This window comes from Clostridium sp., from assembly GCF_051278035.1.
Taxonomy (GTDB): domain Bacteria; phylum Bacillota; class Clostridia; order Clostridiales; family Clostridiaceae; genus Clostridium_AD.
This window is the reverse complement of the sequence record NZ_JBNMNU010000008.1, coordinates 1-47338: the sequence shown is the minus strand read 5'-3', so window position 1 is coordinate 47338 and position 47338 is coordinate 1. Positions and strand designations below refer to the sequence as shown.

The following is a 47338-nucleotide window of genomic DNA, read 5'->3' as shown; positions in this document are numbered from 1 at the left end:
GGGCCTGTAAATAATTTTGTGTAAACAGAATAAAATATACTCTTTCTTGGCAATAATTGAGATAAGTGATTATCAAAGATTGTAAGGAGGAGTATTTTTATGTCAAACATTTCAAAAGAAATTTTAAGGGATTATATCAACGAGCAGAAGTTCACAAGCCCAGATGAGGTTTTGTTAGCTATGAAGGGTATGTTTAGAGACATTCTTCAGGAAACACTAGAGGCAGAAATGGATTCGCAACTTGGATATGACAAATATGATATATCAGAAAAACAAACTCCAAACAGTAGAAATGGTTATTCTAAAAAGACCGTGAAATCTGAACTTGGAGCAGTAGAGCTTAATATACCACGTGATAGAAATGGTGAATTTGAGCCTAAAATATTACCTAAGTATCAAAGGAATATAAATGGTATTGAAGATAAAATAACGGCTCTTTATGCAACAGGAATGACTACAAGAGACATATCAGAGCAAATCAAAAATCTATATGATGTTGATATCTCTGCCGAGATGGTATCAAATATAACGAACAGGATACTTCCTTTAGTTACAGAATGGCAAAACAGACCTCTCGAAAAGACATATTCATTTGTTTTTATGGATGCAATACATTTTAAAGTGCGTGATGACAAACATATTATAATCAAAGCAGCTTACGTTGTATTAGGCGTAAATATGGATGGTGAAAAAGAGGTGCTTGGCATTTGGATAGGAGCAAATGAAAGCAGTAAGTTTTGGCTTTCGGTGCTTAATGACCTTAGAAACAGAGGCCTTAAGAACGTTTTGGTGTTCTGTGTAGATGGCTTAAGTGGACTAAAGGAGGCAATAGGTGCTGTATATCCTTTTGCAAAGATACAACGTTGTATAATTCACCAGCTGAGAGCGAGTATGAAATATATACCGCATAAAGACAAGAAGGCATTTGCAAAAGATTTGAAAGCCGTTTATGGCGCAGTAAATGAGGATCTTGCGCTAGAAAATTTAAATTTTGCAAAAGAAAAATGGGTGAGTAAGTATCCAAATGCAATAAAGAGCTGGGAAGATAATTGGGATAATCTTATAACTTTCTTTGTATTTCCAGATTATATTCGTAGAATTATATACACCACAAATGCTATAGAGAGCCTCAACAGCCAATTTAGAAAAGTAACTAAAACAAAGCTTATATTTCCAAACGATGAAAGTCTTATGAAGATGCTATATTTGGCAACTGAGAAAGTAAGTAAGAAATGGAGTAGAGTATATTCAAATTGGGATCTTGTCATTAGCCAACTCAATATAATATTTAGTGAAATCTTAAATGAAGGAGCGTAGCTTTGGGACTCCGTCCCCCAACCCCCTAAAATTCATTGCTTTTTTTATCATCTTAAACAAGTAAAACGGACCATCCAAAGATCGCCCGTTAATGTATTATTCATTAATAACCACTTAAATTACTTCTCAACATCATCTTATTCTGCCATTTAAAAGGTATATTAGTAATAAAGGATGGAAATAATATACTGAGAAGTAAAGATAAAGTAACAAATTTTTTCTAATTTATTAACGTTTTTCCAAAATTAAATAATCCAATTATTTTGCTTAAAGAAAGAGAATACACAAAATAATTTACACCCTCTAGCAGTGTGATGCTTTAGTTTATTCAATCCTTGATTTTTAAGCAACCAGAAACTTTAACTTTAGGTTCCTCTCTTTTTAGGGTTATTTCAAATCTTTTTATATCTTCTATTTTCTGTTTATATATGGATACATCCTCTAAAGTAACATTTTCCTTTGTGAATTCAACTTTTTCATTGCTAAGGGGTATACGAATGATATCTGCAGTATCTTTATCCTTGGAAGTAGATGAGGCAAGGATTTTTTTTCTATAACGAGATATTCATTTTCGACAGGCACAGTAAAGATTTTATCAACTATAGAAGACTCCTTATAAATATTTACGTCTCCGGTTTGAACCCAATCCTTTGATATATCAAGTTGCTCTTTTTTAAATTTAAAGGTAGCATCCTTATCATCATTGGCTTTTTCTGTGGAATTTTTTATTATAATTTCACCTCCATCTATTCTAAAAAACACCTCGCGAATCTAATTAAGATTCGGAGATGTTCTATAATTTTTATTAGTTATCAATACCATCGTCAATTATATCAGCGTTGCCAGTTTTATTTATCCGAGACTCTTCTCTCTTAAGGGTTTCATCTATATGCTCTGTATTTTCTAATACACGTTTGTGAGCAGAAATCTCCCCTGTTACCACCGTATGCTTACCTACATTAACTTTTTCTTCACTTACAGGGATTTTAATGGTTTCTTCGTTTGTTATAGGTGAATCACTTGATTCATTGGTTATAGTTCTTCTTTCAATAACTACTTCCTCACGTTCTACAGGAACATCAACGGTTTTTACTTCTTCTATAATTTCCTTACCAATCTCTACGTCACCTTTTTGAACCCGGCTTTTGGCGATATCAAGTTCTTCTTTGCGAAGTTTGATTTTTGCTGTATCATCCATAATCTCTTTGCTAGGGCATCACCTTTTTAAATATGCCTTCAAATACACTCATATATATACCTCCATCAATAAGAAATTTTGTATCGTTTATATAATGTCCCTAATGAAATAAATTACCCTGTTTAAAAATTGTCAAAACAATAGAAAGCAATAACGTAAAATAATATTTGAAATACTGATTATAATAAATTATAATAAAACAAACAAATGAAATTTAATGAGGTGTATTTATGTTAAAAGTTATTGTTGTTGGTGGCGGTCCTGCTGGAATTATGGCAGCCATTAGTGCATCAAAAAATAATGAAGTTATATTAATAGAAAGAAATAAAGAAATTGGTGCCAAGCTAAAACTTACAGGTGGAGGCAGATGCAACATTACAAATAATCGCGATATAGAGGAATTTTTTGATAAAATAGTAAGTAATAAAAAGTTCCTATATAGTGCTCTTTATACATTTTCAAATCTTCAACTTTTAGAGTATTTTAGAGAAAATGGTTTAGAATATAAGGAGGAACTTGACCAAAAGATATATACCAAAAGTGATAAGGCAGATGAAGTTATAGAAGTTTTAAAATGTGACTTAGAAAGAAATAACGTTAAGATTTTGTATAACAGTAAAGTCCAAGAGTTAGTTATTAAAGATGGAACAGTTAAGGGTGTAATAACTGACGAGGGAAAAAGAATTTCAGGAGAAAAAGTAATTATAACAACTGGAGGAAAGAGCTACCCGGATTCGGGCTCAGATGGTTCTATGTTTGAAGTGTTAAGTGATCACGGACATACTATAACACCATTACATGCTGCATTAATTCCCTTGGTTATAAAAGAAGAGTTTGTTAAGAGTTTACAAGGTGTTTCAATGAGGGATGTTTTAATTTCAGCTAAACTTAAAAAGAAGAGTATAGAAAAGTTTGGTGATATGATATTCACTCATTTTGGAATATCGGGACCAGCAGTATTAAAGCTTTCATCTTATATAAATAAAGCTTTAGTAGAGGGTGAGGTACAAGTTATTTTAGACTTTTTAAGAGACACGTCTAAAGCTGAAATATCAGAGATTATGAGGATAAACCCAAATAAGACTGTACTTAACAATTTAAAAGGCACTCTTCCACAAAACTTCTTAAAGGAAATTTTTAATATGTTAGGATTAACTGAGGTTAAGGTTAATGATTTAAAGAAGGTAGATGAGAATAAAATAATTGGTTATATGAAGGAAATGAGGCTAACAGCTAGAGAAACACTATCAATTAAAGCAGCTCAAGTAACTTCAGGTGGAGTTAAAGTCAAAGAAATAAATGCTTCGACTATGGAATCAAAACTTGTAAAAAATCTTTATTTTGCAGGAGAAGTTATAGATATTGATGCTGAAACCGGAGGGTATAATCTTCAAATGGCATTTTCTACAGGATATTTAGCGGGAAGTAATTAAGGTGAAACCGATTTATCTATTTAAGGTAAGTCGGTTTTTATCGTATTATTAATTAGCACTTTTCTATGTTTTATTTCTAGTATCTTAAGGTGTAACATGTTAGTTATTGGAACGAGATATAGATAAAAGGCGTAGGGTACAAAACCTATACTACTCACTTCCATTGTCATGGTGGGAACAAAAGCTGCTATATTCCATGGAATTAGTGCAGCAAGTACTACTGCAGTATTTTCTAAGTCTAAAGATAACTTATAGTTATCCACGTTTTTGTCATCATAGCTCTTATTCATAAGATGGTGGGTTAAAACAATGGAAATAGACTGGTTGCAACCAAAGGCAGCAGTAATAATACTAGTAATAGCTGTATAGATAAAAAGGGTATAGCGTGTTTTTGCACTCATTAAAATACCTTCTATTTTTTTCAACATATTTGTTCCATTAAATATGCCCGCCAAGGCGCAGGATATAAAAACAACTAAGGCTGGTTTCCACATGGAGATAATTCCTCCACCCTTAAGTATGTTTTGAAGAGAGCTAGCTTCATCTAATTGGAAACCTAAAAATAAAAAATTTAATATTTCTATCGGTGTATATTGTTGAAATATTATAGCTATAATTGAGGCGAGTACAATGCTAATAAACATAGAAATTTTAACATTTATTCTAAACAGTGAAAAAATTAAAATAGATATCGCAGGGAATAAAATAATCCAGTTAATTTTAAAAATAGTTATTATTTCAGTATCTATATTACTTTGTATTAAATTCAGGGGCTGATTAAATGAAATAATGAGATAAATAACTACAGATAAGATAAAGGGTATTACTGATGTCTTAAACATATTCCATATGTTTGTGTAAAGATTTGTTTTGGTCAAATTTGCAATTAAGTTTGCACTAGATGACATTGGGGAGCATCTGTCTCCAAAGTAGGATCCGGCAATAATAGCACCTGCTGCAATATTTACATTTACGTTGCCACTTTTAGCCATTAATATTAATGCTACCCCGACAGTACTTACAGTTCCTAAAGAAGTGCCCAGTATGAAAGATACAACACAACTTATTATGAATGCATATAGAATAAAAAAATTTGGATTCATGTATGTTATTCCATAATATATTATAGCTGGGACCGTTCCTGAAGCCATCCATATACCAGTAATGCTCCCTATCAAAACAAATATTTTTAAGACAATAAAAGATTTTTTGCCTCCATCAATGGACATTTTAATAACATCGGTTAATGAAAAGCCTCGTCTTAATGAAATGAATACAAAAATAAAAAATGCGAGTAGCAGTGGAAAGCCTACAAATATTCCTTTAAAAATAGAAAAAATCAACACACAAAATGTAATTATCATGCCTATAATTATGTCCATAATAAACAACCTTTCATATAAACCAATATTTTTATTTTAGAATATTATCTCTATAGCACTTTGGGGAAATCCCTTTGTGTTTTTTGAATATTTTTGAAAATAAAAATGGGTCATTATACCCTATGGAATTTGATATCTCATTAATGGATAAGGTTGAGCTTGTGAGTAAATCACAGGCCTTTTGAAGTCTGAAATTTATAAGGTAATTTTGTGGGGGGATATTAAGTATATCTGAAAATAGCTGGCTTAGGTATTTTCTATTTATTCCAACATAGCCTGCAATTTCTTGTACACTTATTTTTCTAGAATAATTAGTATCTATGAACTCAATTGCCTGTTTTATATATGTTTCTTTATATTTAATAGAATTTTTATCTGTACTAAGTACAATTGTATCCTCTATTAAAATGGATAGTAGATTATAAAAGTTACTAATGGATTTTAAATCCATAGATTTTTCACATTTAGTAGAATCAAAAATAGCTTGAAAGCAATTATTAACGTGATCTTCCTGTGTGCATTTAAATACAGGGCTACTAGAATTTAGTTTTACACGATTTAAATAAGTTTCTGCATTAACGCCATTAAAAGCTACCCAAGAATAATTCCATGGGTCTTCTAAACAGGGGGTATAAGATACAAGTACATTTGGGCATACTAAAAAACCCTCACCCTTTGAGAGGTGATAGGTGGTGTCTCCTGATTTAAAGGTTCCGTATCCACTGTGAATATAATGAAGTTTATAGTGGGCCTTTATACCGGGTCCCCAGGAAAAATCATTCTCACAATCTCCGTTTCCGCAGTAATATAGTTTAATGTCCAGGTTCAATTCTGGATTAATATGTTCATTTTTAGGTTTAAAGCAAATCATAATGTTTATCTCCATTGTTTTTAGTATTATAAGACATTATAACATTATTTACAGTCATTGTAACATGGCTTTTCATTATAGTAATCATTATAATTGTATATATAATGAATTACAAAAAATATAAAAAATAATAATTATTAGGAAGGTGTAAAACTATGAAAAATATAAAAATTGCGAGTGGGAAAATAAATGGATCTGAAATTGGCCTTGGATGTATGAGAATAAATAGTCTATCCAAGAGCGAAGCATCTACTCTTATTAATACTGCGTTAGAAGAGGGAATTAATTTTTTTGATCATGCGGATATTTATGGTGATGGTAAATCTGAGGAAGTTTTTGCAGAAGCCACTTCTATGAATCCGGACGCTCGAGAGAAATTCATAATTCAGACTAAATGTGGTATAAGAGATGGATATTTTGATTTTTCTAAGGAACATATAATAAATTCTGTAGAGGGTAGCCTTAAACGTCTGAATACAGACTATGTTGATACTCTATTACTACACAGACCAGATACCCTTATGGATCCAGAAGAAGTTGCAGAAGCTTTTTCAATTCTGAAGGCTAGCGGAAAAGTTAGATACTTTGGAGTGAGCAATCAAAATCCTATGCAAATAGAACTATTAAATAAGTATATAGACGAAAAAATTATTATAAATCAGCTACAACTGAGTATAACAAATACTGGAATGATTGATTCGGGACTTAATGTAAATATGAAAATTAATTCATCTATTGATAGAGATGGTTCAATTCTAGAGTACTGTCGTTTAAATGATATTACTATACAAGCATGGTCACCATTTCAGTACGGAATGTTTGAGGGAGTATTTTTAGATAACGGTAAATTTCCAGAACTAAATAATAAGATTAACGAAATTGCAGCTATTAAAGGAGTATCAAATACAGCCATTGCAACGGCTTGGATTCTAAGACATCCTGCTATAATTCAACCAATTGTGGGTACAACAAATCAAAAGCGATTAAAGGATATCTGCAAGGCTTCACAAATTGAAATTACAAGACAGGAATGGTATGAGATATATAGGGCAGCGGGTAATAAGCTTCCATAATTAATATATACTATACAATAACATATAGATGATGAAGGAGGGATTTTATTCGAAAAAAAATAAACCCCTCCTTTTCATTTATATCACATCAAGTGCGATTAATATGAAAGCATCCATGGAGAGCCATGGATGCTTTTAAAGTTTGTATAGTCTATTGACAATACAATACTTCGGTAGTAGAATTAAAATATACTTCGATACAAGAACTATACTTGGAGGCGTTTATGGAAACAAATAAAATAGAGGAAATTATTTTTGATTATATTGATGAATTTAAGATTTTGTTTTTCCCAGAACAGTGGAGCGATATATTCTTAGATTTTTCTAAAAATGAAATATTAGCATTATTATTATTGTATAGAAAGAAGAAGGCTAATATGACGGAAATAGCACAGTATATAATAGCACCATTAAACACTGCTACAGGGGTTATATCAAGATTAGAAAAGAAGCTCATGGTAGAAAGAATAAGAAGTGTAGAGGACAGAAGAATTGTATTAATCACCCTTACAGAGACCGCCAGTAGCATAATAGAGATGGAAAAGGCTATAATTACTAAATATTTTATTAAAGTTTATGGAACACTTACTGAGGATGAGATTTCTTCTGCTTTAAGCATTTATAAGAAGATAATTGAAGTTTTCAAAGAAAGTGTGAATCCAATTAAAGAAGAAGAAGAAATTCCTGTTAGGAAGATAAAAAAAATAAATATTGAATAGGTCTATATACTAATAGCTCAGTAATTCTGAGTTATTTTTATAAAAATATACTTCTATAAAAGAACTATTCATTTAAAGAAACAAAATTAGGAGGAAGACTATGAAGAGAATAATTATTTTCACTGGGAAAGGTGGAGTTGGAAAAACTAGCACTGCTGCAGCTCATGCCTTAAAGGCTTCAATGGAGGGCATAAAAACTTTAATTGTTAGCACAGATATGGCACATAACTTAAGTGATATATTTATACAGGATATAAAAAATGAGCCTACTAAAATACGAGAAAATTTATGGGGACTAGAAATTGATCCTAATTATGAAATGGAAAATTATTATGGAAGTATTCAAGCTGCTTTTAAGAAAATGATGACTTTTAAAAATGAAAAGCAAATAGAGACTTTTGAGGATATTGTTGTGTTTCCAGGAATGGAAGAGCTATTTTGTCTTTTAAAAATCAAAGATTTACATGATAAAGGTATTTATGATTTAATAATTGTGGACAGTGCACCAACGGGAGAAACTATATCGCTTTTAAAATTTCCAGAGCTTATGAGTTGGTACATGGAGAAGTTATTTCCTATTGGGAAGGTGGCAATGAAAGTAATAAGGCCTATATCTAAAATAGCTTTTAATATTGAAATGCCTGATAAACAAGCTATGAATGATATTGAGAAACTTTATATTATGCTAACTAAACTTCAGAATTTATTAAAGGATAGGGAAATCTGTAGTATAAGACTAGTTACTATTCCAGAAAAAATGGTGATTGAAGAGACCAAGAGGAACTACATGTATTTAAATCTTTATAATTTTAATGTAGACGCTATATATATCAATAGGGTATTACCACAAGATATAGACAGTAGCTTCTTTGATGAATGGAAATGTATCCAAAAAAAAAATATAGAAGAAATAGACTCAGTATTTTTAAATTTGCCAAGGTTTAAAATTAAATGGTATGAGGTAGATATAAATGGTATTTCTGGCTTAGAAAGAATAGTAATGGATTCTCTTAATGTTAAAGATATATTAATGGTTCAAAAAATAACCTTTAATGAAAAATTTGAAAAGACAGAGAAAGGTTACAAACTTCAAGTATATGTTACCTTTGGAGACAAGAAGGACTTAGATATATACGAAACTGGTTCTGATATATCTATAAAGATAGGAAATTTCAAGAGGAATATACCTTGTCCAAATTCACTGAGAAAGTATTCAATTAGTAAAGCTGACTTTAAAGAAGATTATTTGACTATATATTTTGAGAAGAAGGTGCTTAAATGAATAGTGAGATAATTAAAAAATTGGTAAAGATAGAAAAACTTAAATATGAAATTATAAAAGATATTCTACCGCAAAAAGCATTGCATAGGCTTAATAACTTTGAGAAGGAAGCAATGACGATTATAAAGGATATTGCAGTGAGTGTTATGAGCGAGAGTTGTGAAAAATCAGAAGCGGAAGCAAAGAAAGAGGTTAAAAGGTTAAGGTTGATTTTTTATAATTAAATAGGAGGGATTAAAGTGAGAATTATTTTATATACAGGAAAAGGTGGAGTAGGAAAGACAAGTGTTGCATCAGCGACAGCTTGTCAAATTGCAAAGCAGGGGAAAAAGGTGCTTATAATGAGTACTGATCAGGCTCATAGCCTTTCCGATGCTTTCGGTGTAAAGTTATCTAATACACCCACCCAAATTTCAGGAAACTTACAAGCTATTGAAGTAGATGCTCTTATCGAAAATGAAGCTATTTGGGGGAATATCAAGGGATATATAGAAAAACTGATGCTGTCTAAAACTGTTAAAAGCATTGAAGTAGAAGAATTACTTGTGTTTCCAGGTTTTGAAGATTTGATTTCTCTACTTAAAATTAAACAGATTAGTGATGAAAATAATTATGACGTATTAATAGTTGATTGTGCTCCTACTGGAGAAACTATGTCGCTTTTAAAGTTCCCAGAGCTGTTTAAGTGGTGGATGGAGAAAATTTTCCCGATGAAAAGGAAGGCTGCTAAAATTGTAAAGCCAATAATTGATCGCACAATAAAGATCCCACTTCCTGACGATAAGACTTTTGATGAAATTGAAATCCTCTATAGTAAAATTGATGAACTTCACAAGTTAATGCTAGAAAAGGATAAAGTAAGTCTTAGAATAGTTACTACTCCAGAAAAAATAGTTATAAAGGAAGCTAAAAGGAATTTTTCTTATTTACACCTCTACGACTTTAACGTAGATGCAATTATAGTTAATAAAATAATTTCGGAAGAGGGAGGGAAGGGGTATTTTGAAAATTGGATGAAGCTTCAAACTAAAAACCTTAAAGATATAAGTGAAAGCTTTAGCCCAGTGCCTATTTTTCAAACGGAGCTAATGCATAGTGAGGTTAGAGATTATGATTCACTATTAAATATGGGAGAGAGTATATTTAAAGAAGTTTCTGCAGAGAAAGTACTTTTTAAGGATAAAATTTTTGAAATTGAAAAATCAAGTATAGATGAAAGCTATTATTTAAATATAAATATGCCTTTCGTAGATAAAAAGGAATTAAATTTACTTCAAAAGGGGGATGAAATTAGTATTTCCATTAAGAATGAAAAACGGAATTTTGTGCTCCCTCAGAAATTGCATTCAAAGAAAGTTATTAAAGCTAGTTATGATGAGGGAAAGTTAAGGATACAATTTAATTAAGATTAAACAACTTATAATTTGGTGACAGGCAAAGGTCATTCAGTATTTAACATAAAAAGAACAGTAGGAAAATTATCAATCTTCCATACTGTTCTTTTTATGTTTTTAGTTATTTTTTAGCTAGCCTCAACAACATCAAACTGACTGTTATAAAGATCAGCATAAAATTCACCTTTTGCTAGAAGATCTTTATGATTTCCCTGTTCTACAATATCGCCATGATCCATAACAAGAATTAAATCAGCATCACGAATTGTTGATAACCGGTGAGCAATTATAAAGCTGGTTCTATTTTCCATTAAGTGACTCATAGCCCTTTGTATTTGAACTTCTGTACGAGTGTCTACGGAGCTTGTTGCTTCGTCTAAGATAAGGATCTTAGGATCTGCAAGGATGGCTCTAGCAATAGTTAGTAGTTGCTTTTGACCTTGAGACACATTTGATGCCTCCTCATTAAGTAGCATATTGTAACCATCTGGCAGCGTATGAACAAAGCTGTCTGCATGTGCTGCCTTAGCTGCTGCTATAACTTCATCATCCGTTGCATCAAGACGACCGTAACGTATATTTTCCATTATACTGGCATTATATAGCCAAGTGTCTTGCAAAACCATTCCAAACATTGCACGCAGATCATTACGAGTAAAATCATTTATATTATAACCATCTATCTCTATTGCACCTTTATTAATATCATAAAAACGCATTAATAGTTTAACCATGGTAGTTTTACCTGCACCAGTAGGTCCAACAATAGCAACCTTCTGTCCGGGTTTCACTGAAACAGAGAAATCATTAATAATTATTTTATCAGCAGAGTATCCAAAATGAACATCCTTAAAATCAACTTCACCCTTAACGTCATTGTGTTTTACTGGATTAGATGTTTCAGGTATTTCATCCTCTTCCTCTAAGAATTCAAATACACGTTCTGCTGAGGCTGCAGTTTGTTGAAGTATATTAGAAATTTGTGCAAGTTGTGCAAGTGGCTGTGTAAATTGTCGCACATATTGAATAAATGCTTGAATATCACCAACCTCAATAGTTTTCTTTGCTGCAAGGTAACCACCAAGTATTGATACTGCCACATAGCCTAAATTACCTACAAAGGTCATAAGGGGCATCATTATACTAGTTAGAAATTGTGCTTTCCATGCTACTCCAAATAGCTTATTGTTCATCTTGTCAAATTTATCAACACTTTGTTTTTCGCCATTAAAGGCCTTCATTACAATGTGGCCACCATACATTTCTTCAACATGGCCATTTACATTACCTAAATAATCTTGTTGCTGCTTAAAGAATACTTGAGATTTTTTTACTATAACTATAACGAGTCCCAGGGATAAAGGAATCATTATCATTGACGCAAGAGTTAATTGCCAACTTATAGTAAGCATCATAATGAGTACGCCAACAACAGTTATAACTGATGTAATAATTTGACTTAAGCTTTGATTAAGAGTCTGACTGAGAGTGTCAACATCGTTAGTAACACGCGATAATATCTCCCCATGATTTGTACTATCAAAGTATTTAAGAGGCATACTATTAATTTTCTCGGAGATGTCTTTTCTTAATTTATAACTTACTTTCATAGACACATCTGCCATTATAAAGCCCTGAATGTAACTGAAAAGTGCACTTATAACGTATAGAACTAGAAGTATAATGATGATTCTTCCTATATAATCAAAATCAATACTGCCTGTTCCAGCTATTTTAGTGAGAGCACCTTCAAATAATTTAGTTGTGACTTTTCCTAAAACCTTTGGTCCTATTATAGTAAATACAGAGCTAGCTATTGCAAATAATAATACGATAATAATTGAAAGTTTATAAACACTCAAGTATTTAATCAGTTTTTTCATGGTACCTTTAAAATCACGGGCTTTTTCGCCTGCGGCCATTGAACCGGGGCCCATGTGTCCGCCGCCGCCTCTTTGCCTTTGAGGAGGACGAGTCTCTTTTTTATTGTGTTCACTCATGATAATTCCTCCTTTGAAAGTTGTGATAGCGCAATTTCCTGATAAGTTGTGCAGTTTTCCATAAGTTCCTTATGAGTACCGGTGCCAACTATCCTACCTTTATCAAGAACAATTATCTGCTCTGCATTTTTTATTGTGGATATACGTTGCCCAACAATTAAAAATGTACTAGAGGAAATTTGTGTTTTAAGTGCTTTTCGAAGTAGCACATCTGTTTTAAAATCTAGTGCTGAGAAGCTATCATCGAAGATATAAATCTTAGCTTTCTTTACAAGAGCACGTGCAATAGATAATCTTTGTTTCTGACCACCTGAAACATTTGCACCACCCTGAGATATTTCACGGTTGAATCCTTCAGAACTTTCATTTATAAATTCCATAGATTGTGCGATTTCAGCGGATTTTTTTATATCATTATCAGTGGCAGATTCATCTGCATATTTTAAATTTGATTCGATTGTGCCTTGGAATAAAGAACTTATCTGAGGTACATAACCAATATGCGAGCGAAGTTCATGTTGCGACACTTCTCTTATACTCATGCCATCAATAAGAATTTCTCCTCTTGTTATATCATAAAAACGGGGAAGTAAATTTATTAGTGTAGACTTACCTGCACCGGTAGAACCTATAAACGCAGTGGTTTCACCTGGCATGGCTTTAAAACTAATATTCTTAAGAACATCTTCCTCGGCTCCTGGATACTTAAAAGATACATTTTTAAATTCTACGAGGCCACGAACACCGCTCTCGAAATGTTTAGGACTTATAGGATCTATAATAGTAGGTTCTATTTTTAAAACTTCGTAAACTCTCTGTGCGGAAACAGAGGCTCTTGGTATCATAATAAACATCATGGACATCATAATAAATGCAAAAATAATTTGCATAGCATATTGCATAAAGGCCATCATATCTCCTACCTGCATACTTGAAGCCGCAATTTGATGTGCACCAACCCAAACAATAAGTAGAGTTACACCATTCATTATAAACATCATAGCAGGGAATAATGCTACCATTACACGATTTACGAATAGATTCGTGTTTGTAAGGTTAGTATTCGCCTTGTCAAATCTACCTTCTTCAAATTTCTGAGTATTGAAAGATCTTATTACCATCATTCCAGAAAGGTTTTCACGAGTAACTAAATTTAGTCTGTCAATAAGTTTTTGAATAAGTTTAAACTTTGGAAGAGCAATTGTAAAAACAGTCGCAATTAACCCCAAAAGAACTATAACTGCCAGTGCAATAACCCAAGACATAGATGTACTCTTATTAAGAGCTTTCATAACGCCACCAATACCCAAGATAGGTGCATAAATCATCATTCTTATGGCTATTACTAAAACCGTCTGAATTTGCGTAATATCATTGGTAGTTCTAGTTATTAGTGAAGCTGTAGAAAATTTATCAAACTCTGTACTTGAGAAACTCTCTACCTTAGTAAAGATATCTTTTCTTAAATTTCGTGCAAGTCCGGTGGCAGTTTTAGAAGCCAAAAGGCCAACTGCAACAGTACATGCAGCGCCAAGTAAGGATAATAAAAGCATATACATACCTACGTTTAGAATATAGCTACTCTGGATTTTTTCAGTATTCATTCCAAGGGCATCATATTCCATTTTAATAGGGGCTGCGGCAGCTTGAATAATCATGCTATCACCTAAAGTAGTAAATCTTTTATCCATTTGTTCACTTATTTTAGCACGCTGCTCTGCGGGTAACTTAGCGAGTAATGCAAATAAATCAGTGTCAGCAGGTAATTTTGTTCCGTTAAAAGACATTTCACCACCATTTGCATCAGCCTTCATTTTTTCAATGCCAGAAACTGATAAAAATGCTTTCCCAATAATTGGGTTTAATTTATCTAATTCTGTTTCATCAATATCTCTTAATACATATATAGGCTCTTTTTCAAGCGCTTTGTAATCCACAACATATTTATTATAATCAGAACTTGACTTGTCAACCAATATATAATTACTAGAAACCAAAGTCTTATCCTTATCATTAATAAACAATGTAAGTTTATCCATTTTACTTTTTCGCATGGCCTCTGGTACTGCACTTTCAATACCACCTTGTTGTATTCCCTTATTTACAATGTTAGACATATAGTCTGGCAGTGAAAGGTCGGCCATAGCTTGCACGAATAATAGAATTATTGCTAAAACAATCATCATAATAAATGGTTTTAAGTATTTTGCTAATTTGAACAATGCATAATCAACTCCTTATTTAATTAGTAACATATAAACCTATTAATGAATTTCATGGTTACTTTGTTTATCCATCAACTTTTCTAAGGTATCTAATCCCTCTAATATAGAACTAATTTCTTCATCTGTAGCTTTTTTCATTATATCTTCAAAAGTTTTCTCTATTTTACAAAAGTTTGTTTTGGAATTCTTTTTGAACTCATCACTTATATTTACGTAAACAACCCTGCGATCCTCATTACTTCTAGTTCTTTCAACCAAACCTTGCTTTTCTAGCCTGTCAATAATTCCAGATACGGTTGAATTTGATAATCCGATTTTTTCACTTAAATCACTTATTTTCATTTCACCATCATGTGATAATATACCCATCATCATACCTTGTGGACCTGTTAAATTCATTTCGTTAAAGTGTTTACCCATACTACTTTTTAACATATGACCTACTCTTTTTAAAGAACGAAATATTTTAATTCCACTACTCATCTCATTCAACTTCTCACCTTCTCCTCTAATAGTTTACCTCACTAAAATTTCGTATCATAACAATTTGCATAAAAACATTTCGTGTACAAAGTATATTCTACTGTTTAAGATAATTTTTGTCAATACAATTATTAATTAAATTTTAAATTCACCAATATATTGTAAACCTAAAAAGACTAGAGCCCATTACTACATGTGCAATGGGCTCTAGTCTTTATTACTTACCCATGTGAGCCGCAGCCCCAGAGATAAATGGAACTAACCAAATAATCCAAACTAGTATGCTGAATTTATGGAATTTAGCTATCATGGTTTCATTTTTTTTAATTAAAACTATTGCAGCCCATATAGCATGAATAAGCATCAATACTATAGCAATAATGCCAGAGGCCCCATGTAAATTGATACCTGCTTCTATTTGAACTGAATTACTTGCTATACTACTCATAAGTAAGGTACCAGTTGTATCACATACGAGGCCTAATAGGAATAAACTCAAATGCCAGGGTTTTAGCATTCCTTGAAGTTTTTCACTCCACACACCAATTGTATAAAATAGAAGAGCAAGAGTTATAAAAATGATTGCATAAATTAACATGCATTTATCCTCCGTTTTTTTATATTTATATCTTAAATTATAGTATAACCCATAATATCTTATAAATTTGTTTTGTTAAGAGGCAATAATTTCTACTATTTTTTCACTGATAGAAAGATAATTATAAAATTCATAAAAATATCAAATAAAACCTATTGAAATTTACATAACTTTGAAGTATACTAAATGTGAAAGCGGTAACATATTTTATTAAATTAAGGGTTAGCTTTAGTATGCCATTACTTTTAGATATACTATAAACTAAATTCAGTGATTATTTGTTCAGAATGCTGTAAGCGTTTTCCTAAATGCGAGGAGGCCTAAAATGACTGTTACAATAAGTGATATTGCTAAAAAGGTGGGAGTTTCCCATGCAACGGTATCAAGAGTTTTAAATACTTCAGGGTATGTAAAAGACGAAACAAGAGAAAAGGTTCTAAGTGCAATTAAAGAGCTAAATTACACACCAAGTGCTATAGCTAGAAGCCTCTCTACGAGTAAAACCAATACAATCGGAGTTATAGTTCCAGATATAAACAATTTATTTTTTGGCGATATAATTAAAGGTATTACTGAGATTGCAGATCAACATAATCTAAATATAATTCTTTGCGGCACTGATGAGGATAAAGATAAAGAACTAAAAGCTATTAACGTTCTGAGGGAACAAAGGATTCAAGGACTTATAATAACTCCAACTTTCTACAAGAATTTAAATAATAGTGAAAATTTAGATGCTCTTAAAAACCTAGGGATTCCAATAATACTAATTGATGGGCATGTTGAGTATCTTGATTTTAGTGGAGTTTTTATCGATCACTTGCAAGGTGCTTATGATGGAACATCTGCACTAATAAAAGCTGGCCACAGAAAAATAGTTATGATTACTGGAGCTATGAAATCTAGACCAGCAGTAGAGAGATTGAAAGGGTATAAAAAGGCCCTGCAAGCTAATAATATTCCTATAGAAGATAAATATATATTTTATGGTGATTATTCACATGAGACTGCTTATAAAATAACAAAAAAAATATTAAAAATGGACAATAAACCAACTGCTATTTTTGTAAGTAGTAATACCATGATGCTTGGATGCATAAAAGCTTTTTATGAAGAAAAATTAGATATACCAAAGGACATGGCTATTATTGGATTTGATAAGGTTGATGCATTAAATATAATAGGAATGAACATTAGTTTTATTAATGGTCCATCTATCGAACTTGGTAGAATTGGCATGAAAATGCTATTGGAAAATTTAAAAAGTGCAGAGCCTAGAGAAATTAAAAGAGTAACCGTTTTACCAGAACTTATGTTAAGTGGATCAGAAAAGTATATCGAAAAAAATAATAAAATATAAAGGAGTAGATTAATTATGAAAATTGAGCAATATATTGACCATACACTATTGAAACAGCAGGCAAGTGAGGAAGATATTATAAAAGTTTGTGCAGAAGCTAAAGAATACGGATTCGCTTCAGTATGTGCTAATGCATATTATACAGCTCTTGTGTGCAAAGAGTTAAAAGGATCTAATGTGAAAACATGTATAGTTGTTGGATTCCCACTTGGAGCTACAACTAAAGAAGTGAAAGCATTTGAAACAAAACAAGCTATTGAAAATGGAGCACAGGAAATAGATATGGTAGTAAATGTTGGTGCTATAAAATCAAATAAATATGATGTAGTAAAACAAGATATCAAAGCAGTAGTTGAAGCTGCGAGCGGTAAAGCCTTAGTTAAAGTAATACTAGAAACATGTCTTTTAACTGATGACGAGAAAGTCAAAGTATGCGTAATATGTAAAGAAGCTAACGCAGATTTTGTGAAAACTTCAACAGGATTCTCAACAGGTGGAGCTACAGTTCATGATATAAAATTAATGAGGGAAACTGTAGGACCTAACATGGGAGTTAAAGCAGCTGGGGCAGTAAGAACAGATGAAGATGCAAAAGCTGTGATTGAAGCTGGCGCTACTAGAATTGGAGCTAGTAGTTCTATCGCAATAGTTAATGGAACTAAAGATTTAAATTCTGGTTATTAAGTTATAAAAATATATAAAAATTAGAGGTGAAATAACATGAGAATGTATGATTTAATAATGAAAAAAAGAGATGGCGGCGAGCTTACTACAGAAGAAATAAATTTTTTTATAGAAGGATATACAAGTGGTGCTATTCCAGATTATCAGGTTTCAGCGCTACTTATGGCTATTTATTTTAAAAAGATGAACAAGGGTGAAACAACGGATTTAACAATGGCAATGGTTAAAAGCGGTGAAACAATTGATTTATCTGCTATTGAGGGTATTAAAGTTGATAAACATAGTACTGGTGGTGTAGGGGATACAACTACACTTATACTTGGACCTATCGTTGCAGCAGCAGGAGTACCCGTTGCTAAAATGTCGGGAAGAGGGCTTGGACATACTGGTGGAACTATTGATAAATTAGAATCATTTGATGGTTTCTCAACTACTATGTCAATTGAACAGTTTATGCAAAACGTAAATTATGTTAAAATCGCAATAGGTGGTCAAACCGCTGATTTAGCACCAGCAGATAAAAAACTATACGCACTTCGTGATGTTACTGCAACGGTTGATAATATGTCTTTAATTGCAGGAAGCATAATGAGTAAAAAAATAGCGTCTGGTGCGGATGCTATAGTACTTGATGTAAAAACAGGCAGTGGTGCATTTATGAAAAGTGAGGATGATTCTTTTGAGCTTGCTAGGGAAATGGTTGATATAGGAAACAATGTTAGAAGAAACACTATTGGCGTAATAACTGATATGGACCAACCATTAGGCTTTGCAATTGGTAATGCACTAGAAGTAAAAGAAGCTATAGATACGTTAAAAGGTGAAGGCCCGGAAGACCTCACAGAACTTTGCTTAACTCTCGGAGCTCATATGCTTGTACTCGGGGAAAAAGCAAAGAATAGTAAAGAGGCAAGAGAAATACTTAAAGATATTATAAAATCAGGAAAAGGTCTCCAAAAATTAAGAGAACTTGTTGTAGCACAAGGCGGAAATCCAGCTTATGTAGATGATCCAACATTATTTCCATTGCCAGCCATTGTAGAGAAGGTTATATCAAATAAGGTTGGTTATGTAAAAGGAATAAAAGCTGATGATATTGGAAGAGCAGCGCTAGTTTTAGGTGCTGGACGTGAAACAAAAGAAAGTGTAATAGATTTGTCAGTAGGAATTGTTCTCCATAAGAAAATTGGAGATGTTGTGAAGATGGGCGAAGCTATTGCTACGATTTATGCTAGTGACGAAGATAAACAAAAGTTATCCGAAAAAATGATATTAGAGGCCTATGAAATAGTAAAAGAAGAAATAAAAGCTAAGCCATTAATTAAAGGTATTGTTACAAAAGATGGTATTATAAGATATTAATTAGATATTTTGCTTCTCCACTGTTTTTTAGTAGAGCGTGAAAAGTATATATTACTAATGCATTCATTTAGCATTAGTAATATATACTTTTTTCTTTTTTAAATTGTGATAAAGTGATGTTTTGGTTTACAATATATATAAGAAAAGGGGGGATACTGAGTGAACATTTTAATTGTAGAAGATGAGCAGGACATAAGAGAACTTTTAGAAATTCATTTATCAAAGGAGGGATATAATATATTTACAGCACAAGATGGTATGAAGGCTTTAGATATATTCCAAAATAAAGATATAGACATTGCTCTACTTGATGTTATGATTCCGAAGGTAGACGGGTTTAAGGTTCTTCAAAAGATTAGAGAAACTAGTGAAATACCCGTAATTTTTATAACCGCAAGAGAAGAAGAGGCAGATAAAATTCGTGGGCTTGGACTCGGCGCAGATGATTATGTAATAAAACCTTTTAGTCCTATTGAAATAACTGCAAGAGTTAAGGCTCAGTTACGACGGTATTATAAATACTCGAATAAAACACATAAAACTTGTATAATAGTTGGTGAACTGATGCTGGACAAAGAAAGCTGTTTTTTTTATAAAAACAATATAGAGCTAGCTTTAAATCCCAAAGAATATAGGCTACTTGAGTTTGTTTTAGAAAAACCAGGAAAGGTATATACGAAAAAGCAACTGTATGAGATAGTTTGGCAAAATCCGTATTATGGGGACTCTAACACTATAATGGTACATATAAGTCATATTAGAGAAAAAATTGAAACTGATCCTAAAAACCCTAAATACTTAAAGACCATAAGAGGCATAGGATATAAAATGGAGAATAACCATGATTAATAAAAATAAGCTTAAAAAAATAGCATCGCATTTTAAAAGCAAGAAAATGGCTACTCAATTATTCGGGAATTATATTTTATTTCTAGTTATTTTAGTGGGCATATTTATGCTAGCTATTGGGGCATTGTTGCTTTATATTTCTATTAATAATAAGGATTCACCTACAGTGAATACAACAGCAGATTATATTATAAGTAAAGATTATAAAGATATTAATGCACAAAACGTTATAAAGTACAAGGGATTTGTTGAAGTGCTTGACATAAATCTAGTTATTATTATGGAAGAGGGAAGTAAACATGAGGTAGGGTTTAAATATTCACTTCAATATTTTCATGATATGATTACCAATAATTTAAACGATGATTATTTTTATTCTAGTAAATATGGAACTAATAGAGACTTTATTTTAATTACAGCAATTCCTAACAATATTTATAATACTTATAGCTGGGGACTTCAACATATAGAACTTTTAAGAGAGGTAAGCAAAGCAAAAAAAACAGAATCACTTTTCTGAAAATATTGCCCTTTTTTATATTCATATTTTTGATATCAACAATGGTACTTTATTCTAAACTTACATCAAGGATTTTTGTTAAACCCCTAAAGAAACTTTTACAAGGAGTTAATACTTTAAAAAGTGGTGAATATTCGGCTCGGGTTGAAATTAACTCGCTAAATGAAATAGGCAAGTTAAGTGATGCTGTTAATTTAATGGCGGAAAAGATACAACAAGAAATCACTCTAAAGGAAAAATCAGAGCAAAACAGGAAAAGAATAATCCTTGATATATCTCATGATTTAAAAAACCCATTAACGAGTATATTAGGATATTCAGAATTTTTATTAGAAAATGATGATATTTCAAAGGAAGATAAAAATAAATTATTAAAGGTTATTAATAATAATAGTAAAAGGGCAAATGATTTAATTCAAGATATTTTTGAGTTTTCCCGTCTTGAAAGCGCGGAATATAAATTAGATATACGGAGTCATGATGTAGGTGAATTTTTAAGAGAACTTATAGCTGGATATATGCCTATGATGGAGCAAAATGGTGTGCATTATGATGTGGATATTACGGAAGATGAAGTAGAACTTCCATTTGATAGAAAAAACCTGGATAGAGCATTAAGTAACATTTTACTAAATAGTATTAAATATAACAGCGCAGGAATTACTATTAGAATAAAGCTTTTAATAGATGATGGCACAGCTTTGATTATTATTGAGGATGATGGAATAGGAATACCTGATGAGCTTCAAGAGAATATATTTGAACCGTTTGTTCGTGTAGATGCTACAAGAAACTCCAAAACTGGAGGTACAGGACTTGGCCTTGCAGTATCAAAGGCAATAATTGAAAAGCATGGAGGAAGTATATATTTAATGCAGAACTTAGATAAGGGGTGCAAATTTATAATCAAATTGAAGGAGAAGGAAGATTTATCCTAGTCTTAAACATTTGTATAAAGATATTCAAGAGATAACAGGATATCCAAAATGTTAATTTAAGTGTATTTGGGGTATAATTAAAGTTAGGGTTGTTATTTATAATAAGTGGAAAGGAAACAAGTTTATGATTATAGGTACAGGTAAAATATACTTATATGCAAATTGGGTTCATTCATTGAAAGAAAAAAGAATGATACTAAAAAGCACAGTAGCAAAGGTGAAAAACAAGTATAATGTTTCTATAGCTGAGGTAGAAAACCAGGATATGCATCAATCTATAGTAATTGGAATTGCTTGTGTTAGTAATGATACAAGACACGCTAATAGTATGATACAAAATGTATTGGACTTTATAGAGGACACCACAGAAGCTATTGTGGAAAAAGAAGAGATGGAACTATTATAGATTAAATATATTGGAGGCTAATAATATGATACAAAGAATCAAAGTAAATTTAGAGGCGGTAGAAGCTATGCACTATTTTTGGCAGGCTGCTAGCGAAAAAGACAATATTGCTGAAAAGTTTTTTTATGATGTGGCAGAAATGGATGCATTATCCTGCGCTTATGATGAAGAATTTAATGCAGAATCAGTTAGAAGAGCATTGAGCGCAATAAAGAATAGAGAACCTTTTGTTGGGAACAAGAAGGAGTTAAAATTTTGGAATAACAATATGTGGATGATGGAGGACTTAGAATATACAGACGCAATGATTCAGCCTGTAAAAAAACTTAATTTAGACAATATGGTAGAAAAATTAAAAAATTCTCTAAGTGAAAGTAAATATGATGAATTAGAGGTTATATTCTCACCACTACATTCAGATGAATATTTAATTATTGGCAACAAATTAATAATTAATTTCTTTAGAGTAAAGCCATATTTTGTAGAAGATAAAATATGTATCGCAGACAAAGAGATTAATGAATACATAGAAGAGAAGCTAAATTCATTGTTTAAAGCATAAAGGGGAAGAAAATTTGGATAGATCAAAACAATTAGGAGAAGAAAATATAGGTAAACTACTTATGAGGTTCTCTATCCCAGCAATTGCGGAATGTTAGTAAATGCGCTTTACAATATTGTAGATAGAATATTTATAGGACAAGTAGATACACTTGCCTTGTCAGGCGTTACAATTACATTTCCAATTTCAATTATAGTAACAACATTTGGACTTATATTTTTAGAACCCATTTAAGCATGCATTAAAGCTTGCCATAATTGCAGCTACAACTATTACTACGACGGGATTTATAATAATACAATTATTCCCCGAACAACTTATAAGCATATTCAGTAATGATCAAGCGTTAATAGAAGTTGGGGCCAGGGGAATTAAAATATATTTATTCATGCTTCCTGTAATAGGATTTCAAATAGTTAGTTCAAATTATTTTCAAGCTGTAGGTAAAGCTAAAATATCTATATTTTTAGGGCTGAGTAGACAGGTTATAATTCTTATACCATTATTATTTATTTTACCGAGATTTTTTGACTTAAATGGTATATGGGCGTCAGCACCAAGTTCAGACGTAATATCTTCAATTTTAACGGCTGTGTTCTTATTTGTAGAGATTAGACATTTAAATAAATTACATGACGAAGATAAGGACATAATTATATGAAATATATTTAAATAAACAACAGGTAAAACAGTGAGATTAATTCCAATATGTTGGAATTAATCTCACTGTTTTACACTGTATTTAAAGGGTTTATTTTTTTTCGTCACTCTTCTTAAGCTTTTTTTCTAAGTTTTTTATACGGGTTTCTATTTTTTTTAACGCATTACAATAATCTAATAGGGAATCGTCAATATAGTGACTTGATTTGAAAATGGTGTACAATTCTCTTCCCATATCTTTGTAGAGATCTTCCATACTGCTTTCTTCTGATCGGATTTTATATTTAATTTTGGATATTTCAAGGAAATCTTCAGACTTGTTTGAGAATTTTTCTAAACCATTATTTATTGAATCTTTAATTTTGGTGAAATCAGGTGCAGAAGGCATATAATCGCTCCTTTTAATATATAATTACTTAATATAGTTTTCTTTTTATGTTATAATTTATGGTAAGTAAATAGACTTAATAACATATTATTGAAGTTAACTTGTAAGCGTGACTAAGAGATAAAATATAGTTGTAGTAATATATATGTTTGATTATAAAATTTAGTATGGTGGTGATAAGGTGGATAATAAAGTAAAACCAATAGGATTTTTTGACTCTGGAGTGGGTGGAATAAGTGTGTTAAATGAATCGCTAATAGTACTGCCAAATGAGGATTTTGTTTATTTTGGTGATTCAATAAATGCTCCCTATGGAACTAAGGATGTAAATGAAGTTAAAAAATTAACTTTTAATGCAGTGGATTTTCTTTTAGATAAAGGTGTAAAGGCAATAGTAATTGCTTGTAATACCGCCACTAGTGCAGCAATAGACGCACTTAGGATTAATTATAAAGATATACCTATAATTGGTATAGAACCAGCGCTAAAGCCTGCTGTGAAAATCAGTAGGGGGAAAAGTATAATCATTATGGCCACTCCTATGACTTTAGCTGAAAAGAAGTTTAGTAACTTGATGCAAAAGTATAATAAGGAAGTGGATATAATATCCCTTCCATGTGCGGGATTAGTTGAACTCATAGAAAATGGAATTGTAGAGGGAGATCAAATTAACAGTTATTTAAAGGAAAAGCTAAAGGAGTATATGCATTTAGACATAGCATCTATAGTACTAGGATGCACTCACTATCCTTTTATTAAAAATGAGTTAATTAAAGTTGTGGGTGAAAAAACTGTTATAATCGATGGAAGTGTAGGTACGGTAAATCAATTAAAAAGGCAACTTACTAAAAACAATCTGTTAAATGAAAAGAGAACAAAAGGGATTGTATCGATATATAGTTCATCTATCAACAATAATATAATAGATTTAAGCTACAAATTGTTAAATAACTATAAACTATAAAGCATATATTAAGTAAGTTAAAGCAGTCTAAACCTAGTTTATTAGGTTTAGGCTGTTTTTTTGTATGTAGGGTTGACGTATTGGGTGTGTTACATAAAAAAGTTCATATAATTAATTATAGCAATATCATTGTTAGCAGAATACACTGAATTAGGTATTCTAAAAAAATAGACAGTATAATAATCAGCTATTTTTTTAGAAACTATGCGCAAAAAAAACACAGGAAATAAGGTGATTAAATGAGAGTATTTAAATTAAAAAAAAATGAGGAACATCACATATGGAATGATACATTTGACTTAAAAATTGAAGAGGCTAAAAAAATTAATTGTATAATAGTAAGCAATCCAGAGCAAAGTAATTGTTTATGTGTTATAAATCATCTGGTATGCAAATCGTTAGGCAATAAAAATATTGCTCACCTAATCATTGCAAATCAATATAGACAGTTGAATGATATAACCACCTTTGGTAGTATAAATGTTGGATACGAAAGTGATGGAGTAGAACAAAGTGATAATTTACTATTAGATATATTTGATATTGATAAAAATCAAGAGGTAGATATGCTGGAGGAAAATTTTTTAATAATACTTCCAGGAGGAAATATTCATATAAAATTTGATGAACCTCAAGAAAAAATGATTTTAGAAATGAGCATTAATCAGCAAGTTATTTAGTTCGTTACTAGTGAAAATGTCTAAAAAAATAATTAGTAGCAATACTAGTTATTTTTTTAGATAGTTAAATATACAATTTGCATATAAAAAATATAAAATGTGATATAATTTATATTAAATACATAATAAGAGGAGAGATAATTATATGAATCCAATAGTAACAATTAATATGGAAAATGGTAAAGTTATAAAAGCAGAATTATACCCAGAAGTAGCACCTAACACAGTGAATAATTTTATTAGCCTTATAAATAAGGGATTTTATAATGGAATCACTTTTCACAGAGTAATTCCAGGATTTATGATTCAAGGTGGCTGTCCTGAAGGAACAGGTGTGGGTGGACCGGGATATTCAATAAAAGGTGAGTTTACTTCTAACAAATTTAAAAATAATTTAAAGCATTCAACTGGTGTTTTATCAATGGCTAGATCTAGTGATTTAAATTCAGCAGGGAGTCAGTTTTTTCTTATGGTAGCTGATTCTAATCATTTAGATGGAAGCTATGCAGGATTTGGTAAAGTAACAGAAGGTATTGAGAATGCCTTAGAAATAGTTAAGACTGAAAGAGATTTTAGAGATAAACCACGAGAAGAACAAAAAATAGAAAGTATGACAGTTGATACTTTTGATGTCAAATACGATGAACCACAAAAAATGTAATATAGTCATTTAATCGTTCAGAAACATTGAATTTGAATAAATTTTTTAAGTTTAAAGGGGAAGATAGTATGAATTATATTAATGAAAAGCTTATCCTTGCATATGGACTAACCCAAGAGGAAGAGGGGAAACTTAATAGTGTACTGTTAAAGCAAAATATATTACCTTGCAAATTAATACAAAAAAATATGGGTAATGTAACAATTGAAGAAATATTGTGTGACTCAGAAATTAAAGAAAGTAAAATAGAATTACCCCTTGAAAAATTGATCCTATTTAACAATTATAAAGATACGGAACTATATGATCTAATTGATCATATAAAAGCAGTTAAAAGTTCTAGTACAATACTTGCAGCGGTAACACCAACATCTATAAAATGGACTGTGGGGTACCTATTAGAGCATTTGATAGAGGAACGAGAAGCATATAAAATAAAGAAATAACAAAATATGAATCTTCTGCGATATGCAGAAGATTCATATTTTATAGTAAAACATAAATAATAGTTGGAGTTATAGTATTCTTAAAATGAATATTAACAGGAAAGGCGGAGAGTTATGAGCAGAATAGGAGATAAGATTAAACAGATAAGAGAGTCAAAAGCAGTAAGTCAGAAAAACCTAGGTAAAAAAATTGGAGTTTCAGAAAGTTTTATTAATGATATCGAAATGGGTAAAAAAGTTATAAATGAAAAATTTATAGAAAAAATATCTAAAATTTTAGGCGAAGAAATTGGAGATACCTCTATAGCTTTTCAATCTGATGAGCGTGAAGAAGAAAGAAAACCAAAACTTGAAAGACCAAGCACGAAAAATGTTAGTGAAGTTTGGAATGACGCTTTTAGCTTGGTTTTAAAAGATGTTGGTATTTATAAATATGACCTAATTAAATCTATAGGCATAAAACAAATGCCAATAAAATCAAATAAAATAGCTGGATATGCTCAAGATAAAGTATTGTTTTTAGAGATAGAAAATGATGATATGCTTGGATTTAGAATTTGTAGTGGGGATATTGCTTTTGCTCATTTGACACACGAAATAGAAAATAATTCTATTTCACTTGTGGATTATAATGGAGAAAGAGTATTAAGACAGATAAAAAAATTGGATAGTAATAAAATGTTATTAATAAGTAATAAAGTTACACTCAGAACTGAGACAGTTAGTCATAAGGATATTACAGTGATTGCCAAACTAGACAGTGTTGAGTTCAAGTTATAATTATTTTAATAAAACACCATCCATGTTTATAGTATATAATAAATTTAGGGGCTATTAGTTATAATGCTAAATCAGCAATTTAAATGGTCCAAACTAGGGGGATTAACACGATGAAAGGTACAGTAGTAGCTACATGGATGAAAACTTGTAGAAAGCTTTATGGTGATAGTGTAGTTGATAACGCAATGGAATCGGTGGGATGGAATGCTCGTAAAATATTTTCACCAGTGGAGAACGTGGATGATGGACAAGTTAAAAATGTAATAGGGAGTATATCGAAAGATCAAAGCATACCTATTGAAAAACTGTGGAGGAATATTGGTAAGGATAATTTAATAGCATTTCATAGAGATTTTCCTGCGTTTTTTCAGACGGAAAATGTGTATTCGTTTTTAAAATCACTATTTGATATACACGTGGTAATGACAAAAAAGTTTGCTGGAGCTAAACCTCCACTAGTAGGTATAACACCTATTTCAAGCCGCGAGGCAATCTTTACTTATAAATCCGAGAGGGCAATGTTTGATTATTTTCTAGGACTTTTAGATGGAACTTGTGAGTACTTCAATGAAAAAATTGAAATTGAACAGGTAGAAAAAACTCCAAATAGTCTGAGCTTAAAACTCACATTTGAAAAAGATATTTATTATAAAAAAACATATAGAATAAACAAAATGCTATCTTTAGGGTTTATAAAGAAGGTACCTTTTAAAGTAGGAATGGTTACTTTTGTTATATCCGTCCTTTATGCTATGGCTGTAATGGCAGGGGGAAGTATCGTAAAGGCAACAGGGTTTGCTTTGATTTCTGGTGTAGCAGCAAGTCTTGCATCTTTTATAATGGGAAGACCGATGGCTCTTATTTCACAAACTATGGATCAAATAAATAGTAATAATTACGTTGAAGATGGAGATATAGTAACTGGGGATGAATATGAAGAGCTATACATAAAACTTAAACAATATAAAAAATTATTTAGAGCGGATTTTGTTGAGTTTAAAGGTGTAACTGATGAGATGGATACATTTGCTGAAAATATTAGTAAAATCTCGCATATAATGAACAATACCTCAGAAGATATATCTGGAGTAGTAGAGCAAATGGCGGACTGTTCCGTAAGCCAAGCAGAGAATACTGAAAATGCTGTTTTAATTTTAAATGATAATATTAGATCACTTAAGGATATTGTTAAAAACGAAAACAATAACAAAGATGAATTGGAAAAGGCTATTGTAAAGATAAATAATAGCTATGAAAGCGTTGATAGTACAAGTAAAAATATTCTTGGAACACTAGAGAAATTTCAAGAGGTTAAGGATAATGGTATTAGCCTAGAAACAAAGGCTCATGACATAACAAGTATAGTATCAATTGTGTCCCAAATTTCTGAACAAACAAATCTTCTGGCTCTAAACGCGTCTATTGAAGCTGCTCGTGCGGGTGAGCAAGGAAGGGGATTCGCTGTAGTTGCAGACGAGGTTAGAAAGCTTGCAGAACAATCAAAAGGTGCTGTGGAAGAAATCAATAGCAACCTAATCGAATTTGTTAAGGATATAAATACACTTGTTGATAAAATTGGTGATCAGTATAATATTCTTCAAAATGAAACAAAAGGTCTGGAAGATGTAAGGGATATAAGTTACGAGGCTACAATGTCTGTGAGAATAGTTTCCACGTCAATGATAAATACTATAAATGATTTAGACAGAGAAGCTGAATCTATTTCAAATATATATGAAACAATAGAATCTCTAGCTGCAATAGCGGAAGAGAATTCTGCATCTTCGGAAGAGGTAAGCGCAAGTGTTGGAAGTTATACTAGTGAAATAAAGAAACTTATTGATAGTATATATGAATTTAAAAAGATAACAAGTTCATTTAAAAATGAACTGAAAAAATATAAGATATAGCTTTAATTTAAGTTGTTAGGAGGGACACAAATGGAACAATTACAAAAGAAAGTATTTGCTAATGAATGGAAGGAAATTATGAAACGTGGATTGTGGGGACTAAGCATACCATTAATAAGTATGACCTATCCAATACTAAATCAATATAGGGGAAATACGAATTCTGTATTTACATTTGTGGATAGCTTTATACCTTTTAATAAAATTTTCATATTACCTTATTTATCTTGGTATGTATTTATTGCAATTTTTACTGCTATTTTGTGTGTATTAGATAAAGAAAGGTATTTTAAACTACTTATAACTATAAATATAGGCATGGTTACATGCTATGTAATATATTTCTTTTATCCAACATATGTTCCAAGGCCGGTAATAACAGGTAGTGATTTTTTAAGCAATTTAGTATTGAATTTATATGCTGCGGATAATCCTTATAACGCTTTTCCAAGTATTCATGTTTTGAATTCCGCATTAATTGCTTTTTACATTTATAAATCTGAAAAGGTTTATAAATTGACTAAGGTAATTTGTATTATTATGTCCTCGTCTATAATTATATCTACTATGCTTATAAAGCAACATTATTTTGCTGATGTAGCTTCAGGTATGATATTCGCTTGGATATTATATTTTTCATTTAAAAATATAAATTTTAATTTTCATAAAGAGGAATCCACCACATATTTAGAATGACTATTATCTTTAAAACCCCCATGATTTTATATATCATGGGGGTTTTTCACTGCTATGAGGCTTCGAAATCTTCATATTTACACTCCACTTAGATCAAATTTTGGTATAAAAGCTTTAGAGGAAGTTCCACTTTCTTGAATAAAACATTTCGTAATACCTGTGTTTAAGCAGTAGTTAATTAAAGCGTCGTAATGCTTAGGGTTTAATGGCTTGTCTATTTCGGGATATTTATATGCTTCATGCATAGGTGTATACTGATTCATTAGGCTAATATAAACTGAATCATTAAAAGTTGTATATATAAAATCTATTATTTTTTTAGAGTCAAACAATAGTCCGGGTATCATTAAGTGCCTAATTATTACTCCTTTTTGAATTATACCGGTGTTGTCGAACTTTGGTTCGCCTACTTGGGAAACCATTTCAGTGATAGCTTTAGAGGCTGTATTAAAATAATCAGGGGCCTTAGAATATTTTAGTGCATATTTATCTTTATAATATTTTAAGTCTGGTAAATATACATCAATGAATCCTTTAAGAGCTTTAATGGTATCCAAATTTTCATATCCATTTGAATTATAGAGAATAGGAATATTAAGCCCATTACCTTTAGCGAGTTTTAAAGCTTCTATTATCTGTGGTACATAGTGAGTTGGCGTAACTAAATTTATGTTGTGTGCTCCTCTTTTTTGCTGGTGTAAAAATATTTCGCTAAGCCGATTTATAGACACTATCTTTCCAATACCTTCATGACTTATGCTGTGATTCTGACAAAACGCACACCTTAAATTACAATTAGAAAAAAATACAGTGCCAGAGCCATGGTTGCCTGAAACAAAAGGTTCCTCCCACTCGTGTAAGGTAACTTTAGCTATTTTTATGTCCTTAGAGCTCTTGCAAAAGCCCAATTCTCCTTCTAATCTATTAACAGAACATTTCCTAGGACATAAATTACACTTTTTTAAAAAACTTAAAGAAACACAACTATTTAATTTGTCTGTATTACTATTAATCATCGGTATCTCCTTTTGTATCTCTCGCAGTATAAATTATAATATTTTATATGTTATATATAAGAATTGTACATCTCATTATATATAAGGTCAATTATGTTTCTTAGTGGTTTTTCTGTAAAATATAATACACTGAACTAGAAAAATAAGACTTATTGCACCAAAGCCAGGGTAAAGGACTTTTATTAAATTCCTAAATCCAATTTGAGAAATAGGTATGGCTATAATAAGTATTAAAATCACAGCTTTTTTATAAGATATGTTAAATTTTTTCTCGAAGGTCTTTCCTACACTATATATATTAGAAACTTCAGTTGAAAACATTTCACAAAAGATTACACAAAGTAGAAGAATTTGCATTAACATACCAAATCGGTGTGTTATGTACAGTAGAGGAATTTCATATTTGAAAATTTGAGGGATGTTTAATAAAAGCATTATATTTACCAAATAGCATAATACAGTTAGAACTAATGCGCCTATTATAACACCGGGAATGAGAATACGTTTATGCTTCATTTCTTGACTTAATGGAACTAGAACGCCACTACAACATAGCATGTTAAAACCTGCATAAAGTAAGGCAGAGAAGAACCATTGGACAGGCATGATATTATTTTTATAAGAGGGGATTTGTTTTATATAGGAAGCACTTACCATATCTTTGTAAAATACTAAATACAAAACGAATATAGTTATAATAATTGTAGTAAGACAGGGTACTATAAAAGAATTTATAGTAATTAGTCCTTTGGTGTCTTTAAGTAGAGCATATAAAGAAATTATAGACATAAGTGAAATTCCAACCCATTTTGAAATTCCAAAATATTGATGAAGTAGCGCTCCACTTCCTGCTAGGATTATGGCAGCTCCACTTATCAAGAAAAAACTTGTAAAAATGTCTGTAATTACTCCGAAAAACCCGGGGCTTACAAGAGTTATAAGTTCGCTATACGAATTTAATTTATGTTTTATACTAATAGAAATTATAATTGAACTTATTACGATGTAAATTAAACCACATATTAGAATACCCCAAAAACTAACATATCCGTAAGTACTAAAAAATTGGGTTATTTCCTGTCCGGAAGCAAGTCCGGCACCAACAATGGTACCTATAAATACAGCTGCGATTTGAAATATTGGGCCAATTATTTTTTTCAAAAAATCTCCTCCATAAATTATTAAAATAAGAGTCATACTTTAATAGAATGCTTGTCTTTATAAATATATGTATAATATTTAATAATAAATAATGATTTTATAAATTAAAACTTTATTTATAGGGAAACTATAGTTATAAGTATAATTATTAAACTAAAATTTATTTTAAAAGGAGTGGAGATATTGAAAAAGTTTTTGAGCTGTTTATTAATACTATTTTATATTTTGTCTTTTACAGCCTGTAGTGAAAAGGAAAAAGAAGAAAAAGAAAAGATCAATACATTTGAAATTCAAACTGCAACGAATGTAGTTGAAAATTATATGAAACTAATCATGAAAGAAGATTATGAAAATGGTAAAAAATTATATACTAAAGACTTATTTCTAAAAGCTTCAAATATGCCAATTAGTGATATGAAGATAAAGGGCTATAATGTTACTGAAACTGATGAAGTTGGACGTAGTGGTATTTTTAAGGTTAGAGTTACAAGAACCTCTATGGTTAAATCACTTTCATGTCTTGATGAATATTCTATTAAAATTGTTAAAGATGGGGCAGAATACAAGATAAGTGAGATAATTAGTAGCGCAGAAAAAGAAGCTTTTCTAGAAGGTGCAGGTCTTAGGTTTAGAGATAAGAAAAATATAAAAACAAATCTAATAATTGATGAAGCTGGACTTCCTAAATATGTATATTCATCTGACGATGCAGCAAGTCTTTATAAAATTACGGTGCCAATGAAATTTAGTTCTATAAACTTTAGCTATGAAGGAGAAAAACTTGCAGTTAGTACTTATAATAAAAATTCCTTTTTAGGTATTATTAACATTGATGAGTCTCTCGCAGTTCAGGGTGATGCGTCTAGTAAGCCCTCAGATAATTCAGAGGGAGGAGGCTCTGAAGTAATAGCCAAGGAGAAACCAATTGGAAAAGAGTTAATTCCAATAGACTTACTGATGGACTCTAAAGTTGAGTTTATGACATTCTCTTTAGATGAGAAATTCCTTCTTGTGCAATACATTAAGGAAAACGTGGGTAAAAATATTAGGGTTTATAAAGTAGACAACGGAGATATAATCCCAGTTAATTTTGAAAAAGACTATCCTGTAGAAAATGTTGAAATAGTATTTTCATCCTTTGGAGAGGATTTCATGACATATGAAGTAATACCTAAATCAAAGCTTGATAATTCGGCAATAGAGATAATTGGAAAATGGAAATTAGATTTAAAGACCTTTACCGTAGATAAATTATAATTACACATACATGGTATACTATAAAGTATAAATATACTATAAAGTATAAATATACTATAAAGTATAATTATTATATATACTAAAATGACTAGCTAATCACTAGTCATTTTAGTTTATTAAAAAGATAGAGGAAGGAAGAGGTTTAGTGCAAAGAACATGGGGTGACAAAAGATATCATAGTTTGAATTATTTTTTAAGAGAAAAGTTTTACGGAAAGGTATTTAAAATATCTATTGATGCGGGGTTTTCTTGTCCTAACAGAGATGGAACTATTAGTAGTGGAGGATGTTTGTTTTGTAGCGAAAGAGGTTCAGGAGATTTTGCTGGGAATAGAGATTTCTCTATCAAAAAGCAATTTGAAGATATAAAGGATATGATGAGTAAAAAATGGAAAACAGAAAAGTATATTGCTTATTTTCAAGCGTATACGAATACTTATGGGTCAATAGAAGTATTAAGAGAAAAATATGAGCAGGCAGTGTCAGAAAAAGGCGTGGTGGCGCTCGCTATAGCAACTAGGCCGGATTGTTTAGATAAACCTGTATTAGATCTTATAGAGGAATATTCGCGTAAAATATATACCTGGGTAGAACTTGGGCTTCAAACTTGCAATGATGAAACTGCAAAAATTATTAACAGAGGGTATAAATTATGGAAGTTTGAAGAGGCTCTCAATAATCTAAATGAAAGAAATATTGATGTAGTGGTTCATACAATTTTTGGACTTCCCGGTGAAAATGCTCAGGATATGTTAAAAACAATAGACTATGTGGCTAGTAAAGATATAAAGGGAATAAAAATGCATTTGCTTCATCTTATGGAAAATACACCTATGACTGAACTATATGCAAAAGGGGAACTAAATTTTCTAGAACAAGATGAATATATTGAAACTATTTGCGCGGCAATAACTAGGTTACCCAATAACATGGTTATCCATAGATTAACAGGGGATGCGCCAAGAGAGCTATTAATTGGTCCTATGTGGAGTTTGAAAAAATGGGAAGTTTTAAATGGTATAGATAATAAATTAAAAGAATTAGATATATATCAGGGATCAAATTTTAAAATTTAAATTTCAAATATAGGCATTTGTGTCTTTCTACAAATTAACTTTACCTCTTTTGGGGGTTTTGCGAATAGATAAATATGATTTAAAGGATTACAATGTATGTATATTAATAATCATTTAAAATGTATATGTAGGAGGAATAATTATGTCAAATTTATCATTAAGGCACATATTTAAGGTTTATCCAGGAAACGTAACAGCGGTTAAAGATTTTAATCTTGAAATAGAAGATAAAGAATTTATAGTTTTTGTAGGACCATCAGGGTGTGGTAAATCAACAACTTTAAGAATGATAGCAGGTCTTGAAGAAATTACTGAAGGTGAAATATATATTGGTGATAAACTTGTGAATGATATGGCCCCTAAGGATAGAGACATAGCTATGGTTTTTCAAAACTATGCATTGTATCCACATATGACTGTATATGATAATATGGCGTTTGGACTAAAACTAAGAAAAATGCCAAAAGTTGAAATAAAAGAAAAAGTTACTAATGTAGCTAAAACACTTGATATAGAACATCTACTCGATAGAAAACCAAAGGCACTATCAGGTGGACAAAGGCAAAGAGTAGCACTTGGAAGGGCAATAGTTAGAAATCCAAAGGTATTTTTAATGGACGAGCCACTATCAAACTTAGATGCTAAACTAAGAGTTCAAATGAGAACAGAAATAGCAAAACTTCATCACAAACTTCAAACAACTTTTATATATGTAACTCATGACCAAACAGAAGCTATGACCATGGGAACAAGAATAGTTGTAATGAAAGATGGCCTGGCTCAACAAGTAGATACTCCACATAACATATATGAGAACCCAGTTAATATGTTCGTTGCTGGATTTATAGGAAGTCCTCAAATGAACTTTATGGAAGCAGAAGTTTTAGAGCAAAATGGTGAAGTTGTACTTTCTTTTGATAATGAAACTATAGTATTACCAAAAGATAAGGCTAAAATTATAAAAGGAAAATCTTTTATAGGCAAAACTGTAGTGATGGGCATTAGACCTGAGGATATTGATGACGGTACTGAATTTCTTGAAAAAAATAAAGATTCAGTTATAGAAGCGAATGTTGAAGTTGCAGAGCTTATGGGAGCAGAGACTAATATTTATATGTCTAAAGGGGATACAAGTATTGTAGCTAGAGTTAACGGATCTTCTAAAGCTAAAGTTGGGGATAAAATTAGAATTGCATTAGATACAAGTAAAATTCATATTTTTGATAAAGAAACCGAACTCACAGTAATATAGGGGGAATTCATTATGTACAATTTCACTGAATTCTTGAAGGATTTAAGTCATTCATCAAACATACCATTTAACGTAGTTATGGAAGATGGCATTGCACTATATATTAGTGACTTAGATATTCAAAATTCAAACATAACTAACTTTAATATTATGCTGGGGCGTGTTAAAGGCATAATCAGTTTAGAGAAACAGTATGAAAATTGTACATCTTTACTTAAATATATTATCGAAAATAATTATACCCAGAATTTTTTAACTAAAGAACAAGCTATTATTGATATTTTGGAAAATAGAGAAATTTCTATTGACAATATTGTTCTTAATTTACCTTTTCTTAAAAACGGGTGTTATATACTGATAATAAGCCTAGATGGAAGTAAATATGAATCTCTTAACATAATAAAGCAAATATATGATAATGAGCCAGTGGTAAGTTTAATATATAATGATAATATCGTTGTAATTGGTGAATTTGCTGAAATAGAGGAACATGCAGAAAGTATAAAGGAATCTATTTCATCAGATCTTTATTGTAATTGCTATGTAAGTTATGGAGATAAAATCTATGATATAAAAGGTATTAAGAAAGCCTATACTGATGCTATGCAGTGTATGGAACTTGGTAAAAAATTTGATATAAAAGATCATGTATTTAGTTATAATAAAATGTTATTTGAGAAGATTGTATTTAATGTAGACAGTAAGATTAAGCAGGAACTGTTAATATTATTGAAAGGCAAATTTGATGCTCTCGATAGTGAAATGATAGTGACTATTGAGCAATTCGTAAATTGTGGTCTTAATATTAGTGATGCTGCTAGAAAACTGTATGTTCATAGGAATACTCTGATTTATAGGTTGGATAAGATTAAAAAGGAAACAAGATTTGATATCAGAGAATTTAAAGATGCCTCCGTGTTTGTTATTGCTTTTCTAATATGGAAAGAAAATAAGGAATAAATACAATTAATTTGAAGCTCTGTTTTTACTTTATGTAAAAGCAGAGTTTTTTTGTTATATAATAGAAATATGTACTATAATTATAACTGCGAGTATTAAGACAAAATTCTATTAAAGGAGTGAAAATAAAATGAAAATAGATATAATAATTTCTGCTGAGGATATAAAAAAGGAAAAAATAGAAAACAAAACAGTTGTAGTGATAGATATGCTTAGGGCAACTAGTGTAATAGTTACTGCGCTGAATAATGGATGCACAGGTGTGATTCCTGTTTTAACGGTTGCTGATGCAGCTGACATTGTAAGAAATAGCAAAGAGGAATTTATGCTAGGAGGGGAGAGAGATGCATTAAAAATAGAGGGGTTTCACTATTCGAACTCTCCTTTAGAGTACACTAGAGATACCATAGAAGGCAAAAGACTTGTTATGACTACAACCAATGGCACTAGAGCTATAAAAGGCTGCGTTGGTGCCAACAGTATCTTAATAGGTGCCATGTTAAACGCTAAGGCTACAGCAAGACGAATAATAGAATTAAATAGAGATGTTGTGATAGTAAATGCAGGGACTTATGGTGAGTTTTCTATAGATGATTTTTTATGTAGTGGGTACATAATTCATTGTGCATTAAAAGAAATAGAAATAGACCTATCCGATATTGCTGTGACTTCTCATTATATTTATAAAAACAATGAAGATATTTATGGTTTTATAAAATCTGCAAGTCATTATAAAAGAATTATGGACTTAGGGCTTGAAGCGGATTTAGACTATTGCTGTAGAAAAGATATTATAGACAATGTTCCTGAGTATAAAGATGGAACTATAACTTAAACGCAAAAAAAAGTATATATTACTTGACGACGCAAAAGCCTCTCTAGTAATATATACTTTTTTACTTTTATACCACTTGGAATACGAAAAACTTTAAGTAATAAGATTCATCGGAATTCCATAGTATAGGGTGATCTGCTGATTGAGTTCTAGCCTCTACTTGTCTAAGTGTTCTTTTTGCGTCACTTGCTGCTTCTGCTATTGTTGCTTTAAATAAATCAGGTTTCATAAAATGAGAACAGGAGCAGGTTACAAAATAGCCACCTGGTTTAACTAATTTAATGCCACGGAGGTTAATTTCTTTATATCCTCTTGTTGCACCATCTACAGTAGACCGTGACTTTGTAAAGGCTGGAGGATCAAGGATTACTACATCATATTGTCTTCCTTCTCTTGACCATTGTCTTAATACGTCAAAGGCATTATGGCATTCAAATTTAACTATATCGGAAAGTCCGTTAAGCTCAGCATTTTTCCTTGAATACTCTACTGCATATTCAGAAATATCTACGCCAAGTACACTTTTAGCTCCAGCTACACCAGCATTAAGAGCAAAAGAACCTGTGTGGGTAAAACAATCTAAAACGTCAGCATCTTTGCATAACCTATGTATAGCAGCTCTATTTTCTTTTTGATCTAAGAAAAATCCAGTTTTTTGACCGTTTTCTATATCTACATAATATTTAACTCCATTTTCAACAATTTCGATGGTGGTATCGAAAGGCTCAGTTAAGAATCCTTTTGTTTGTTCCATGCCTTCAAGCTCTCGAACTCTAGCGTCGCTTCTTTCATATACGCCCTTTGCACCATATTCCTCGGTTAGTAACTTAACTATAATATCTTTATATTTATCTATACCTAGCGCTAGAGATTGAATAACATAATAGTCTTTATATTTATCTATAATCATTCCAGGTACAAAATCTGCTTCGCCAAATAAGAATCTACAGCTAGAGTAATCTATAACTGTTTTTCGGTAGTCAGAAGCAGCACGAAGTTTCTTTCTGAAGAAATCTTCATCTATTTCTTCGTGTATGTCTCTAGTCAATATTCTTATGGCAATTTTAGAAGCGTCATTTATAAAGCCTTTTCCTATAAACTCTTGTCTAAAATTATATACTTCAATTATGTCTCCATTTTCATATTCTCCATCAAAATATTCAATTTCATTGGCGTATACCCAAAGGTGTCCATTTTCTGAATTTCTACCTTTACCTCTATATAAGTAAAATTTACAATTCATTTTAAATTCCTCCTGTACTTTTTAGGGGCGTAAATTAATTTTTAACAATAAATATTACCCTATTTATCTATAGTAGTATACCACATTGAAGTAATTTCTAGTATGAAATCCATAAAATTCTTTTGACATTAGGGCAATTATAAATTACACTTATATATGTGGCATTTTTAAATACATATATGAATTAAGGAAATTTAGATAAAAATTGGATGTATTTTCTTTCAATGGAGAGATATATAACATCGCATTATTAAAAATAAATAATTATATTACTAAAAATAATTTAAAGATTATAACAACATAATATAAAATATTAATATAGCAAGGGGAAATACAAATGAGTAGATTAATAGTAAAAAAAATGAGCCATGGATTTGGTGATAGAGTAATATTTGAAGATGTATCTTTTAGATTACTTAGAGGAGAGCATATAGGCCTTATAGGTGCTAACGGAGAAGGAAAATCATCGTTTATGAATATTATTACGGGTAAGCTTATGCCTGATGAAGGTGAAGTTAATTGGGCGAATAACATCAGAGTCGGGTACATGGATCAGCATACAGTATTGGAAAAGGGTAGAACTATTAGAGAGGTTTTAAGGGATGCTTTTAAATATCTTTTTGTACTAGAAGAGGAAATGATTACGGTAACAGAAAAGATGGCAGATGTATCACCAGAGGAACTAGAAAAATTATTAGAAAGAATGGGAACAATTCAAGATTTGCTCGATAACAATGGATTTTACGGTATTGATTCTAAGATAGATGAAGTAGCAGCGGGAATTGGACTTAAAGATGTAGGTCTTGAGAACGATGTTGCAGATTTAAGTGGAGGGCAAAGGACGAAAATTCTTCTTGCGAAACTATTATTAGAAGTTCCAGATGTTTTACTGCTGGATGAGCCTACTAACTTTTTGGATGAGCAGCATGTAGAATGGCTTAAGAGATATCTTCAAAATTATGAAAATGCTTTTATTTTAATATCTCATGATATTGAATTTATAAATGATGCAATTAATATAATATATCATGTGGAAAACAAAAACTTAACTAGGTATGTAGGTTCATATGATGAATTTTTGAGAGTTCATGAGGCTAAGAGGAAGCAAATGGAGTCTGATTATGAAAGACAACAAAAGGAAATTAACAAACTAGAAACCTTTGTTGCTAAAAATAAAGCTAGAGCTTCTACTAGTGGAATGGCGAAATCAAGACAAAAGAAATTAGATAAAATTGATAGAATGGAAGTTACAAAAGATAAACCAAAACCACAATTTACATTTAAATCTGCAAGGGCTTCAGGGAAGATATTATTTAAAACTATTGATTTAGTTACTGGATATGATAGTCCATTATCAAAGCCATTAAATTTATATATGGAAAGAGGACAAAAGATTGCTTTAACTGGTGCTAATGGTGTTGGAAAAACAACACTACTAAAGAGTCTTATGGGGGATATTAAACCTGTTTCAGGTAAGACAAATGTGGGGGATTATCAGTATATAGGATATTATGAACAAGAAATAAAGGGAGTTAACCGCAATAATTGTATTGAAGAATTTTGGCAAGAATTCCCTAGTCTCACTCAGGGTGAGGTAAGATCTGCGCTTGCTAAATGTGGACTTACTACAAAGCATATTGAAAGTAAAGTTACTGTGCTTAGTGGTGGAGAGCAAGCGAAGGTAAGACTTGCTAAGCTTATAAACAGGGAAAGCAATATATTAATCCTAGATGAGCCTACTAATCACTTAGATGTAGATGCTAAAGACGAATTAAAGAGGGCCTTAAAAGAATATACAGGAAGTATACTTATAGTTTGTCATGAACCAGAGTTCTATCAAGACATAGTGACAGATGTTTGGGACTGCGAAGAGTGGACAACTAAAATAGTGTAAATCACCATAAAAAGAGCTAGAATAATTTCTAGCTCTTTTTATATTCACTATTTTAAAACTTCTAATCCTAGGTCTAGAATATTTGCAAATAATGATAACGCATTAGTATTTGGAATAACATTATTTTTAATATCTAATAATTTTCCAAGTCCATAATCAGTGTATATGCTGACAGTAGGGGAAGTGATTTCACCCAAATCACAAATGATATCAGTTGCGTTTAGTTTTATTTCAGTTGTATTATTAATAGGTTCTACTATGCTATAAAGCCTTGTATGATTATTATATCTTAGAACTTTTAAAGTATTACTTACTAGTATCTCTTTAGGTTTAGAGTTTATATCATACTTTGAAGTAGCTGAAGTTATATTATTTATAACAAAATAATAAACATTTCTTTTGTAGTTTACCTTATCTTTAAATTCTTGTAATCTTTCTAAATTTAAATTTATATCTACTGAGATTTCATCATTTTCTAAATTGTTGAAGCTTTCTTTTATGTAGGCTAATTCTTCTTTCTCATAAAGTTCTCTAGCTAAGATATTCATACAGTTATCATAAATATCTTCAAACGTACTAAATGACAAGGAATATTTTATATTATCCGATACAAGGTAAATCTTGAATTTAGCAGATTTACTACTGTTTTTAGATGAATAGTTGACTTCAACTAATAAGAGCCCGTGGAGTAGGTCAGTATCAAGTGTTATTTTTTCAATTCCTTTATTAGATTGTATAATGTAATTTTCATTAGTAGATAAGTTTTGTGTATGTTGATTTATTATATAAGTACCTTTAAAACCTGCTTCAGTAATTTCACCAACCCTCAATGACGTTTTTAGTGGTAGTTTCTTTAAATTTATATATGGTCTATTTATACATAGATTGTCTTTAGATATTATTCTCATATTAAACTCCTTTATTTGTAACAAGATTGTTAGTTTTATTAATAAATTATAACACAATTACCAATTAAAAAAATAAAAAACATAACCAGTGTTATTTTAAAATTTTACATAATAGCTAAAAATTTAAATAAATAGAAAAGCATATTGACAATATCGAGTATCGATAGTAAGATTAAATTATACATATCGATACTCGATATTAAAGAGGTGGTAAAAGTGGCAAGGGAACAATTTCAGAATTTAACTGAACCAATGTATTATATATTAATGTCACTTCTTAGGGAAATGTGCGGTGTAGATATTATGGAGGCTGTAGCTGAAATTTCTAAAGGGCGTGTAAAGGTTGGACCGGGAACTTTATATGCACTTCTTTCTAAGTTTGAAAAAGAAGATATGATAATAGAAACAGAAGTACAAGGGAGAAAAAGAAGCTATATAATTACTGATAAAGGGAAAAAAATACTCCTAGAGGAGTATAGGCGATTAATTACTATGGCTAGTGATGGCATGTTGTATATAGAGAAATATCAAGAAGATTTTAAAGTATAGGAAGGAGGGAAGAATTATGTGGAGCAAGGATAGAAAGACAACATTATTCATGTATTTACCCTATGAATGTTCTGCGTTAGAAGAATATCTTGAGAAGATGGCACAAAAGGGGTGGATACTTAAATCTACAAAAAGAGGGTTTTTTAAATTCAGAAAAATAGAAATAAGAAAAATAGAAATAAGAAAAATAAAGTACTCGGTAGATGTACTTGATAGTGTTTCTGTTTTTGACCATATAGATAGTGATACGGCTTTAGAATATAGGGAATATTGTGAGGCGGTAGGATGGAAATATATTTGTGAGGATGGTAAAATTCAAATTTTTTACACTGAGGGAGATAAGGAAATTATATCTATTCATACTGATGAAGAGGAAAAGTTTAATGTTGTTTTTAAATCTTCAATAAAAGATGTATACGCACAAATGCTTTTAATTCTCTTTTTTATTTATAGTATTTATCGTCAATTAACAAACAACACAGAACTTTCATTAGCAACTAATATAGGTGTATGTTCATTAGTCTTGTTACTAGCTGTTATATTGATGAGTATTATAGGTATTGTTAACTTTTTTATTTGGGTCATAAAGGCTAAAAGGCACTTGAAGAAAAATAAGTTAATGCCTTTTAATAGCTATAAGCAGTTAAGGAGAAAAAATATACTAATGATAGCCTACAATTTAATAGTGTTCATTATATTATTAGTAGCGATTTTTGACATTCCTGCAAGTAGCAAACCATATATTCCTATAGTATTAATAGTTTTTATTCCTGCAATATCAATAAGTTGTATTAAAAAATATATCAATAGAAAAAAATATTCAAGAGATGCTAATATAGGAATATATATTGGTATTATGATAATTTCATTAGTAGTTGTGAATATTCTTGGTTATGTGGTTCTTAGCCATGTGGATTTTGATACCATTACTAATACTAATATTAAACAAAGCGAAGTTCCGACTGAGAAAGCAAGTTTAACATTTGCGGACTTTGGGTATGAAAAAAATGGGGATAAAAATCTTGATATTAAATTTGATAAAAGTATAATAGCTCAAAGAACATTTTATCGCTGTAATAACGGGGATAGCTGGTTAAGATACACTGTTTTTGAAAGTAAATATCCTTGGTTAATTAAATTGGATGAGAACGGAATAACAAGTATAAATAGACTTAATAATAATAATATACATTATAGTGAGAATATAAAACTGGAAAACACTAATCTACCTGCTAATATTAGAGTTTATTCAGGGGGGAGCCTAAAAAATCATTTTGTATTAGTATCAGAATATAAAGTTATTGATTTAAGAATTAATTCAAATGAAATAAGGGAAGATGAATTGTTAAATATGGCATATAAAAAACTTTTTACACAATAATATATAAAATCAGCTATTCTAGCTGGATTCCAATTTTGCTAATAATTTTATAGTATTATAGTTTATATATTGAACAAAATAGTAAAATGATATCATGATTTATTAGGAGGTATAAAAAAATGGGCGAAAAAAAAGATCCTTCTTGTGCAAGTCAACAAGAAAAGGAAAAGAAAGTAAATAACACGGCAACTAAAAATAATAAAAAAACACATAAAAAAGATTAATATTAAGAGGCATATATTTTATACAATATATGCCTCTAGCTTTGCTAAGTAGTAGACCCTTCTTCGTTATTAACAGTATCATCAAGCGTAATAACAAAATCTTTTTTTACCCACCCTTTATTATTGATGTTAGTTTGCGACTTCAGCGATACTTCATACCAAAAAACATCTAAAATCTCAGCAGAATCTAGAATTTCCAGCTCAGTTCCTTTAATCACATTCGATAAAACGCGTGAATTTTCCATTGGTCCTACATATAAATTACAAATTACTTTTGTGGTTCCAGTTTTAAAAAGTGGGGCTTTATATTTTATAATAATAGGTCCTTGCGCACTATGAGAATTTGAAATTTTTGACTTGAAGTCTCTATTTTGCATAGAAATAATTTTAAGTTGGGTTTTCTGATTCGATAACTTTTGGTTCATGATAGTATAATATACACCAAAGCATATTAAAAGAATAGAAAATAGAAAAATAACCAATAGTAGCTCTCCTTGTAAATTAATCTTTTAAGATACATATATATTATTATAATAGCGATTAACTCAAAAACTTGTGAGTGTGTAATTATGTAATAACGCTCCTTATTATATATATTCAATAGAAAACTAAAAAATACATAAAAAAAAACTCATCGATTGAATGAGTTTTTTTATACTTAAATGGCCGTAGTTAATTCATGGTATTCTGTTATATATATATCTGCATGATTTATAATATCTTCCCTTTGTTCTTTAGAAAAGTCATCATATACGCCTACTACCTTCATTCCGGCACATTTTGCACCTTTAACCGCAGGGAGTATATCTTCGAATACAATACATTCTTCTGGTTTTACTCCTAATTTTTCAGCTGCAAGCAAATAAACATCAGGAAAATTTTTCCCTCTACATACTTCACTTGTGAGAGTTATGGTGTCAAAATAATGATATATATCATTAGACTTCAAACAAGCTTCTAAAAGAGTTTTACTATTACTTGTAGCTAGTCCGATTTTTATATTTAATGATTTAAGTAGAGCTAAAAATTGAACTACACCAGGCTTTAGTTTTACATTGTTTAGGTACTCTACATAAGCAAAATCTATCCATTCTTTCATAATTTCATCTATAGTATCTGGTATATTGAAATTTCTTTTAAAATACGCAGCAGTATCATTAAAACTAAGATGTTCTATTTGGCTTTTTAGGTCATAAGGTAAATCTATATTTCTTTTTTTAAAATAATCTATATCTATTTTACTCCAGACCCACATAGAGTCCATAAGTGTACCATCTAAATCAAAAATTGCAGCTTTTATATTTGTTAGCATTTAATCACCTCTTATGTTAATTATAACATGAAAAAATATAGTGATATACTAGGACTTGTAATTACAAAAAAACTTAAAAGAATCTGTAAGTAAGAATAGAGCAAGTAGTTCCAATAAAAACACCCATAATCACATCTGTGGGGTAATGAACGCCTATGTACATTCTGGATATTCCCACACCGCATGCTAGAGGTATAGATATAAATCCAAGCACAGGAAAGTATAAAGCTATTATAACAGCTAATGAAAAAGCGCCGGTAGTATGTCCAGATGGGAAGGAGTATTTATCTATTCCTATTTTTTTTATATTTAAATTTGGAATTTTTATAAAAGGTCTTAATCTAGTAACGGTCATTTTTAAAATTTTACCAATGCCGGTGCTGATTGTTACAGAAATCATTGCGCTAAGAGCCATGGCGTGAAGAGTATTCCCTTTTAATAGAAATATAGCAGTGCAAAATACAAACATAAAAGAAAAGGAGCCGAGGTAAGTCATGGAAGGCATAATAATATCTAAAAACCTACACTTCCAAGAATTATTTATAATTCTAAGTAGATTAATATCTTTAAGGCTTATATATTTAATTAACGATTTCATAAAAACCCCCTTAGATACAATAAATTATTAATCACTAAATTATTGTATCATATTATAGTAAACATTTATATTGTAAAATATTCACTAGAAATCTCTACGAAATATTTTAGTTTTATTTTTATCCTTAAAATCAGCAGCCGTATCAATACCAATCTTGCTTAGAATTTTGTTCATGCAATCACTATCTATAGCTATTTTAATTCTAGAGCTTTCAGCAAATTCATCTACGGTTTTCTTGCCAGAAGTTGCACTTATAAGTGATTTAGGCCCGCCAACACACCCACCAACACACCCCATGCCTTCGATAAAATTGGCATTCACATCCCCATTTTGAGCTTTAGTTAGTAATTCCTTACATTCTTTTACACCGTTTGCTTGAGTTGCTTTTAGTAAACTATATTTTTCAGGAAATAATCTTTCTATAACTTCCGAGATAGCTATAGATACCCCGCCGGTCCTAGCATAGAGCCTACCACCTCTAGAAGCATATTCCGTAGATACATCTTCTTGTAGTTTGAAAGGTTCAATGTTTAAAGTATCAAAAATATCCTTTAGTTCCGTAAAGGTTAGCACAAAATCTATATCACCTAAAAGGTCTGGGTTTTTAGCTTCGCCTTTTTTTGCAATACAGGGGCCGATAAAGACTACCTTGCAATTAGGATTTAATTCTTTTAAAACTCTACCAGCTGCAATCATAGGGGATATGGAAGGTGAAACATGTTTTATTAAAGTGTGGTACACCTTCTTTACCATGCCTACCCACATAGGACAGCAGCAAGATGTAATCATTAAATCGTTTTCCTCTTTAACAAGCGCATCAAATTCTATGGCTTCTTTTAATGTTAACATATCTGCAAAAAAAGCTACTTCAACCATATCTGTAAAACCAATTTTTTTAAAAGCCGTTCTAAGTTTATCTGCGTTTACATTTTTTCCGAACTGACCAGCGATTGCAGGAGCTACCGCTGCTATTACTTTGGAATCTTCCTTTAATAAATTCAAAAGGGGAATAAGCTCTACCTTATCCATTAGTGCACCAGTGGGACAGGCTTCTACGCAAAAACCACAGTCTGTGCATTTTTCATTGTCGATATAGGTAGTATTCTTTTTATTATCTATTAATATGGCATCAAAAGGACAGGATGCTTGACAGGGAGTTTTTGAAAAGTTGTCTGGACTACACGTGGTGCAGGCCTTAATTTTGCTTACGACTTTATGATTTGATTCATAGGATACTATAGCTTTTTTTAAATCTTGTATGTAATTATCAGAAAAGTCTACATCTACTCCACAAAGTGAAGAAATTATGGAGCTTAAGTCATTTTTATTAACATTATCTGTAGACAGTAATTCTTGTACTCTGTCTTCAAAATCGTTTTCATAATAGGATTTGATAAGGGTCTTAAAAATATCTGAATTAATCTTATTCAAAACAATCACTCCTAAGTTGTTACTTCAATGTAATAATAGGCATTAAAAAAAACATTAAAAGGTAGCATATTGATTATTTTGTGATAAAAGAGTGATTTTATACATTAAAACCGTTAAAAATATACAATAAAAAAAGAGTTGTCATTATGACAACTCTTTTATGGTCGGGGTGACAGGGATTGAACCTGCGACCTCATGGTCCCAAACCACGCGCGCTCCCAGCTGCGCTACACCCCGAGGACAAGACCTATTATATAATAGAAACGAATAAAAGTCAATAGTGTATAAAAAAGTTTTTTAAAATTATAATTCGTTTATGATAATGTCCTAGTATACCGTTTTTGATTATGTCCCAAATTTACAAAAATATAGTGTAGAATATACCTCACAAGAATGTATAA

49 protein-coding genes, 1 tRNA gene and 1 pseudogene are annotated in these 47338 nt (G+C 30.9%); 32 read left to right on the top strand and 19 right to left on the bottom strand.

Going from position 1 to position 47338, the window contains the following annotated elements:
• The first annotated feature begins 99 nt into the window (after positions 1 to 99).
• Positions 100 to 1317, top strand: a complete 1218-nt coding sequence (locus ACJAX4_RS02675) for an IS256 family transposase (protein WP_435787911.1) — start codon at positions 100 to 102, stop codon at positions 1315 to 1317.
• A 328-nt stretch (positions 1318 to 1645) separates the two neighbouring features.
• Here the strand turns inward: ACJAX4_RS02675 and ACJAX4_RS02670 are convergent, their stop codons facing one another.
• From ACJAX4_RS02670 to ACJAX4_RS02660, 3 genes are read right to left on the bottom strand one after another with little or no spacing between them, the layout of a single operon-like run.
• On the bottom strand, positions 1646 to 1810 hold the full coding sequence (locus tag ACJAX4_RS02670; protein ID WP_435787913.1) for a DUF2382 domain-containing protein: 165 nt from the start codon (positions 1808 to 1810) through the stop codon (positions 1646 to 1648).
• Positions 1759 to 2079, bottom strand: coding sequence for a DUF2382 domain-containing protein (locus ACJAX4_RS02665; RefSeq protein WP_435787910.1), 321 nt, complete (start codon positions 2077 to 2079; stop codon positions 1759 to 1761). Before ACJAX4_RS02665 ends, ACJAX4_RS02670 begins: the two co-directional genes overlap by 52 nt.
• A 43-nt stretch (positions 2080 to 2122) precedes the next feature.
• Positions 2123 to 2515 carry a YsnF/AvaK domain-containing protein gene (locus tag ACJAX4_RS02660; RefSeq protein WP_435787909.1) on the bottom strand — a complete coding sequence of 131 codons (393 nt, stop codon included), beginning with the start codon at positions 2513 to 2515 and terminating at the stop codon, positions 2123 to 2125.
• Between the two features lie 230 nt (positions 2516 to 2745).
• Between ACJAX4_RS02660 and ACJAX4_RS02655 the strand changes: the two genes are divergently transcribed.
• The gene (locus ACJAX4_RS02655; protein WP_435787908.1) at positions 2746 to 3948 is read left to right on the top strand and encodes an NAD(P)/FAD-dependent oxidoreductase; all 1203 of its coding nucleotides are present in this window, start codon (positions 2746 to 2748) and stop codon (positions 3946 to 3948) included.
• Between the two features lie 20 nt (positions 3949 to 3968).
• Here the strand turns inward: ACJAX4_RS02655 and ACJAX4_RS02650 are convergent, their stop codons facing one another.
• Together ACJAX4_RS02650 and ACJAX4_RS02645 are read right to left on the bottom strand one after the other, a co-directional pair.
• Positions 3969 to 5330, bottom strand: coding sequence for a Na+/H+ antiporter NhaC family protein (locus ACJAX4_RS02650; RefSeq protein ID WP_435787907.1), 1362 nt, complete (start codon positions 5328 to 5330; stop codon positions 3969 to 3971).
• A gap of 31 nt (positions 5331 to 5361) precedes the next feature.
• Positions 5362 to 6201: an AraC family transcriptional regulator gene (locus ACJAX4_RS02645; RefSeq protein ID WP_435787906.1), complete on the bottom strand. Its 840-nt coding sequence runs from the start codon at positions 6199 to 6201 to the stop codon at positions 5362 to 5364.
• 155 nt (positions 6202 to 6356) lie between these two features.
• On the opposite strand from ACJAX4_RS02645, the gene ACJAX4_RS02640 reads away from it, so the two are divergent.
• The 5 genes from ACJAX4_RS02640 (at position 6357) to ACJAX4_RS02620 (ending at position 10681) form a co-directional block, all read left to right on the top strand.
• Positions 6357 to 7274 (top strand): aldo/keto reductase, encoded by a 918-nt coding sequence (locus ACJAX4_RS02640; RefSeq protein WP_435787905.1) that lies wholly within the window; start codon positions 6357 to 6359, stop codon positions 7272 to 7274.
• 224 nt (positions 7275 to 7498) lie between these two features.
• Complete coding sequence (locus ACJAX4_RS02635; protein WP_435787904.1) at positions 7499 to 7993, top strand: MarR family winged helix-turn-helix transcriptional regulator; 495 nt, start codon at positions 7499 to 7501, stop codon at positions 7991 to 7993.
• Between the two features lie 100 nt (positions 7994 to 8093).
• Entirely contained in the window at positions 8094 to 9275 is a 1182-nt protein-coding gene (locus ACJAX4_RS02630; protein WP_435787903.1) for an ArsA family ATPase, read from the top strand.
• Positions 9272 to 9499: a hypothetical protein gene (locus ACJAX4_RS02625; protein WP_435787902.1), complete on the top strand. Its 228-nt coding sequence runs from the start codon at positions 9272 to 9274 to the stop codon at positions 9497 to 9499. Before ACJAX4_RS02630 ends, ACJAX4_RS02625 begins: the two co-directional genes overlap by 4 nt.
• 15 nt (positions 9500 to 9514) lie before the next feature.
• Entirely contained in the window at positions 9515 to 10681 is a 1167-nt protein-coding gene (locus tag ACJAX4_RS02620; RefSeq protein WP_435787901.1) for an ArsA family ATPase, read from the top strand.
• Positions 10682 to 10797: 116 nt separating this feature from the next.
• Here ACJAX4_RS02620 and ACJAX4_RS02615 read toward each other — a convergent pair whose 3' ends face one another.
• The 4 genes from ACJAX4_RS02615 to ACJAX4_RS02600 all read right to left on the bottom strand — a co-directional run bounded on the left by ACJAX4_RS02615 (position 10798) and on the right by ACJAX4_RS02600 (position 15975).
• A complete protein-coding gene (locus ACJAX4_RS02615; protein WP_435787900.1) occupies positions 10798 to 12669 on the bottom strand; it encodes an ABC transporter ATP-binding protein in 1872 nt (623 codons plus the stop codon).
• Complete coding sequence (locus tag ACJAX4_RS02610) at positions 12666 to 14891, bottom strand: ABC transporter ATP-binding protein (RefSeq protein ID WP_435787899.1); 2226 nt, start codon at positions 14889 to 14891, stop codon at positions 12666 to 12668. The genes ACJAX4_RS02615 and ACJAX4_RS02610 overlap by 4 nt, the downstream gene beginning before the upstream one ends.
• Before the next feature lie 42 nt (positions 14892 to 14933).
• The gene (locus ACJAX4_RS02605) at positions 14934 to 15377 is read right to left on the bottom strand and encodes a MarR family winged helix-turn-helix transcriptional regulator (protein WP_435787912.1); all 444 of its coding nucleotides are present in this window, start codon (positions 15375 to 15377) and stop codon (positions 14934 to 14936) included.
• Between the two features lie 217 nt (positions 15378 to 15594).
• Complete coding sequence (locus ACJAX4_RS02600; RefSeq protein WP_435787898.1) at positions 15595 to 15975, bottom strand: HsmA family protein; 381 nt, start codon at positions 15973 to 15975, stop codon at positions 15595 to 15597.
• A gap of 325 nt (positions 15976 to 16300) precedes the next feature.
• On the opposite strand from ACJAX4_RS02600, the gene ACJAX4_RS02595 reads away from it, so the two are divergent.
• From ACJAX4_RS02595 to ACJAX4_RS02550, 10 genes and pseudogenes are all read left to right on the top strand, one after another.
• Complete coding sequence (locus tag ACJAX4_RS02595; RefSeq protein WP_435787897.1) at positions 16301 to 17335, top strand: LacI family DNA-binding transcriptional regulator; 1035 nt, start codon at positions 16301 to 16303, stop codon at positions 17333 to 17335.
• A gap of 15 nt (positions 17336 to 17350) precedes the next feature.
• Positions 17351 to 18019: a deoxyribose-phosphate aldolase gene (deoC, locus tag ACJAX4_RS02590; protein WP_435787896.1), complete on the top strand. Its 669-nt coding sequence runs from the start codon at positions 17351 to 17353 to the stop codon at positions 18017 to 18019.
• A gap of 36 nt (positions 18020 to 18055) precedes the next feature.
• Positions 18056 to 19381: a pyrimidine-nucleoside phosphorylase gene (locus ACJAX4_RS02585; protein ID WP_435787895.1), complete on the top strand. Its 1326-nt coding sequence runs from the start codon at positions 18056 to 18058 to the stop codon at positions 19379 to 19381.
• Positions 19382 to 19540: 159 nt separating this feature from the next.
• Positions 19541 to 20230, top strand: coding sequence for a response regulator transcription factor (locus ACJAX4_RS02580; protein ID WP_435787894.1), 690 nt, complete (start codon positions 19541 to 19543; stop codon positions 20228 to 20230).
• Positions 20223 to 20750: a hypothetical protein gene (locus ACJAX4_RS02575; protein ID WP_435787893.1), complete on the top strand. Its 528-nt coding sequence runs from the start codon at positions 20223 to 20225 to the stop codon at positions 20748 to 20750. The genes ACJAX4_RS02580 and ACJAX4_RS02575 overlap by 8 nt, the downstream gene beginning before the upstream one ends.
• Before the next feature lie 41 nt (positions 20751 to 20791).
• Complete coding sequence (locus tag ACJAX4_RS02570) at positions 20792 to 21688, top strand: HAMP domain-containing sensor histidine kinase (protein WP_435787892.1); 897 nt, start codon at positions 20792 to 20794, stop codon at positions 21686 to 21688.
• Positions 21689 to 21812: 124 nt separating this feature from the next.
• The gene (locus tag ACJAX4_RS02565; RefSeq protein WP_435787891.1) at positions 21813 to 22094 is read left to right on the top strand and encodes a DUF503 domain-containing protein; all 282 of its coding nucleotides are present in this window, start codon (positions 21813 to 21815) and stop codon (positions 22092 to 22094) included.
• 25 nt (positions 22095 to 22119) lie between these two features.
• On the top strand, positions 22120 to 22656 hold the full coding sequence (locus ACJAX4_RS02560) for a TDE2712 family protein (protein WP_435787890.1): 537 nt from the start codon (positions 22120 to 22122) through the stop codon (positions 22654 to 22656).
• A 90-nt stretch (positions 22657 to 22746) separates the two neighbouring features.
• Positions 22747 to 22890, top strand: a complete 144-nt coding sequence (locus ACJAX4_RS02555) for a hypothetical protein (protein ID WP_435787889.1) — start codon at positions 22747 to 22749, stop codon at positions 22888 to 22890.
• Positions 22891 to 22900: 10 nt separating this feature from the next.
• Positions 22901 to 23317, top strand: a pseudogene (locus tag ACJAX4_RS02550) (MATE family efflux transporter); the annotation flags it as partial.
• A gap of 90 nt (positions 23318 to 23407) precedes the next feature.
• Here the strand turns inward: ACJAX4_RS02550 and ACJAX4_RS02545 are convergent.
• Entirely contained in the window at positions 23408 to 23704 is a 297-nt protein-coding gene (locus ACJAX4_RS02545; protein WP_435787888.1) for a hypothetical protein, read from the bottom strand.
• A 181-nt stretch (positions 23705 to 23885) separates the two neighbouring features.
• Between ACJAX4_RS02545 and murI the strand changes: the two genes are divergently transcribed.
• From murI to ACJAX4_RS02510, 7 genes are all read left to right on the top strand, one after another.
• Positions 23886 to 24668 carry a glutamate racemase gene (gene murI / locus ACJAX4_RS02540; protein ID WP_435787887.1) on the top strand — a complete coding sequence of 261 codons (783 nt, stop codon included), beginning with the start codon at positions 23886 to 23888 and terminating at the stop codon, positions 24666 to 24668.
• Positions 24669 to 24907: 239 nt separating this feature from the next.
• The gene (locus tag ACJAX4_RS02535) at positions 24908 to 25348 is read left to right on the top strand and encodes a hypothetical protein (protein ID WP_435787886.1); all 441 of its coding nucleotides are present in this window, start codon (positions 24908 to 24910) and stop codon (positions 25346 to 25348) included.
• Between the two features lie 145 nt (positions 25349 to 25493).
• Positions 25494 to 26009 carry a peptidylprolyl isomerase gene (locus tag ACJAX4_RS02530; protein ID WP_435787885.1) on the top strand — a complete coding sequence of 172 codons (516 nt, stop codon included), beginning with the start codon at positions 25494 to 25496 and terminating at the stop codon, positions 26007 to 26009.
• Between the two features lie 68 nt (positions 26010 to 26077).
• Positions 26078 to 26455 carry a DUF3783 domain-containing protein gene (locus ACJAX4_RS02525; protein WP_435787884.1) on the top strand — a complete coding sequence of 126 codons (378 nt, stop codon included), beginning with the start codon at positions 26078 to 26080 and terminating at the stop codon, positions 26453 to 26455.
• Between the two features lie 114 nt (positions 26456 to 26569).
• Positions 26570 to 27235 carry a S24 family peptidase gene (locus ACJAX4_RS02520; RefSeq protein WP_435787883.1) on the top strand — a complete coding sequence of 222 codons (666 nt, stop codon included), beginning with the start codon at positions 26570 to 26572 and terminating at the stop codon, positions 27233 to 27235.
• 110 nt (positions 27236 to 27345) lie between these two features.
• Entirely contained in the window at positions 27346 to 29145 is a 1800-nt protein-coding gene (locus ACJAX4_RS02515; RefSeq protein ID WP_435787882.1) for a heme NO-binding domain-containing protein, read from the top strand.
• 30 nt (positions 29146 to 29175) lie between these two features.
• Entirely contained in the window at positions 29176 to 29841 is a 666-nt protein-coding gene (locus ACJAX4_RS02510) for a phosphatase PAP2 family protein (RefSeq protein WP_435787881.1), read from the top strand.
• A 77-nt stretch (positions 29842 to 29918) separates the two neighbouring features.
• Here ACJAX4_RS02510 and ACJAX4_RS02505 read toward each other — a convergent pair whose 3' ends face one another.
• Entirely contained in the window at positions 29919 to 30857 is a 939-nt protein-coding gene (locus ACJAX4_RS02505) for a radical SAM protein (protein WP_435787880.1), read from the bottom strand.
• An 87-nt stretch (positions 30858 to 30944) separates the two neighbouring features.
• Positions 30945 to 32054, bottom strand: coding sequence for a YkvI family membrane protein (locus ACJAX4_RS02500; protein WP_435787879.1), 1110 nt, complete (start codon positions 32052 to 32054; stop codon positions 30945 to 30947).
• A gap of 147 nt (positions 32055 to 32201) precedes the next feature.
• Between ACJAX4_RS02500 and ACJAX4_RS02495 the strand changes: the two genes are divergently transcribed.
• The 5 genes from ACJAX4_RS02495 (at position 32202) to ACJAX4_RS02475 (ending at position 37397) form a co-directional block, all read left to right on the top strand.
• Positions 32202 to 33275, top strand: a complete 1074-nt coding sequence (locus ACJAX4_RS02495) for a hypothetical protein (RefSeq protein ID WP_435787878.1) — start codon at positions 32202 to 32204, stop codon at positions 33273 to 33275.
• A gap of 145 nt (positions 33276 to 33420) precedes the next feature.
• Positions 33421 to 34350, top strand: a complete 930-nt coding sequence (locus ACJAX4_RS02490; RefSeq protein WP_435787877.1) for a TIGR01212 family radical SAM protein — start codon at positions 33421 to 33423, stop codon at positions 34348 to 34350.
• A gap of 142 nt (positions 34351 to 34492) precedes the next feature.
• On the top strand, positions 34493 to 35602 hold the full coding sequence (locus ACJAX4_RS02485; protein ID WP_435787876.1) for an ABC transporter ATP-binding protein: 1110 nt from the start codon (positions 34493 to 34495) through the stop codon (positions 35600 to 35602).
• 12 nt (positions 35603 to 35614) lie between these two features.
• Positions 35615 to 36562 (top strand): PucR family transcriptional regulator, encoded by a 948-nt coding sequence (locus ACJAX4_RS02480; RefSeq protein WP_435787875.1) that lies wholly within the window; start codon positions 35615 to 35617, stop codon positions 36560 to 36562.
• A gap of 130 nt (positions 36563 to 36692) precedes the next feature.
• Positions 36693 to 37397 (top strand): 2-phosphosulfolactate phosphatase family protein, encoded by a 705-nt coding sequence (locus ACJAX4_RS02475; protein ID WP_435787874.1) that lies wholly within the window; start codon positions 36693 to 36695, stop codon positions 37395 to 37397.
• A 67-nt stretch (positions 37398 to 37464) separates the two neighbouring features.
• On the opposite strand, the gene ACJAX4_RS02470 is transcribed toward ACJAX4_RS02475, so the two are convergent.
• Positions 37465 to 38640 (bottom strand): class I SAM-dependent rRNA methyltransferase, encoded by a 1176-nt coding sequence (locus ACJAX4_RS02470; RefSeq protein WP_435787873.1) that lies wholly within the window; start codon positions 38638 to 38640, stop codon positions 37465 to 37467.
• Positions 38641 to 38977: 337 nt separating this feature from the next.
• On the opposite strand from ACJAX4_RS02470, the gene ACJAX4_RS02465 reads away from it, so the two are divergent.
• Positions 38978 to 40534: an ABC-F family ATP-binding cassette domain-containing protein gene (locus tag ACJAX4_RS02465; protein ID WP_435787872.1), complete on the top strand. Its 1557-nt coding sequence runs from the start codon at positions 38978 to 38980 to the stop codon at positions 40532 to 40534.
• A gap of 47 nt (positions 40535 to 40581) precedes the next feature.
• Here ACJAX4_RS02465 and ACJAX4_RS02460 read toward each other — a convergent pair whose 3' ends face one another.
• Positions 40582 to 41442 carry a hypothetical protein gene (locus ACJAX4_RS02460; protein ID WP_435787871.1) on the bottom strand — a complete coding sequence of 287 codons (861 nt, stop codon included), beginning with the start codon at positions 41440 to 41442 and terminating at the stop codon, positions 40582 to 40584.
• A 216-nt stretch (positions 41443 to 41658) separates the two neighbouring features.
• On the opposite strand from ACJAX4_RS02460, the gene ACJAX4_RS02455 reads away from it, so the two are divergent.
• The gene (locus ACJAX4_RS02455; RefSeq protein WP_435787870.1) at positions 41659 to 41991 is read left to right on the top strand and encodes a PadR family transcriptional regulator; all 333 of its coding nucleotides are present in this window, start codon (positions 41659 to 41661) and stop codon (positions 41989 to 41991) included.
• Between the two features lie 16 nt (positions 41992 to 42007).
• A complete protein-coding gene (locus tag ACJAX4_RS02450; protein WP_435787869.1) occupies positions 42008 to 43372 on the top strand; it encodes a DUF2812 domain-containing protein in 1365 nt (454 codons plus the stop codon).
• Between the two features lie 268 nt (positions 43373 to 43640).
• Here ACJAX4_RS02450 and ACJAX4_RS02445 read toward each other — a convergent pair whose 3' ends face one another.
• The 5 genes from ACJAX4_RS02445 to ACJAX4_RS02425 form a co-directional block, all read right to left on the bottom strand.
• A complete protein-coding gene (locus ACJAX4_RS02445) occupies positions 43641 to 44078 on the bottom strand; it encodes an SH3 domain-containing protein (RefSeq protein WP_435787868.1) in 438 nt (145 codons plus the stop codon).
• Between the two features lie 176 nt (positions 44079 to 44254).
• On the bottom strand, positions 44255 to 44908 hold the full coding sequence (locus ACJAX4_RS02440) for an HAD family hydrolase (RefSeq protein ID WP_435787867.1): 654 nt from the start codon (positions 44906 to 44908) through the stop codon (positions 44255 to 44257).
• 73 nt (positions 44909 to 44981) lie between these two features.
• Positions 44982 to 45506 carry a phosphatase PAP2 family protein gene (locus ACJAX4_RS02435; protein ID WP_435787866.1) on the bottom strand — a complete coding sequence of 175 codons (525 nt, stop codon included), beginning with the start codon at positions 45504 to 45506 and terminating at the stop codon, positions 44982 to 44984.
• A gap of 84 nt (positions 45507 to 45590) precedes the next feature.
• Positions 45591 to 46937, bottom strand: a complete 1347-nt coding sequence (locus tag ACJAX4_RS02430; protein WP_435787865.1) for a [Fe-Fe] hydrogenase large subunit C-terminal domain-containing protein — start codon at positions 46935 to 46937, stop codon at positions 45591 to 45593.
• 161 nt (positions 46938 to 47098) lie between these two features.
• Positions 47099 to 47174: transfer RNA gene (locus ACJAX4_RS02425), tRNA-Pro, on the bottom strand.
• Between the last annotated feature and the right edge of the window lie 164 nt (positions 47175 to 47338).

Bases quoted from the DNA above. Each gene is read 5' to 3' on its own strand.
- ACJAX4_RS02485 (WP_435787876.1), top strand. From the start codon at position 34,493: ATGTCAAATTTATCATTAAGGCACATATTTAAGGTTTATCCAGGAAAC.
- ACJAX4_RS02560 (WP_435787890.1), top strand. From the start codon at position 22,120: ATGATACAAAGAATCAAAGTAAATTTAGAGGCGGTAGAAGCTATGCAC.
- ACJAX4_RS02470 (WP_435787873.1), bottom strand. From the start codon at position 38,640: ATGAATTGTAAATTTTACTTATATAGAGGTAAAGGTAGAAATTCAGAA.
- ACJAX4_RS02460 (WP_435787871.1), bottom strand. From the start codon at position 41,442: ATGAGAATAATATCTAAAGACAATCTATGTATAAATAGACCATATATA.
- ACJAX4_RS02630 (WP_435787903.1), top strand. From the start codon at position 8,094: ATGAAGAGAATAATTATTTTCACTGGGAAAGGTGGAGTTGGAAAAACT.
- ACJAX4_RS02655 (WP_435787908.1), top strand. From the start codon at position 2,746: ATGTTAAAAGTTATTGTTGTTGGTGGCGGTCCTGCTGGAATTATGGCA.
- ACJAX4_RS02605 (WP_435787912.1), bottom strand. From the start codon at position 15,377: ATGAGTAGTGGAATTAAAATATTTCGTTCTTTAAAAAGAGTAGGTCAT.
- ACJAX4_RS02475 (WP_435787874.1), top strand. From the start codon at position 36,693: ATGAAAATAGATATAATAATTTCTGCTGAGGATATAAAAAAGGAAAAA.
- ACJAX4_RS02585 (WP_435787895.1), top strand. From the start codon at position 18,056: ATGAGAATGTATGATTTAATAATGAAAAAAAGAGATGGCGGCGAGCTT.
- ACJAX4_RS02625 (WP_435787902.1), top strand. From the start codon at position 9,272: ATGAATAGTGAGATAATTAAAAAATTGGTAAAGATAGAAAAACTTAAA.
- ACJAX4_RS02675 (WP_435787911.1), top strand. From the start codon at position 100: ATGTCAAACATTTCAAAAGAAATTTTAAGGGATTATATCAACGAGCAG.
- ACJAX4_RS02650 (WP_435787907.1), bottom strand. From the start codon at position 5,330: ATGGACATAATTATAGGCATGATAATTACATTTTGTGTGTTGATTTTT.
- ACJAX4_RS02565 (WP_435787891.1), top strand. From the start codon at position 21,813: ATGATTATAGGTACAGGTAAAATATACTTATATGCAAATTGGGTTCAT.
- ACJAX4_RS02500 (WP_435787879.1), bottom strand. From the start codon at position 32,054: ATGACTCTTATTTTAATAATTTATGGAGGAGATTTTTTGAAAAAAATA.
- ACJAX4_RS02615 (WP_435787900.1), bottom strand. From the start codon at position 12,669: ATGAGTGAACACAATAAAAAAGAGACTCGTCCTCCTCAAAGGCAAAGA.
- ACJAX4_RS02440 (WP_435787867.1), bottom strand. From the start codon at position 44,908: ATGCTAACAAATATAAAAGCTGCAATTTTTGATTTAGATGGTACACTT.
- ACJAX4_RS02535 (WP_435787886.1), top strand. From the start codon at position 24,908: ATGAGAGTATTTAAATTAAAAAAAAATGAGGAACATCACATATGGAAT.
- ACJAX4_RS02480 (WP_435787875.1), top strand. From the start codon at position 35,615: ATGTACAATTTCACTGAATTCTTGAAGGATTTAAGTCATTCATCAAAC.
- ACJAX4_RS02660 (WP_435787909.1), bottom strand. From the start codon at position 2,515: ATGGATGATACAGCAAAAATCAAACTTCGCAAAGAAGAACTTGATATC.
- ACJAX4_RS02510 (WP_435787881.1), top strand. From the start codon at position 29,176: ATGGAACAATTACAAAAGAAAGTATTTGCTAATGAATGGAAGGAAATT.
- ACJAX4_RS02520 (WP_435787883.1), top strand. From the start codon at position 26,570: ATGAGCAGAATAGGAGATAAGATTAAACAGATAAGAGAGTCAAAAGCA.
- ACJAX4_RS02525 (WP_435787884.1), top strand. From the start codon at position 26,078: ATGAATTATATTAATGAAAAGCTTATCCTTGCATATGGACTAACCCAA.
- ACJAX4_RS02505 (WP_435787880.1), bottom strand. From the start codon at position 30,857: ATGATTAATAGTAATACAGACAAATTAAATAGTTGTGTTTCTTTAAGT.
- ACJAX4_RS02635 (WP_435787904.1), top strand. From the start codon at position 7,499: ATGGAAACAAATAAAATAGAGGAAATTATTTTTGATTATATTGATGAA.
- ACJAX4_RS02600 (WP_435787898.1), bottom strand. From the start codon at position 15,975: ATGTTAATTTATGCAATCATTTTTATAACTCTTGCTCTTCTATTTTAT.
- ACJAX4_RS02595 (WP_435787897.1), top strand. From the start codon at position 16,301: ATGACTGTTACAATAAGTGATATTGCTAAAAAGGTGGGAGTTTCCCAT.
- ACJAX4_RS02645 (WP_435787906.1), bottom strand. From the start codon at position 6,201: ATGATTTGCTTTAAACCTAAAAATGAACATATTAATCCAGAATTGAAC.
- ACJAX4_RS02555 (WP_435787889.1), top strand. From the start codon at position 22,747: ATGTTAGTAAATGCGCTTTACAATATTGTAGATAGAATATTTATAGGA.
- ACJAX4_RS02530 (WP_435787885.1), top strand. From the start codon at position 25,494: ATGAATCCAATAGTAACAATTAATATGGAAAATGGTAAAGTTATAAAA.
- ACJAX4_RS02570 (WP_435787892.1), top strand. From the start codon at position 20,792: ATGGTACTTTATTCTAAACTTACATCAAGGATTTTTGTTAAACCCCTA.
- ACJAX4_RS02465 (WP_435787872.1), top strand. From the start codon at position 38,978: ATGAGTAGATTAATAGTAAAAAAAATGAGCCATGGATTTGGTGATAGA.
- ACJAX4_RS02515 (WP_435787882.1), top strand. From the start codon at position 27,346: ATGAAAGGTACAGTAGTAGCTACATGGATGAAAACTTGTAGAAAGCTT.
- ACJAX4_RS02640 (WP_435787905.1), top strand. From the start codon at position 6,357: ATGAAAAATATAAAAATTGCGAGTGGGAAAATAAATGGATCTGAAATT.
- ACJAX4_RS02575 (WP_435787893.1), top strand. From the start codon at position 20,223: ATGATTAATAAAAATAAGCTTAAAAAAATAGCATCGCATTTTAAAAGC.
- ACJAX4_RS02545 (WP_435787888.1), bottom strand. From the start codon at position 23,704: ATGCCTTCTGCACCTGATTTCACCAAAATTAAAGATTCAATAAATAAT.
- ACJAX4_RS02450 (WP_435787869.1), top strand. From the start codon at position 42,008: ATGTGGAGCAAGGATAGAAAGACAACATTATTCATGTATTTACCCTAT.
- ACJAX4_RS02435 (WP_435787866.1), bottom strand. From the start codon at position 45,506: ATGAAATCGTTAATTAAATATATAAGCCTTAAAGATATTAATCTACTT.
- deoC (WP_435787896.1), top strand. From the start codon at position 17,351: ATGAAAATTGAGCAATATATTGACCATACACTATTGAAACAGCAGGCA.